This is a genomic window from Pseudomonas sp. S3_E10 (assembly GCF_054667615.1).
Genome location: NZ_CP162743.1, coordinates 4,053,623 through 4,108,341, shown reverse-complemented (window position 1 = coordinate 4,108,341; position 54,719 = coordinate 4,053,623). Strand labels below are relative to the sequence as shown.

At 60.0% G+C, this 54,719-nt stretch carries 59 protein-coding genes and 2 pseudogenes (2 of these 61 running past the window's edge); 31 read left to right on the top strand and 30 right to left on the bottom strand.

All coding sequences use genetic code 11. The annotated features are described in order from the left end of the window. The 4 genes from gntR to AB4N98_RS18780 all read left to right on the top strand — a co-directional run. Positions 1 to 469: the final stretch of an HTH-type transcriptional regulator GntR gene (gntR, locus tag AB4N98_RS18795; protein ID WP_026067363.1), read on the top strand. The gene continues 563 nt to the left of window position 1, outside the view; 469 of the gene's 1,032 nt are visible here — the last part of the coding sequence; its start codon lies beyond the left edge, outside the window; it ends in the stop codon at positions 467 to 469. 314 nt (positions 470 to 783) lie between these two features. After that, the gene (locus AB4N98_RS18790; RefSeq protein ID WP_116079203.1) at positions 784 to 1,014 is read left to right on the top strand and encodes a DUF6124 family protein; all 231 of its coding nucleotides are present in this window, start codon (positions 784 to 786) and stop codon (positions 1,012 to 1,014) included. 186 nt (positions 1,015 to 1,200) lie between these two features. Continuing rightward, complete coding sequence (locus AB4N98_RS18785; RefSeq protein WP_017529131.1) at positions 1,201 to 1,836, top strand: glutathione S-transferase family protein; 636 nt, start codon at positions 1,201 to 1,203, stop codon at positions 1,834 to 1,836. Positions 1,837 to 1,997: 161 nt separating this feature from the next. Then, a complete protein-coding gene (locus AB4N98_RS18780; protein WP_017529132.1) occupies positions 1,998 to 2,495 on the top strand; it encodes a hypothetical protein in 498 nt (165 codons plus the stop codon). Between the two features lie 72 nt (positions 2,496 to 2,567). Here AB4N98_RS18780 and AB4N98_RS18775 read toward each other — a convergent pair whose 3' ends face one another. Continuing rightward, entirely contained in the window at positions 2,568 to 3,437 is an 870-nt protein-coding gene (locus tag AB4N98_RS18775) for a LysR family transcriptional regulator (RefSeq protein WP_017529133.1), read from the bottom strand. A gap of 97 nt (positions 3,438 to 3,534) precedes the next feature. On the opposite strand from AB4N98_RS18775, the gene gstA reads away from it, so the two are divergent. Both gstA and AB4N98_RS18765 read left to right on the top strand, forming a co-directional pair. Beyond that, positions 3,535 to 4,137, top strand: a complete 603-nt coding sequence (gstA, locus tag AB4N98_RS18770) for a glutathione transferase GstA (RefSeq protein WP_137220229.1) — start codon at positions 3,535 to 3,537, stop codon at positions 4,135 to 4,137. 232 nt (positions 4,138 to 4,369) lie between these two features. Beyond that, on the top strand, positions 4,370 to 4,777 hold the full coding sequence (locus tag AB4N98_RS18765) for a GNAT family N-acetyltransferase (RefSeq protein ID WP_217855331.1): 408 nt from the start codon (positions 4,370 to 4,372) through the stop codon (positions 4,775 to 4,777). Positions 4,778 to 4,823: 46 nt separating this feature from the next. Here the strand turns inward: AB4N98_RS18765 and def are convergent, their stop codons facing one another. The 3 genes from def to AB4N98_RS18750 form a co-directional block, all read right to left on the bottom strand. Continuing rightward, positions 4,824 to 5,363 (bottom strand): peptide deformylase, encoded by a 540-nt coding sequence (gene def, locus AB4N98_RS18760; protein ID WP_017529136.1) that lies wholly within the window; start codon positions 5,361 to 5,363, stop codon positions 4,824 to 4,826. Further along, the gene (locus tag AB4N98_RS18755; protein WP_017529137.1) at positions 5,360 to 6,310 is read right to left on the bottom strand and encodes a YihY/virulence factor BrkB family protein; all 951 of its coding nucleotides are present in this window, start codon (positions 6,308 to 6,310) and stop codon (positions 5,360 to 5,362) included. Before AB4N98_RS18755 ends, def begins: the two co-directional genes overlap by 4 nt. A gap of 180 nt (positions 6,311 to 6,490) precedes the next feature. Beyond that, entirely contained in the window at positions 6,491 to 6,676 is a 186-nt protein-coding gene (locus AB4N98_RS18750; RefSeq protein ID WP_017529138.1) for a CsbD family protein, read from the bottom strand. A gap of 200 nt (positions 6,677 to 6,876) precedes the next feature. On the opposite strand from AB4N98_RS18750, the gene AB4N98_RS18745 reads away from it, so the two are divergent. After that, positions 6,877 to 7,254 (top strand): hypothetical protein, encoded by a 378-nt coding sequence (locus AB4N98_RS18745; RefSeq protein ID WP_017529139.1) that lies wholly within the window; start codon positions 6,877 to 6,879, stop codon positions 7,252 to 7,254. Positions 7,255 to 7,311: 57 nt separating this feature from the next. Here AB4N98_RS18745 and fadD1 read toward each other — a convergent pair whose 3' ends face one another. Together fadD1 and fadD2 are read right to left on the bottom strand one after the other, a co-directional pair. Beyond that, positions 7,312 to 9,003 (bottom strand): long-chain-fatty-acid--CoA ligase FadD1, encoded by a 1,692-nt coding sequence (fadD1, locus tag AB4N98_RS18740; RefSeq protein WP_017529140.1) that lies wholly within the window; start codon positions 9,001 to 9,003, stop codon positions 7,312 to 7,314. Between the two features lie 383 nt (positions 9,004 to 9,386). After that, positions 9,387 to 11,075 (bottom strand): long-chain-fatty-acid--CoA ligase FadD2, encoded by a 1,689-nt coding sequence (gene fadD2 / locus AB4N98_RS18735; RefSeq protein WP_068937290.1) that lies wholly within the window; start codon positions 11,073 to 11,075, stop codon positions 9,387 to 9,389. A gap of 212 nt (positions 11,076 to 11,287) precedes the next feature. Here fadD2 and AB4N98_RS18730 point away from each other — a divergent pair, with 212 nt between their 5' ends. Together AB4N98_RS18730 and AB4N98_RS18725 are read left to right on the top strand one after the other, a co-directional pair. After that, positions 11,288 to 12,232: an alpha/beta hydrolase gene (locus AB4N98_RS18730; RefSeq protein ID WP_017529142.1), complete on the top strand. Its 945-nt coding sequence runs from the start codon at positions 11,288 to 11,290 to the stop codon at positions 12,230 to 12,232. Between the two features lie 57 nt (positions 12,233 to 12,289). Next, positions 12,290 to 12,760 carry a MaoC family dehydratase gene (locus AB4N98_RS18725; RefSeq protein ID WP_065876700.1) on the top strand — a complete coding sequence of 157 codons (471 nt, stop codon included), beginning with the start codon at positions 12,290 to 12,292 and terminating at the stop codon, positions 12,758 to 12,760. Positions 12,761 to 12,897: 137 nt separating this feature from the next. Here AB4N98_RS18725 and AB4N98_RS18720 read toward each other — a convergent pair whose 3' ends face one another. Then, complete coding sequence (locus tag AB4N98_RS18720) at positions 12,898 to 13,365, bottom strand: ferritin-like domain-containing protein (RefSeq protein WP_017529144.1); 468 nt, start codon at positions 13,363 to 13,365, stop codon at positions 12,898 to 12,900. Positions 13,366 to 13,571: 206 nt separating this feature from the next. Between AB4N98_RS18720 and AB4N98_RS18715 the strand changes: the two genes are divergently transcribed. Both AB4N98_RS18715 and AB4N98_RS18710 read left to right on the top strand, forming a co-directional pair. Further along, the gene (locus AB4N98_RS18715) at positions 13,572 to 13,808 is read left to right on the top strand and encodes a DUF3820 family protein (RefSeq protein ID WP_017529145.1); all 237 of its coding nucleotides are present in this window, start codon (positions 13,572 to 13,574) and stop codon (positions 13,806 to 13,808) included. Between the two features lie 14 nt (positions 13,809 to 13,822). Further along, positions 13,823 to 14,998 (top strand): aminotransferase class V-fold PLP-dependent enzyme, encoded by a 1,176-nt coding sequence (locus AB4N98_RS18710; RefSeq protein ID WP_065876699.1) that lies wholly within the window; start codon positions 13,823 to 13,825, stop codon positions 14,996 to 14,998. A 142-nt stretch (positions 14,999 to 15,140) separates the two neighbouring features. On the opposite strand, the gene AB4N98_RS18705 is transcribed toward AB4N98_RS18710, so the two are convergent. The 3 genes from AB4N98_RS18705 to zwf are packed head-to-tail and all read right to left on the bottom strand — an operon-like array spanning position 15,141 to position 17,990. After that, positions 15,141 to 15,806 carry a bifunctional 4-hydroxy-2-oxoglutarate aldolase/2-dehydro-3-deoxy-phosphogluconate aldolase gene (locus AB4N98_RS18705; RefSeq protein WP_026067364.1) on the bottom strand — a complete coding sequence of 222 codons (666 nt, stop codon included), beginning with the start codon at positions 15,804 to 15,806 and terminating at the stop codon, positions 15,141 to 15,143. A gap of 17 nt (positions 15,807 to 15,823) precedes the next feature. Next, positions 15,824 to 16,537, bottom strand: a complete 714-nt coding sequence (pgl, locus tag AB4N98_RS18700; RefSeq protein WP_065876698.1) for a 6-phosphogluconolactonase — start codon at positions 16,535 to 16,537, stop codon at positions 15,824 to 15,826. Further along, positions 16,524 to 17,990, bottom strand: coding sequence for a glucose-6-phosphate dehydrogenase (zwf, locus tag AB4N98_RS18695; protein WP_460148858.1), 1,467 nt, complete (start codon positions 17,988 to 17,990; stop codon positions 16,524 to 16,526). Before zwf ends, pgl begins: the two co-directional genes overlap by 14 nt. Positions 17,991 to 18,209: 219 nt before the next feature. On the opposite strand from zwf, the gene AB4N98_RS18690 reads away from it, so the two are divergent. After that, positions 18,210 to 19,070: a MurR/RpiR family transcriptional regulator gene (locus AB4N98_RS18690; RefSeq protein WP_169875662.1), complete on the top strand. Its 861-nt coding sequence runs from the start codon at positions 18,210 to 18,212 to the stop codon at positions 19,068 to 19,070. A gap of 58 nt (positions 19,071 to 19,128) precedes the next feature. Here AB4N98_RS18690 and AB4N98_RS18685 read toward each other — a convergent pair whose 3' ends face one another. The 10 genes from AB4N98_RS18685 to AB4N98_RS18640 form a co-directional block, all read right to left on the bottom strand. Then, complete coding sequence (locus tag AB4N98_RS18685; protein WP_065876696.1) at positions 19,129 to 19,974, bottom strand: D-hexose-6-phosphate mutarotase; 846 nt, start codon at positions 19,972 to 19,974, stop codon at positions 19,129 to 19,131. Positions 19,975 to 20,077: 103 nt separating this feature from the next. After that, complete coding sequence (locus tag AB4N98_RS18680; protein ID WP_017529152.1) at positions 20,078 to 21,424, bottom strand: carbohydrate porin; 1,347 nt, start codon at positions 21,422 to 21,424, stop codon at positions 20,078 to 20,080. Between the two features lie 87 nt (positions 21,425 to 21,511). Further along, positions 21,512 to 22,672: an ABC transporter ATP-binding protein gene (locus tag AB4N98_RS18675; RefSeq protein ID WP_003175730.1), complete on the bottom strand. Its 1,161-nt coding sequence runs from the start codon at positions 22,670 to 22,672 to the stop codon at positions 21,512 to 21,514. Positions 22,673 to 22,674: 2 nt separating this feature from the next. Further along, positions 22,675 to 23,520 (bottom strand): carbohydrate ABC transporter permease, encoded by an 846-nt coding sequence (locus tag AB4N98_RS18670; RefSeq protein ID WP_003175731.1) that lies wholly within the window; start codon positions 23,518 to 23,520, stop codon positions 22,675 to 22,677. Beyond that, positions 23,513 to 24,421, bottom strand: coding sequence for a carbohydrate ABC transporter permease (locus AB4N98_RS18665; RefSeq protein ID WP_003175732.1), 909 nt, complete (start codon positions 24,419 to 24,421; stop codon positions 23,513 to 23,515). Before AB4N98_RS18665 ends, AB4N98_RS18670 begins: the two co-directional genes overlap by 8 nt. Positions 24,422 to 24,525: 104 nt before the next feature. After that, positions 24,526 to 25,812, bottom strand: coding sequence for an ABC transporter substrate-binding protein (locus AB4N98_RS18660; protein WP_017529153.1), 1,287 nt, complete (start codon positions 25,810 to 25,812; stop codon positions 24,526 to 24,528). Between the two features lie 104 nt (positions 25,813 to 25,916). Next, positions 25,917 to 27,176: a D-mannose isomerase gene (locus tag AB4N98_RS18655; protein WP_068937288.1), complete on the bottom strand. Its 1,260-nt coding sequence runs from the start codon at positions 27,174 to 27,176 to the stop codon at positions 25,917 to 25,919. Positions 27,177 to 27,359: 183 nt separating this feature from the next. Next, positions 27,360 to 28,205: an ATPase gene (locus tag AB4N98_RS18650; protein ID WP_017529155.1), complete on the bottom strand. Its 846-nt coding sequence runs from the start codon at positions 28,203 to 28,205 to the stop codon at positions 27,360 to 27,362. 127 nt (positions 28,206 to 28,332) lie between these two features. Beyond that, positions 28,333 to 29,331: an NAD-dependent epimerase/dehydratase family protein gene (locus AB4N98_RS18645; RefSeq protein ID WP_017529156.1), complete on the bottom strand. Its 999-nt coding sequence runs from the start codon at positions 29,329 to 29,331 to the stop codon at positions 28,333 to 28,335. A gap of 52 nt (positions 29,332 to 29,383) precedes the next feature. After that, positions 29,384 to 30,277 carry a LysR family transcriptional regulator ArgP gene (locus tag AB4N98_RS18640; RefSeq protein WP_017529157.1) on the bottom strand — a complete coding sequence of 298 codons (894 nt, stop codon included), beginning with the start codon at positions 30,275 to 30,277 and terminating at the stop codon, positions 29,384 to 29,386. Positions 30,278 to 30,368: 91 nt separating this feature from the next. Between AB4N98_RS18640 and AB4N98_RS18635 the strand changes: the two genes are divergently transcribed. The 6 genes from AB4N98_RS18635 to AB4N98_RS18610 all read left to right on the top strand — a co-directional run bounded on the left by AB4N98_RS18635 (position 30,369) and on the right by AB4N98_RS18610 (position 37,454). Beyond that, positions 30,369 to 30,971, top strand: coding sequence for a LysE/ArgO family amino acid transporter (locus AB4N98_RS18635; protein ID WP_017529158.1), 603 nt, complete (start codon positions 30,369 to 30,371; stop codon positions 30,969 to 30,971). Between the two features lie 177 nt (positions 30,972 to 31,148). Continuing rightward, the gene (locus tag AB4N98_RS18630; RefSeq protein ID WP_003175739.1) at positions 31,149 to 31,745 is read left to right on the top strand and encodes a superoxide dismutase; all 597 of its coding nucleotides are present in this window, start codon (positions 31,149 to 31,151) and stop codon (positions 31,743 to 31,745) included. A 156-nt stretch (positions 31,746 to 31,901) separates the two neighbouring features. Beyond that, positions 31,902 to 32,102 (top strand): hypothetical protein, encoded by a 201-nt coding sequence (locus AB4N98_RS18625; RefSeq protein ID WP_017529159.1) that lies wholly within the window; start codon positions 31,902 to 31,904, stop codon positions 32,100 to 32,102. Between the two features lie 219 nt (positions 32,103 to 32,321). Beyond that, positions 32,322 to 34,373, top strand: a complete 2,052-nt coding sequence (locus AB4N98_RS18620; RefSeq protein WP_017529160.1) for a putative bifunctional diguanylate cyclase/phosphodiesterase — start codon at positions 32,322 to 32,324, stop codon at positions 34,371 to 34,373. Between the two features lie 127 nt (positions 34,374 to 34,500). Further along, entirely contained in the window at positions 34,501 to 35,844 is a 1,344-nt protein-coding gene (locus tag AB4N98_RS18615) for an imelysin family protein (protein WP_017529161.1), read from the top strand. Between the two features lie 155 nt (positions 35,845 to 35,999). Continuing rightward, positions 36,000 to 37,454 carry a TrkH family potassium uptake protein gene (locus AB4N98_RS18610; protein ID WP_017529162.1) on the top strand — a complete coding sequence of 485 codons (1,455 nt, stop codon included), beginning with the start codon at positions 36,000 to 36,002 and terminating at the stop codon, positions 37,452 to 37,454. Here AB4N98_RS18610 and AB4N98_RS18605 read toward each other — a convergent pair. Further along, complete coding sequence (locus tag AB4N98_RS18605; RefSeq protein WP_065876691.1) at positions 37,411 to 38,460, bottom strand: AraC family transcriptional regulator; 1,050 nt, start codon at positions 38,458 to 38,460, stop codon at positions 37,411 to 37,413. The genes AB4N98_RS18610 and AB4N98_RS18605 overlap by 44 nt on opposite strands. A 160-nt stretch (positions 38,461 to 38,620) precedes the next feature. On the opposite strand from AB4N98_RS18605, the gene AB4N98_RS18600 reads away from it, so the two are divergent. The 3 genes from AB4N98_RS18600 to AB4N98_RS18590 all read left to right on the top strand — a co-directional run bounded on the left by AB4N98_RS18600 (position 38,621) and on the right by AB4N98_RS18590 (position 40,726). After that, positions 38,621 to 38,932, top strand: coding sequence for an Mpo1-like protein (locus AB4N98_RS18600; RefSeq protein ID WP_460148857.1), 312 nt, complete (start codon positions 38,621 to 38,623; stop codon positions 38,930 to 38,932). 318 nt (positions 38,933 to 39,250) lie between these two features. Then, complete coding sequence (locus tag AB4N98_RS18595) at positions 39,251 to 39,433, top strand: hypothetical protein (protein ID WP_017529166.1); 183 nt, start codon at positions 39,251 to 39,253, stop codon at positions 39,431 to 39,433. A 96-nt stretch (positions 39,434 to 39,529) separates the two neighbouring features. Continuing rightward, complete coding sequence (locus AB4N98_RS18590) at positions 39,530 to 40,726, top strand: MFS transporter (RefSeq protein ID WP_017529167.1); 1,197 nt, start codon at positions 39,530 to 39,532, stop codon at positions 40,724 to 40,726. Here AB4N98_RS18590 and arfB read toward each other — a convergent pair. Continuing rightward, a complete protein-coding gene (gene arfB, locus AB4N98_RS18585) occupies positions 40,723 to 41,136 on the bottom strand; it encodes an alternative ribosome rescue aminoacyl-tRNA hydrolase ArfB (protein ID WP_017529168.1) in 414 nt (137 codons plus the stop codon). The genes AB4N98_RS18590 and arfB overlap by 4 nt on opposite strands. 69 nt (positions 41,137 to 41,205) lie before the next feature. Here arfB and AB4N98_RS18580 point away from each other — a divergent pair, with 69 nt between their 5' ends. Beyond that, on the top strand, positions 41,206 to 41,583 hold the full coding sequence (locus AB4N98_RS18580; RefSeq protein WP_068937285.1) for a c-type cytochrome: 378 nt from the start codon (positions 41,206 to 41,208) through the stop codon (positions 41,581 to 41,583). A gap of 152 nt (positions 41,584 to 41,735) precedes the next feature. Here AB4N98_RS18580 and AB4N98_RS18575 read toward each other — a convergent pair whose 3' ends face one another. Together AB4N98_RS18575 and AB4N98_RS18570 are read right to left on the bottom strand one after the other, a co-directional pair. Continuing rightward, positions 41,736 to 41,993, bottom strand: a complete 258-nt coding sequence (locus tag AB4N98_RS18575; RefSeq protein ID WP_017529170.1) for a colicin E3-like toxin immunity protein — start codon at positions 41,991 to 41,993, stop codon at positions 41,736 to 41,738. An 8-nt stretch (positions 41,994 to 42,001) separates the two neighbouring features. Further along, positions 42,002 to 43,157, bottom strand: a pseudogene (locus AB4N98_RS18570) (S-type pyocin domain-containing protein). Between the two features lie 304 nt (positions 43,158 to 43,461). On the opposite strand from AB4N98_RS18570, the pseudogene AB4N98_RS18565 reads away from it, so the two are divergent. Together AB4N98_RS18565 and AB4N98_RS18560 are read left to right on the top strand one after the other, a co-directional pair. Then, positions 43,462 to 43,548: pseudogene (locus AB4N98_RS18565) on the top strand (colicin E3/pyocin S6 family cytotoxin); the annotation flags it as partial. 20 nt (positions 43,549 to 43,568) lie between these two features. Continuing rightward, positions 43,569 to 43,799: a DUF7683 domain-containing protein gene (locus AB4N98_RS18560; protein WP_135196404.1), complete on the top strand. Its 231-nt coding sequence runs from the start codon at positions 43,569 to 43,571 to the stop codon at positions 43,797 to 43,799. 231 nt (positions 43,800 to 44,030) lie between these two features. On the opposite strand, the gene AB4N98_RS18555 is transcribed toward AB4N98_RS18560, so the two are convergent. Further along, positions 44,031 to 45,452, bottom strand: coding sequence for an amino acid permease (locus tag AB4N98_RS18555; RefSeq protein ID WP_017529173.1), 1,422 nt, complete (start codon positions 45,450 to 45,452; stop codon positions 44,031 to 44,033). Between the two features lie 636 nt (positions 45,453 to 46,088). Here AB4N98_RS18555 and AB4N98_RS18550 point away from each other — a divergent pair. Then, entirely contained in the window at positions 46,089 to 46,226 is a 138-nt protein-coding gene (locus AB4N98_RS18550; protein ID WP_003175756.1) for a hypothetical protein, read from the top strand. A gap of 74 nt (positions 46,227 to 46,300) precedes the next feature. Beyond that, positions 46,301 to 47,260 carry a M29 family metallopeptidase gene (locus AB4N98_RS18545; protein WP_065876954.1) on the top strand — a complete coding sequence of 320 codons (960 nt, stop codon included), beginning with the start codon at positions 46,301 to 46,303 and terminating at the stop codon, positions 47,258 to 47,260. A gap of 81 nt (positions 47,261 to 47,341) precedes the next feature. On the opposite strand, the gene rluB is transcribed toward AB4N98_RS18545, so the two are convergent. From rluB to AB4N98_RS18520, 5 genes are all read right to left on the bottom strand, one after another. Then, the gene (rluB, locus tag AB4N98_RS18540; RefSeq protein ID WP_017529175.1) at positions 47,342 to 48,553 is read right to left on the bottom strand and encodes a 23S rRNA pseudouridine(2605) synthase RluB; all 1,212 of its coding nucleotides are present in this window, start codon (positions 48,551 to 48,553) and stop codon (positions 47,342 to 47,344) included. A gap of 229 nt (positions 48,554 to 48,782) precedes the next feature. Further along, entirely contained in the window at positions 48,783 to 49,697 is a 915-nt protein-coding gene (gene scpB, locus AB4N98_RS18535; protein WP_017529176.1) for an SMC-Scp complex subunit ScpB, read from the bottom strand. Positions 49,698 to 49,709: 12 nt separating this feature from the next. Further along, positions 49,710 to 50,408, bottom strand: a complete 699-nt coding sequence (locus AB4N98_RS18530) for a segregation and condensation protein A (protein ID WP_169851199.1) — start codon at positions 50,406 to 50,408, stop codon at positions 49,710 to 49,712. A gap of 120 nt (positions 50,409 to 50,528) precedes the next feature. Next, positions 50,529 to 51,158: an L-threonylcarbamoyladenylate synthase gene (locus tag AB4N98_RS18525; RefSeq protein ID WP_017529178.1), complete on the bottom strand. Its 630-nt coding sequence runs from the start codon at positions 51,156 to 51,158 to the stop codon at positions 50,529 to 50,531. A gap of 13 nt (positions 51,159 to 51,171) precedes the next feature. Then, a complete protein-coding gene (locus tag AB4N98_RS18520) occupies positions 51,172 to 52,035 on the bottom strand; it encodes a PHP domain-containing protein (RefSeq protein ID WP_017529179.1) in 864 nt (287 codons plus the stop codon). An 87-nt stretch (positions 52,036 to 52,122) separates the two neighbouring features. Between AB4N98_RS18520 and AB4N98_RS18515 the strand changes: the two genes are divergently transcribed. The 5 genes from AB4N98_RS18515 to AB4N98_RS18495 all read left to right on the top strand — a co-directional run. Then, a complete protein-coding gene (locus tag AB4N98_RS18515) occupies positions 52,123 to 52,719 on the top strand; it encodes a septation protein A (RefSeq protein ID WP_017529180.1) in 597 nt (198 codons plus the stop codon). A 1-nt stretch (position 52,720) separates the two neighbouring features. Continuing rightward, a complete protein-coding gene (locus tag AB4N98_RS18510; protein WP_017529181.1) occupies positions 52,721 to 53,020 on the top strand; it encodes a YciI family protein in 300 nt (99 codons plus the stop codon). Positions 53,021 to 53,126: 106 nt separating this feature from the next. After that, complete coding sequence (locus AB4N98_RS18505; protein WP_017529182.1) at positions 53,127 to 53,534, top strand: hypothetical protein; 408 nt, start codon at positions 53,127 to 53,129, stop codon at positions 53,532 to 53,534. Between the two features lie 7 nt (positions 53,535 to 53,541). Then, positions 53,542 to 54,219 (top strand): response regulator transcription factor, encoded by a 678-nt coding sequence (locus AB4N98_RS18500; RefSeq protein ID WP_065876956.1) that lies wholly within the window; start codon positions 53,542 to 53,544, stop codon positions 54,217 to 54,219. Positions 54,220 to 54,378: 159 nt separating this feature from the next. Then, positions 54,379 to 54,719: the 5' portion of an LTXXQ domain protein gene (locus AB4N98_RS18495; protein ID WP_065876957.1), read on the top strand. Its footprint extends 124 nt past the window's final position; the window shows 341 of its 465 coding nt (coding positions 1–341); it begins with the start codon at positions 54,379 to 54,381; its stop codon lies beyond the right edge, outside the window.

The window sequence follows — 54,719 nt, the reverse complement described above, 5'->3', positions numbered from 1 at the left end:
TGGGCGCAAACGCCTGGCCTATATCGGCGCCCAGTTGGACCAACGCACCCTGCTGCGCGGCGAAGGGTTCCGCCGGGCATTGCAACAGGCGGGCAAGTACGACCCGGCGCTGGAACTGCTCACGCCGCGCCCGTCTTCCGTGGGCCTGGGCGGTGAGTTGTTTTTGCAACTGCTGGCCGCGCATCCGGATGTGGATGCGGTCTTCTTCGGCAACGACGACCTGGCCCATGGCGCCCTGCTGGAAGCGATGCGCCATGGTATTAAAGTGCCGGAGCGCGTGGCGGTGCTGGGCTTCAACGACTTGCCCGCGTCGGCGTTCATGGTGCCGCGCTTGAGCAGCATCAGCACGCCACGGGAAGCCATTGGCCGGCGCGCGGCGGAACATTTGTTGACGATCATGGCGGGTAACAAGATCGCCAAACCGGTGGTGGATATGGGGTTTGAGTTGCAGGTACGGGAAAGCACGTAAGACGCCTGTAAGACGGGGCTGACATCGCGGTAAGCCCCTTGCCCGGTTGCCTACGCTTACGTCAGAATCCGCCGGCTTGTGTGCCTGGGAGGTGGTCTTTAAGGTTGGCCGGTCGCTGAATTTTTCGGTGATCGGGTTTAGTAGCCCGACTATTGGTCACTCTTAGTGCATGAGCCTTTTCTGTTTTATGGCGGCTGTGCGTAGGGCATCTTCGGGTGCGCCGGCTTTGAGTGTCCACCGGTCTACTAACCTGCGTACAGCTGCCACCCTCGTTGAGTAGCGATGAGGTATCAGCCACATCAGGTACGTCAACAATGCAAAGCATCCCCACGCATACGCTCTTCACTGTCACTCCTGGTTCCTCCAGCGAAACCCTGCTGATCAACAGCTACGAAACCGTGTCTGCCGTGAGCACCTTGTTGCTCGACCTGTCCAATGACCTCAGTGGTAAACAGCGTGATGTGGCATTGGCCATTCATCAACTGAGCGAGCTGTCCGTCTTGCTGGTGGGCAAAGCCATGGACCAACATACTCCGCGCTGTTAAGACCTTTACTCGGTCAAAATGTGGGAGGGGGCTTGCTCCCGATGACGGCGTGTCAGCCAAGTATTCATTAGCTGGACCACTGCTATCGGGAGCAAGCCCCCTTGTTTTACCGTGCCCGCTTGGGCATCTCGCCGTAGCGTGCAGGCCCTGCTAGATTGTCTCCCTCTCCACTGCCAGGGAATCACCATGGGACACTCACTGAAAATCCTCGGCCGCACCTCTTCCATCAATGTGCGCAAAGTACTCTGGACCTGCCACGAACTGGGCATCGACTACGCGCACGAGGACAACTGGGGCATCGGCTTCAAACCCACCCAATCCGCCGAATTCCTCGCCCTCAACCCCAACGCGCAAATACCGGTGCTGATCGACGACCATGGCGTGCTGTGGGAATCCAACACCATCTGCCGCTACCTCGTCAGCCTCTATCAGCGCCACGACCTGTTGCCCGCCGAACCCGCGCCACGGGCGCGGGTGGAGCAATGGATGGACTGGCAGGCCACCGAACTCAATCCGTCTTGGGGTTACGCTTTCCATGCCTTGGTGCGCCAGCACCCCGACTATCAGGACCCGGAGCGTATCAAGGCCGGTGTAAAGGCCTGGAACGACAAGATGGGTCTGCTGGAGCAGCAGCTCGCGAAAACAAAGGCCTACGTCGCCGGTGAAGAGTTCACCCTGGCCGACATCCTCATCGGCCTTTCGGTGCACCGTTGGCGCATGACACTCCCGGAGCATCCGCCCTACCCTGCCATCGCGGCCTACTACGAACGCCTCAGGCAACATCAGGGCTTCAAGAACTTCGCCCTCGACGGTCACAACTAGAATCGGCAAGACGTTTTCCCGAGTCGGACGGCAACGCCTGGCCGCTGGCGGCACAAGTCTTGCCGCAGCGGCCATGCCATCCCCAACAAACACGGGGCTTTGATGCCCGGCACGCTATTTGCTCCAGCGGTTGCACCGTACATTTTCCCAGGTGACCGATCATGCTGGTTAACAACAACACCCAAGCCCTGTCGACCGTGCAACAGATCAAGCGGCCCGACATGGACCCCGCCAACGCCGCCGCCAGCGCGCTGTACAGCGGTGCCCTGCAAGCGGTGCAACAAAGCGTGACCGTGCCGGCCGCGCAGAAGGAACTGGACAAGGCGACCGATCGTATCGATGAAGCCTTCGCCAAGACCCGCGTGCAGTTACAGGCCAGCGCAGCAACCAGCGATGTGCCGTCGACCACGGCAGCTTCGGGCGCGCGCGCCGAGTTCACCGACTACATGAGCAAATCCCCGGCCGAGCGGATTCGTGAGCAGTTGCTCAAGGAGCAAGGCTTGACCGAGGCGGATGTGCAGACCATGTCGCAGGAAAAACAGGACGCTATTTCCAAGCAAGTGGCCGAGCGCCTCAAGCAGCAGCAAGAGCAGCAGGTAGCGGCGAAAACGGCAGACCCGCAGGCCCGGACAGTGAAAGAAACCCTGGCGGCAATCTAGGCCGCGCCGCTGGCCTGATGCGTGTGGTTTGAGCGGGCGATCAAAACGATGACAGGGGTTTGCGCAAGGCTGCTATTGAGCCAGCATTTGCAACAAGGCGCTGGCACTGGAGGACAGCGGGCGTCGTGGGGTTGCCACCAGCGCAAATTCACGATGCACCGGCACCTTCAACGGCATGACGCGCAAGCCTCGGCGCTCGACGGGCAAGGTCATTTCCGGCACCAGGGTCACGCCCACTCCTTCACGCACCAGGCTGAAGGCGCTGCTCCATTCGCGCACTTGCACGCGGATATCGCCCAGCGCCAGCCCGGCCTCGGCGCCAAGGCTGCGGGCATTGGCGGTGCAGCCGCCGGTGGCGAGTACAAAGGGTTGTTGAAGTAATTCTTCCAGCGACACGCTGGCCTCAGAGGGGCGCTGTGCCAGTGCATGGTCCGCGGGCAATACTGCCAGCCACAGGTCACGCCCCAGCAATGTGGCATTGCGCTCAGGCTGGGGGTTGAGCACCACGCCCAGGTCAATCAGGCCGGCCTCGAGCAAGGTGTCCACTTCGCTGTCGGTCACTTCGAGGGGAGTGACCTCGATACCTGGATACAGCTGGGCGAAACGCTGCAACTGCGGCGTTAGAAACTTAGCCAGCACACTCGGGAAACTGGCGATACGAATGCTCCCACGCAGCATCGGCCGGGCATGATCCACAGTGCGGCGAATCGTCTGCAAGGCGCCCAGCATCACCCGCGCCTGTTCGATCACGCTCAATCCCAGGGCAGTGGGCAAGGTGTTGCGCGGGGCTCGGGTGAACAGTTGCGCGCCCAGGGCCGCCTCCATGCCGGCCATGGCCTGGCTGGCGGCGGATTGGGTCATGCCCACGCGCTCGGCGGCGGCGGTGATGCTGCCGTGGTCGGCCACGGCCACCAGAAGGCGCCAGTGCATCAGATTCATCATGGCAGTCGCTGTCCTTATGGCAGGGCGCTGAAGGTTTAATTTTACCCACGGTGGCATGCCCGCGAGACTGGCGCAAATTCTGCGGAGCCGCCCCCTGATGAAACTGTACTTTTCTCCAAACGCCTGCTCCCTCGCCCCGCATATCGTGCTGCGCGAATTGGCGCTGCCCTTTGACCTGGTGCGAGTCGACAACCAGGCAAAAACCACCGCCGATGGCGAAGATTTCTTGCAGATCAATCCCAAGGGTTATGTGGCGGCGCTGCAACTGGACAATGGTCAGGTGCTGACCGAAGCCAGCGCCATCCTGCAATACCTCGCCGACCTCAAACCCGACGCTGAGTTGGCCCCGGCCAATGGCAGCTGGGAGCGCGTGCGCTTGCAGGAATGGCTGAACTTCATTGCCAGCGAAGTGCATGGCGGGTTAGCGGTGTTCTTCAACAGCGCGATCCAAGGTGACATCAAGGCGATGTTCATGGCCACGCTATTCAAGCGCTTTGCGATTCTGGTACAGACACTGGAGCGGCAGGACTACTTGATGGGTTCACAGTTTTCGGTAGCGGATGTGTATTTGTTCGTGGTGCTGCGCTGGGCCGACATTCACGCGATCAATCTGCGCGAGTGGCCGGCGCTGGCAGCGTTTCAACAACGGGTAAGTGCACGGCCAACGGTGATTGCCGCGTTGGCCGCTGAAAACCACTGAGGCTAAGGTGATCAGTGCCCGAACAGCCCGGTTTCGGTCTTCTTGGCTTTTTTGTCGGCACGTTTTTCATCGGCGGTCTTTGCCGGTTTTTTCTTCGCGGCTTTCTTTGAATCCATACCTTTGGCCATGCTGCGTACTCCACTGTAAGGGGATGCAGCATTGGGTATACCACCTATTACCCGGCAGAAGGCGCTTATAATCGCCGGCTCTTTATAACGCGTGCTTGAACACCATGCCCGAGTTGCCCATTGATCTGCTGGCAGAGCCCCTGTGGCCGCTGCTGAACAAGTTTTATCGCCGCCATGACTCTTCGATGAAAGCCCTCAAGGGTGGACGACTATGGGTTGTGCGGGACACCGAAATTGTGGCGGGGCTGTGCCTGAGCCCCGTGGTGGGTGGGCAGTGGCTGACGGGGATGTTCGTCGACCCGGCCTATCGCGGCCAGGGGCTGGCGACGCGGTTGATTCAACAGGCGGTCGCCGGGGTGGACGGCACGGTGTGGCTGCTGTGCCATCCGGATCTGGAAGGTTTGTATCAGCGCATGGGGTTTTCCCAGGACACCGTGCTGCCGCAGTCGCTAAGTGAGCGGTTGGTGCGCTACAGGCGTAATAAGCCAATGATTGCGATGGGTTTGCAATAACCAGGGTAGCGAGGCAAGCCCTCCACCCGTTTGATCGGTGTGGACGTTATTCGTCGGCCGTCGGATCCATGTCCGGGAACATCACCTCGATAAATCCGAACTTGCTGAAATCGGTAATCCGCGACGGGTACAACCGACCGATCAGGTGATCGCATTCATGCTGCACCACCCGCGCATGGAAACCGTCGGCAAAACGCACAATCGGCTCGCCCTTCGGGTCAAACCCCTCATAGCGAATCTGCTGGTAACGGTTCACCGCGCCGCGTAACCCCGGCACGGAAAGGCAGCCTTCATAGCCCTCTTCCAACACCGGGCTGAGCGGCGTGATCAGCGGGTTGATCAGGATGGTCTGCGGTACCGGCGGTGCATCCGGGTAACGTTCGCTGGCTTCGAAGCCAAAGATCACCAATTGCAGGTCCACGCCGATCTGCGGCGCGGCCAGGCCTACGCCACCGACATGCTCCATGGTCTGGAACATGTCGTCGATCAATTGCCACAGCTCGGGGCTGTCGAACATTTCCGGCGGAACCGCAGGGGCGATGCGCAGCAGGCGTTCGTCGCCCATTTTCAGGATGTCACGGATCATTGATCAGGCTCGACGGGGGTGGGTTTGGAGTGGTCCCGGCCGAGACCGGAGACATGCTGTTTTTCTTGCGCGGGCTCATCGATCCCCTTCGCGCCGGGCGCCTTGCCTTCGGCCGACATGTGCTCGATCACTGCATTCATCTCGGCACCGAGCAGCAGCACGGCGGCCGAAATGTAGAAGTACAGCAGCAGCACAATGATCGCGCCGATACTGCCATACATGGCGTTGTAGTCGGCAAAGGTTTTGACGTAATAACCAAAGCCCAGCGACGCGACGATCCACACCACCACCGCCAACACCGAGCCTGGGGTGATAAAGCGGAATTGCTGCTCCACATCGGGCATCACGTAGTACATGAGGGCCACGGCGAACATCAGCAGAATCACGATCAGCGGCCAGCGCACGATGGTCCACAGGGTAACCACGAACTCCTGCATGCCGATCTGCCCGGCCAGCCACTCCATCACCTGCGGGCCGAGCACCATCAGCGCGGCGGCGGCCAGCAGCATGCCGGCGATGCCGACGGTGTAGAAAATCGACAGCGGGAAACGCTTCCAGATCGGCCGGCCTTCCACCACATCGTAGGCGGCGTTCATCGCGCTCATCATCAGGCGCACGCCGGCTGAAGCGGTCCACAACGCAATCACGATACCCACCGAAAGCAGGCCGCCCTTGGACTGTTGCAACTGGTCGATCACCGGGTTGACCTGCTCCAGGGCCTGGGGCGGCAATACCAGCTCCGACTGCAGGCGCAGCCAACTGAAAAAGTCCGGCAAGTGCAGGAAACCGATCAGGGCAATCAGGAACAGCAGGAAGGGAAACAGCGAAAACAGCATCTGGTAGGCCAGTGCCGAAGCGTAGGTGGACATCTCGTCATCGACGAATTCCTTGACGGTGCGCGCCAGAACCTTGTGCAGCTTGAGACCATCGAGAACCGGAAAGATCATAGCGTCTCCTTTCGCCGCAAAGAGGGTGAGGTCGTGGGCGACTCAGGGGCCGTTTTCTACATCAAAGTAGCCCATTTGGCGACTTTGAAACAATTTCGAAAGTTTAGTTGCAGTAACCGATACAAAAACGGCCATCCGTGGATGGCCGCAGCGCTGCATCAAGACCGCCGGCATATCGATTTACCGGGTGGCTTTTTTTACCGCATCTTTGGTATCGCCGACCGCTTGCTGCACTTCGCCTTTCTTCTCCTGGATCACACCTTCCGCGCGCAGCTTGTCGTTGCCGGTGACTTTGCCGACGCCTTGCTTGATGTTGCCAGCTGCTTCGTTCGCCAAACCTTTTGCCTTATCCGATGTGCTGCTCATGGTATTTCTCCGAAGGAACAATCAAAGGTTTTGGTCATTGCGTAGCGATTGACCCGAGGCCGTTCGACAGAGTTTCAATTATTTTGCGGCAGGCATTTCATCGAAAGCGGCAGGTTTGGCTTTATGTTTTGTGGCCAACCCACGAGAATGCCCGGCACATTCAGGCTATAACGCTGAATAACAGATCCCGTAGGAAGGTTATGAAACTCAATAAAGCACAGGCCATCGCCCGCAGAAACCAGGAATTGGGCGGTGCCGTACTCGGCGTCAACAACTGCCACTTCACCGACCTGGACCGCAAACGCAACATCTGGTGGTTCGACCTGCCGGTAGGCCGTATTGCCGTCGGCCAGTACGAGTGGATTCACCTGTTGATGCACAACGCCGAGTCCGACCAGTTGCTGCACCTGAAGGTGCCGACGGCGTTCCTGCGTGAGAAGCTCGAAGGCTTGGTGGTGCGTAACGCGGGCAAGCGCAGCCCGGAGATCACCCTGGAGCTGAGCGCGGACAAGGATTCGTTCTTGAAGGATGTACGCCCGGCGGGTGCGGGTGTGAGCTTCGCGCAGTTCGCTCTGTAAGCACACAGGACAAAAAATGTGGGAGGGGCGCACCGTCCCTCCCACATTTGGACCGGGTTACTTTTTAAGGCCGAGTTTCTTCAACTCTTCATCACGCAACTCACGCCGCAGGATCTTGCCCACGTTGGTGGTCGGCAGCGCATCGCGGAACTCCACGGCCTTGGGCACCTTGTAGCCGGTGACGTTGGCGCGCATGTGTTCCATCACCTGCTCCTTGGTCAGGGTGGCGCCCGGCTTGACCACGATGAAGATCTTGATGTGCTCCCCGGACTTTTCGTCCGGCACACCAATGGCCGCGCATTGCAGCACGCCCGGCAGGGTGGCCAGTACGTCTTCCAGCTCGTTGGGGTACACGTTGAAGCCCGAGACCAGGATCATGTCCTTCTTGCGGTCGACAATGCGCATGTAGCCATCCGGCTGGATGATCGCGATATCACCGGTCTTCAGCCAGCCTTCGCTGTCGAGCATCTCGTCGGTGGCGTCCTGGCGCTGCCAGTAGCCTTTCATCACCTGCGGGCCCTTGACGCACAGCTCGCCGACTTCCCCCAGGGCCAACTCGACGCCGTCATCGGTGATGACCTTGCACAGGGTCGAGGGCACCGGAATGCCGATGGTGCCAAGCTGGATATGCTGGATCGGGTTGACCGTGGCCACCGGGCTGGTTTCGGTCATGCCGTAGCCTTCGCAGATGCCACAGCCGGTCACGGCTTTCCAGCGTTCGGCGGCCGCCAGTTGCAGGGCCATGCCGCCCGACAGGGTGACCTTGAGCGCGGAGAAATCCAGCTTGCGAAAGGCTTCGTTGTTGCACAGCGCCACAAACAGCGTGTTAAGGCCGACAAAGCCGCTGAACTTCCACTTGGACAGTTCCTTGACCATCGCCGGCAGGTCACGCGGGTTGCTGATCAGGATGTTGTGGTTGCCGATCAGCATCATCGCCATGCAATGAAAGGTGAAGGCATAGATGTGATACAGCGGCAGCGGCGTGATCAGGATCTCGCAACCTTCGTTGAGGTTGGAGCCCATCAGTGCCTTGCACTGCAACATGTTGGCGACCAGGTTGCGGTGGGTGAGCATCGCACCCTTGGCCACGCCGGTGGTGCCGCCGGTGTATTGCAGCACCGCCACTTCGCTGCTGGCCGGGCTGGCATCGCTGACCGGCTGGCCATGGCCTTTGGCGAGCACATCGTTGAACTTGATCGCGTGCGGCAAGTGGTACGCCGGGACCATTTTCTTCACGTACTTGATGACGCTGTTGATCAGCAGGCGCTTGAGCGGCGGCAGCAGGTCGGCGACTTCGGTGACAATCACGTGCTTGACGGCGGTCTTGGGCACGACCTTTTCCGCCAGATGCGCCATGTTGGCCAGGCAGACCAGGGCCTTGGCGCCGGAATCGTTGAATTGGTGTTCCATTTCCCGCGCGGTGTACAGCGGGTTGGTGTTGACCACGATCAGGCCGGCACGGATGGCACCGAACACGGCGACGGGATATTGCAGGACGTTGGGCAGTTGCACGGCGATTCGGTCGCCGGGCTTCAAGTCGGTGTGCTGTTGCAGGTACGCGGCGAAGGCGCCGGACAATTCGTACAACTCACCGTAGGTGATTGTCTTGCCCAGGTTGCTGAAAGCCGGTTTGTTGGCGAAGCGCTGGCAGGACTGCTTCAGTACCGCCTGAATATTTGGATACTCGTCTGGATTGATGTCTGCAGCAATCCCGGCGGGGTACTTATCCTTCCAAAAGTCTTCGTGCATGGAAAGCCCACTCCTCAGCGACGCGAATTCATCATCGCATTTGATGCGATTATTATTGGTGTATGTTTTTTTAAGGTGAATCTGGCGCTTTCAAGCAGGCCTAGACGTCACAAAGCGCGCCGAGAGTAGCAGCTTTGCCAAGGGCCGACTAGAGCCAAACGAGGGCCCCACAGTCACTATCATGACTGTCCTACAATATTTGGTCACACTTTAAACAAAGCCGAAATGCCTCAGCGAGAGGCTCTGGAATAAGGCTTTCAGCACAACATAAAACACATGTGGGAGGGGGCTTGCTCCCGATGGCAGTGGGTCAGTCACACAGTTGGTGACTGAACGCCGCCATCGGGAGCAAGCCCTCTCCCACATTTTGAATCTATTTCAACTCAGGCGATGTCGCGCAGCTCACGCCGCAAAATTTTCCCTACCGGCGTCATCGGCAACGAATCGCGCAGCACAATCTGCTTGGGTACCTTATAGCCCGTGAAGTTGGCCTTGCAGTAACTCTTGAGCTCTTCAAGGCTCACGCCTTCGGCACGCGCCACCACGAACAGCTTCACCGCCTCGCCCGTGCGTTCGTCCGGCACGCCGATCACCGCACAGTTGGCCACCCCCGGGTGAGCCATCACCACGTCTTCGATTTCATTGGGGTACACATTGAAACCGGAGACGATGATCAGGTCTTTCTTGCGATCGACAATCCGTACAAAACCATCCTCATCAATCACCGCGATATCGCCAGTCCTGAGCCAGCCTTCCGCGTCCAGAGCCTCGGCGGTGGCGGCCGGCTGCTGCCAGTAGCCCTTCATCACCTGCGGCCCCTTGATGCACAACTCGCCGCGTTCACCCAGGGGCAACTCGACGCCATCATCATCAATCACCTTCATCGCGGTGGCCGGCACCGGAATGCCCACGGTGCCGAGGCGCGATTTGTTGCCATAGGGGTTGGTACTCGCCACGGGCGAGGTTTCCGTCAGGCCGTAGCCCTCGCCAATCGCACAGCCGGTCAGTTGCTCCCAGCGCTCGGCCGTGGCCTTGATCAGTGCGGTGCCGCCGGAGTTGGTGAGTTTGAGGTGGGAGAAATCCAGGCTCTTGAAGTCGGGGTGGTCCATCAACGCCACAAACAGCGTGTTGAGCCCCAGCAGCCCGGTAAAGCGCCACTTTTTCAGCTCCTTGATAAACCCGCCGATGTCCCGGGGGTTGGTGATGAGCACGTTGTGGTTGCCCGAGACCATCATGCACATGCAATTGGCGGTGAAGGCGTAGATATGGTAAAGCGGCAGCGGCGCGATCATCACCTCCTGCCCTTCCTTGATCAGCGGGTGGCCGTCCTCGCCGGTTTGCGACATGCAGGCACGCACCTGCTGCATGTTCGCCACCAGGTTGCCATGGGTGAGCATCGCGCCCTTGGCCAGGCCGGTGGTGCCGCCGGTGTATTGCAGCACGGCGATGTCATCCAGGCTCACCGGATGGCGCGTTACGCCCAGGCCGGCGCCCATGCGCAGCGCGCGCTTGAACGACACCGCGCGCGGCAGGTGATAGGCCGGGACCATTTTCTTCACCTTGTCGACCACGGTATTGATCAGCCAGCCTTTGGCGGCGGGCATGAAGTCGCCCATCCTGGCCTCGATCAGGTAGTCGATCTCGGTATCGTTGCACACCTCCTGTACCCGCGAACCGAACAGGTTGAGGTAGACCAGCGCACGCACGCCGGCGTCCTTGAACTGGTGGCGCATCTCGCGCGGGGTGTACAGCGGGTTAGTGTTGACCACGATCAGGCCGGCGCGCAGGGCGCCGAACACGGCAATCGGGTAATGCAGCACGTTGGGCATTTGCACGGCGATGCGCTCGCCGGGCTTGAGGTCGGTGTGCTGTTGCAGGTAGCCGGCGAACGCCGCACTCTGGCGTTCAAGCTCGGCGTAGGTCAGGGTAATGCCCATGTTGCTGAACGCCGGACGGTCGGCAAAGGTCTTGCAGGAACGCTCGAAGACCTCGATCACCGACTTGTAGGCCGAGAGGTCGATGGCATTGGGAACCCCCGCCGCGCGTTTGTCATTCCAGAAATCAGGTTGCATTATTCTTGTCCTCTGTACCTGAAGGTGTCCGGCCGCTTATAAAAAGCGGAGCTTTGGGGACGTTAGCAGCTATAGCCAAACAGGCAAATACACTCAATCGTGTCATTGATTGTATGAATCTTGTCCCTGACGCGTAGGCAGATACCCCGCCCTCTGGCAGATGAGCTATACACTGCAACGACCCCCGAGCAACCTTGAAGAAAGGACGCGTCATGAACCACAGCACCCACTGGCTGACCGCGAATGACCACAGCCGCCTGTACGTCAATCAATGGATGCCCGACGAGCCGGCCCATGCGGTGGTCATGCTGTCCCACGGCATGGCCGAGCACAGCGGGCGCTATGCGCGGTTGGCCAAGGCCCTGTGCGCCGCCGGCTATGGTGTGTATGCGCCGGACCAGCGTGGCCACGGCCGCACCGCCGATGAAGGCACGCTGGGGTTGTACGCCGAGGAGGATGGCTGGAACAAAGTGGTGGGCGACCTGGCGAGTCTCAACCAGCACATTGGCCAGCAGCACCCAGGGTTGCCGATCATATTGTTGGGCCACAGCATGGGCAGCTACATCGCCCAGGCCTACCTGTTGCACCACAGCGCCAGCCTGCACGGGGCGATTCTCAGTGGGTCGAATTTCCAGCCGGTGGCGCTATACCGCGCCGCCCGCGTGATCGCCCGCGCCGAGCGTGTGCGCCAGGGTTTGCGCGGTCGCAGCGCGCTGATCGAGTTCCTGTCGTTCGGCTCGTTTAACAAAGCGTTCAAGCCCAACCGCACGGCGTTCGACTGGCTCAGCCGCGACCCCGCAGAGGTGGACAAGTACATCAATGACCCGCTTTGCGGTTTTCGCTGCACCAACCAACTGTGGGTCGATTTGCTCGGCGGCTTGCAGCAAATCAGCAAAGCGTCCAACCTCGCGCAGATCGATCCGGGCCTGCCGATCCTGGTCATAGGCGGCGAATGTGATCCGGTGAGTGAGGGCAAGCGTCTCAACAGTCTGGCCACCGCCCTGCGTGAGGCCGGCTGTCAGCATTTGCAACTCAATATCTACCCGCAGGCGCGTCACGAAGTGTTCAACGAAACCAACCGCGATGAAGTCACCGCGGATGTGCTGACGTGGCTCGACCAGGCCCTGACCCTGCGCAGGCCGGTCCACTGCGAATAAATTCCGCTTAAAAATCAGCCTGTTAAATTACCGATTAGCCACAGGATGCACCTTTAGATGACCCAGGTAACCAATACCCCTTACGAAGCCCTCGAAGTCGGCCAGACCGCCAGCTACAGCAAGACCGTCGAAGAGCGCGATATCCAGTTGTTCGCCGCCATGTCCGGCGACCACAACCCGGTGCACCTGGATGCCGAATACGCCAAGGCCACCCTGTTCAAGGAGCGTATCGCCCATGGCATGTTCAGCGGCGCGTTGATCAGTGCAGCCGTGGCCTGCGAGCTGCCTGGGCCGGGCACCATCTATATTGGCCAGCAGATGAGCTTTCAAAAACCGGTCAAGATCGGCGACACCCTGACCGTGCGCCTGGAAATCCTTGAAAAACTGCCGAAGTTTCGCGTACGCATCGCCACCCGTGTGTTCAACCAGCGCGATGAACTGGTAGTGGATGGCGAGGCCGAGATCCTCGCGCCACGCAAGCAGCAAGTCGTGACCCTGACCGAACTGCCGCCGATCAGCATTGGTTGATTGCACTTTCATCATCAACACACAACAAATGTGGGAGGGGGCTTGCTCCCGATCGCGGTAGGTCAGGCACTTTATCGGTGACTGAACCACTGCCATCGGGGGCAAGCCCCCTCCCAGATTTTTTTACTGCGTAGGGCTTACGACTGAGCGCGTGCCTGGTTACGCAGGGCTTTTACCTGATCATGGTTGCGCTGTGCGCCATGGTACTGGCGCTCAACCAGGTCACGAATGCCCAGCAGGTTGTGCTGGTTGATCTTCTCGATCGCTTCACGGTAAGCCTTGAGTGCATGGTCTTCACCGCGCTCGGCTTCGTTCAGCACAGCCTCTTCGTCTTTGCCGGTCACCATCGACTTCACGTCGACCCAGCCACGGTGCAGTGCGCCGGCGACGCTGCCGGAATCTTCCGGATCACCACCCAATGCACGCACAGCGGTTTTCAGTTCGGCAGCGGCAGTCGCGCAATCAGCGGAGCGCTTGGCGAACAGCGCTTTGAGTTCTGGGTGCTTGATGTCTTCGGCACATTCCTTGAAACCCTTCTGGCCGTCGATGCTGGTCTCGATCAGGTCGTTGAGTACAGAGATCGATTCTTTATTGATGTCAGTCATTTTTCAATTCCTTATGTGGGTTGAGGAAGGTTGCCTAGATGATTGCAGCGCTCATGCCAGGTTTTGAAAAATTATTTTCCTTTTAATTTTCAATAATTTATGAATTATTGAACCATCTGTATGTACGTTATTTGCATGATCTGTCATTTGGCCTTCATGCAGAATGCCTGTATTTTCCAAGGTCTCGACGCAAGCGGCCGATCCCCATGAACCCCGAAAAACTCGAACTACTGATCACCCGCCAAATGCCCTTCGGCAAATACAAGGGCCGGATCATCGCCGACCTGCCGGGGCCTTACCTGAACTGGTTTGCCCGCGAAGGTTTCCCCCACGGCGAGCTGGGTGGTTTGCTGGCGTTGATGCAGGAAATCGACCACAACGGCCTGGCCGAATTACTTGAACCGCTACGCGCGAAACACGGCAAACCAGCCCCTCGCCATTGACTAAGAGCCCCGCCATGCCAAGGAACGCAGATAACGAAGATCACTGGCAGGCCATCGCCCGGTGCTATGACGTGGAACCGGGCCCGATCAATCTGGAAAACGGCTACTTCGGGCGCATGAGCCGTCCGGTGCAGGCGCAGTACCTGGACCACGTCGCGTTTATCAACCGCAGCAATTCGCTGCACGTGCGCCAACGCTTCGAGACCGGCGAAAACGTCGAGATCCGACGCCAACTGGCCGGGTTGATCGATGTCGACCCGGAGTCCGTCGCCTTCACGCGCAATGCCACCGAAGCCTTGCAGTCGCTGATCCGCAACTACAACCGTCTGCAACCGGGCGACCAAGTGTTGATCAGTGACCTGGAGTACGACACGGTCAAAGGCGCCATGCGCTGGCTGACGGATGTTCGCGGGGTCGAAGTAGTCGAACTGTCCCACACGCACCCGGCGAGTTTCGACAGCCTGGTGCAGACGTATCGCGATGCCTTCGCCCAGCACCCGCGTTTAAAGCTGATGGCGCTGACCCACGTCACCCACCGCACCGGTCTGGTAATGCCGGTTGCGGCGATTGCCAAGGCCGCTCGCGAGCATGGCATCGATGTGATCCTCGACGGTGCCCACGCCCTGGGCCAAATCGAGTTCAACCTGGCCGACTTGGGTATCCAGTTCGCCGGCTTCAACCTGCACAAGTGGATTGGCGCGCCGCTGACGCTCGGCTTTCTCTATATCGCTCCCGAGCGCTTGGCCGATATCGACCCGGATATGGGCGAGTTCCACTACCCCGCCACCGATGTACGCGCACGTACGTCCTACAGCACGCCGAATTTTCCGGCGCTGATGACCCTTCCGCTGGTGTTTGAAGAACATCGGGCATTGGGCGGCGCGGCGGCCAAGGGGGCGCGGGTCAATTACCTGCGCGACCTTTGGGTGAGCCGGGTACGGCCGTTGGAAGGGATCGAGGTGCTGACGTCGGATGATCCGCGGCTTTATTGCGGGATCACCGCGTTCAAGTTCATGGGGCGCGATCAGCCAGTCATGGTGGATCGGTTGCTCAAGGAGTACGGCCTGTTTACCACGACGCGAACAGGAGCGGCGTTCGGTACCTGCATTCGGGTGACGCCGGGGTTGCTGACATCGGCGGCAGACATGAGTGTGCTGGTCGACGCCATTACCCAGCTAAACACACGCTGAAAATGTGGGAGGGGCTCGCCCCTTCCCACCTTCGGTTTTGTGGCGCTGTCGCGATTTTTTACAGGCAAAAAAAAGCGGTACACCGACCAAGTGCACCGCAAAAATGCCGTTAAGCACAGCAACAACGATTCGATAAATCAGCTCAATCGAGCAGCGCCAGCGCCTGTGCGGTGACTTCCTGGATGCGGGCCCAGTCGCCGTTCTTGACCCACTCCGGGTCCAGCATCCAGCTACCGCCCACGCACATCACGTTTTTCAACGCCATGTAGCTTTTGATATTGGCCGGGCCGACGCCGCCGGTCGGGCAGAACTTCACTTCGCCGAACGGGCCGCCCAGGGCCTTGATTGCGGCAACGCCGCCGCTGACTTCGGCCGGGAACAGCTTGAAGCGGCGGTAGCCCAGGCCATAGCCTTCCATGATTCCGGAGGCATTGCTGATGCCCGGCAGTAATGGGATCGGGCTGTGTACCGAGGCTTCCAGCAAGTCGCGGGTGATGCCGGGGGTGACGATAAATTGCGAGCCTGCCACTTCAGCCGCTTCGAGCATATGGCGGTCGAGCACAGTGCCGGCACCGGTGCACAGTTCCGGGCGCTGCTCACGCAACACCTGGATGGCCTTGAGGCCGAACTCGGAACGCAGGGTCACTTCCAATGCGGTCAAGCCACCGGCTGCCAGGGCATCGGCCAGCGGCAAAATGTCCTGTTCACGGGCGATGGTGATCACCGGCAGGATCCGCGCCTTGGCGCAGAGGCTGTCGATCAGGGCAACTTTATCCGCCATGGACACGGTCGGTTGTGGGCTTTTCATAGCGGCTGATCCTTGGCTCATGGGCACCAGTAAATCTCTAATGTAGGTTGCAAAAACGCGCGAATCGGCATGGCCGCAACATCGTCACTGGCCAGGGCCGCGCTCAAGGTGGTCAACTTCGAACTGCCGGAAATCGACAGCACGGTGTAATTGGCCGTGGCCAGCAACGCGCGACTCATGGTCAGGCGCTGATGCGGCACGGTCGGCGCCAGCATCGGCCAGCAACGGCGGGTACCGTCGGCCTTCAGCGCTTCGGCGAGGTTCGGGCTGTTGGGAAACAGCGAAGCGGTGTGGCCGTCATCGCCCATGCCCAGCACCAGCACATCAATGGCCGGCAGTTCGGCCAGCAGGCGATCGGCCTGCTCGGCAGCGTCTTCAAGGGTTGGCGTCGCGCTGTACAAGCTCAAAAACCTGGCCTTGGCCGCCGGGCCTTGCAACAGGTGCTGCTTCAACAAACCGGCATTGCTGTCGGCGTGCTCCACCGGCACCCAGCGTTCATCGGCCAGGGTAATGGTGACCTTTGACCAGTCCAGGCCTTGCTTGGCCAGGTTCTGGAAAAACGCCACGGGGCTGCGGCCACCGGACACCACCAGGGTCGCTTCGCCACGGGCGCTGATGGCCACGCGCAATTGCTCGGCCACGTCATTGGCCAGGCCCTCCGCCAGCAGCACCGGCGAACGGTACTCATGGGCCGTTACGCCCTGAGGCAGTTTCAATTCAGATATCGCCATACCACGACCTCCCATCCCGCGTGATCAGTGCAATGGAGCTCATCGGCCCCCAAGACCCCGCCGCATACGGCTTGGGCGCGTCACCGGATTTCTTCCACCCGGCGATCAACTGGTCACACCATTTCCACGCGGCTTCGATTTCATCTTTGCGAACAAACAGGTTCTGATTACCGCGCATCACTTCCAACAGCAAACGCTCGTACGCATCGGGGATGCGCGCGCTGCGATAAGTGTCGGAAAAATTCAGTTGCAGTGGGCCGCTGCGCAGTTGCATGCCCTTGTCCAGGCCCTGTTCCTTGGTCATAACACGCAAGGAGATACCTTCATCCGGCTGCAGGCGAATGATCAGTTTGTTGCTGATCTGCAAGCGCTGCTCGGGGGCGAAGATGTAGTGGGACGGTTCCTTGAAGTGGATAACGATCTGCGACAGTTTTTGCGGCATGCGTTTGCCGGTACGCAGGTAGAACGGCACCCCGGCCCAACGCCAGTTACGGATATCGGCCCGCAGCGCGACGAAGGTTTCGGTGTCGCTCTGGGTATTGGAATTCTCTTCTTCCAGGTAACCCGGCACCGGTTTGCCGGCGCTGTAGCCGGCGATGTACTGGCCGCGTACCACCTGGGTGGTCAGGCCATCCGGGCTTATGGGCGCCAGGGCCTTGAGCACCTTGACCTTCTCGTCACGGATACTGTCGGCGGACAAGTCGGCCGGCGGGTCCATGGCAATCAGGCAAAGCAGTTGCAGCAGGTGGTTCTGGATCATGTCGCGCAGTTGGCCGGCCTTGTCGAAATAACCCCAACGGCCTTCGATACCGACCTGCTCGGCCACGGTGATTTCCACGTGGGAAATGTAGTTCTGGTTCCACTGGGTTTCGAACAGGCTATTGGCGAACCGCAGGGCAATGAGGTTCTGGACGGTCTCTTTGCCCAGGTAGTGGTCGATGCGGTAGGTGCGGTTCTCCGGAAAGAATTGCGCCACGGCGTCGTTGACCTTGCGCGAGGACTCCAGGTCCGAACCGATGGGCTTTTCCAGCACGACGCGGGTGTTTTGCGCCAGGCCGACCTTGGACAGGTTCTCGCAGATCGCCCCGTACACCGCCGCTGGCGTGGCGAAGTAGGCGATCAGGCATTGCTCGGTGCCGGCTATTTCGGCCAAGGCCACATAATCGTCGGCCTTCATGAAGTCGACGTGTACGTAGGTCAGGCGCGCCAGGAACCGCTGGGCGATGGTCTCTTCCAGTTCTTTGCCGACGTATTTGCGCAGTTCTTTTTCGATATGGGCCAGGTGCTGTTGCTCGGAGCCGGCTTCACGGGCCAGGGCCAGGATGCGCGTATCGTCGTGCAGCAGCCCGGCGCCATCGAGATGATAGAGGGCAGGAAATAACTTGCGCAGCGCCAGATCACCCAAGGCGCCAAACAGGGCAAAGGTGCAGGGTTCTACGGTTATCAAAGGCATGATGTTTGTTCTTTTATCAAGTTAAGCTACAAATACCTTTTTTCAAGGTATCACTCAAGGAAAAATGTAGTAATAACCACAACATTTTGCCGAAATGCGCATTCCGAGTGGTGGTGTTCAGCTACCCTCAGTAGGATAGGCCACCGCGAAAAGCCACTCGTCGATTGGCTGCCGCCCTTTATTTGCATCGTCGCCCGAAGGAAAGACTGAATGGACCGCGTGCGAAATCTTCTGGAACAGATCCGGAACCGCCTCGAAGAATTGAACAAGGCCGAGAAAAAAGTCGCCGAGGTCATCCTGCTCAACCCGCAGCAGGCGACCCGCTTCTCTATCGCCGCTCTCGCCCAAGCCGCGTCGGTCAGTGAACCGACGGTCAACCGTTTCTGCCGTTCGTTCGGCGTCAGCGGTTACCCTGAACTCAAATTGCAACTGGCGCAAAGCCTGGCCAGTGGCGCGGCCTATGTCAGCCGCGCCGTGGAGGCCGATGATAACCCTGAGGCCTATACCCAGAAGATCTTCGGCAGCGCCATCGCCTCCCTGGACAGTGCCTGCCAGGCGCTGGACCCCGCCCTTATCAGCAAGGCCGTGGACCTGTTGATCCAGGCGCGGCAGATCCACTTCTTCGGCCTGGGCGCTTCAGCCCCGGTGGCGATGGATGCCTTGCACAAATTCTTCCGCTTCAACCTGTCGGTCACCGCCCATGCCGACGTGCTGATGCAGCGCATGATCGCGTCGGTGGCGCATACCGGCGAGCTGTTCGTGATTATTTCCTACACCGGGCGTACGCGTGAACTGGTGGAAGTAGCCCGTATCGCCCGCGAAAACGGTGCCTCCGTGCTGGGCGTGACCGCCGAGAACTCGCCGCTGGCCAAGGCCAGTACAGTGAGCCTGAATATTCCGTTGCCGGAAGACACCGACATCTACATGCCGATGACTTCGCGGATCATCCAGCTGACGGTACTGGACGTGCTGGCCACCGGCATGACCTTGCGTCGCGGGGTGGATTTCCAGCCGCATTTGCGCAAGATCAAAGAGAGTTTGAATGACAGCCGGTATCCGGTTGGGGATGAGTTCAACTAAGCCGGCCTGTGTGTTGGCTTCACTGGCCCTATCGGGGGCAAGTCGAATCGTCGCACCGCTAAACCCCCGCTCTCGCCTGCAAACTCAGGTGCGCCCTCTCCCCCGGCGCCAAACTGGCACCGGCCATCGCCGACTCCACGCACACAAACCCCGACGCCTCGTTGAAACTGACGCCCAACAGCGGCCGGCTGCCAGGATGCCATACCACGGTGTCAGCGCTGTCGCCGGTGTCGATACACAGTTCGCGCTGCCAGGCGTGGTCCTTGAGGTGTAACTCACCCTCATGCTGGAATACCCGCTGGCACCCACCGTCCACCCGCAATTCGCCTTCCTGCTGGCAAGCCTGACGATTGAGCTGGTCATAACCTTGAGCGCCGTCGAGCCCAGACAGCGCTATCTCGTCGACGTGACCAATACGCCAGTAAGCGTGCAAAGCATGGCTCAACTGGCACGGCAACTCGTCCTGATGCTCGGTGCTCAGGCGCAGCTCCAGGGTTTCGCCCAGGTGCGCATGCAAGTCCACCTGCCAATCGCACAGCTGCAATTGCCAGTGCAGGCGCACGCCTTCGTCGTCGGTGCTGCTGTCGAGCAGTTTCCAGTCGATCAAGCGCGCCCAACCATGGGACGGCCAGGCATTCTCGCTGGGGTGGCGGCCATACCACGGCCAGCACACCGGCACGCCACCCCGTATGGCGCCGACTTGCGGCCACTTGGCCGCGCACCACAGCCATGGTTTCTGGCCACGGGGCTGAAAATGCAGCAGTTGCGCGCCCTGACGACTGAACACCGCCTGGCACAGCGGATGGTCGATCACCAACACGTCGCGCATCTGAAAGCGCTCCCAGGCAAACACCGGACGCTCGCGCAGGGATTTGAAAAAGCGTTGCAGCGGTTGCTCATGCATGTGCCACGGTCCTGAATATCTTCACAGTGCCACCCAAAAAAAAGCGGATAGCCATGGCTACCCGCAAAATGCGCACAGAGAGAAGGAGCTTATCGCAACAGCGTTAGAACGTAGACTGGATTTTCAGGCCAGCCACCAACGCGTTGTCGACTTTATCCACGCCGCCAGGTTGCACGACGTACTGCAGGTTGGGACGCACGGTCAGCCAGTTGGTAACGTGGAAGCCGTAGTTGATTTCGAAGTTGTATTCGGTTTCGCGGATCGGCGTGTACAACGGGTTGTCGTAATCGCTGACACCATTGGCGGCATTGAGCAGTTCGGCGTTTTTCTTCACGTCGTTGTTGACGTGCAGGCGCGCGGCGCCAATGCCGACGTCGTCTTTTGGACGCGCATCGAATGGGCCTTTGTACACCAGCATGAGCGACTGATAGTTGTCGACCAGGTTGGTTTCCTTGTCGTGGAAGGTCGCGTTGGCCGCGATGTTCAGACCACGGGAAGCGTCGCCGTTATGCGTGGTGAGTTGCTGTTGGGCAACGAACCAGTAGCCTTTCTTGCTGCTGCGGGTACGGAAGTCTGCGCCAGTGAGGACAGCATTGCCGCCGTTGACGTCTTCACGTACATCCGGAGCATCGGCCGCGCTCTTGTAGTAACCCACACGGTATTCGCCCGGCAGGTTATTAACCTTCGGCGACCAGACCAATTCCACCGGAATCACGGTGCCCTTGGTGCCGCTGCCGCTGAGCTTGAAGCCGTTGCCGTGTTCAAGCTGCGATGGGTTCTGGTTGTAGGCACCGATTTGCGCATACAGCTCTGGCGTGATGTTGTACTTCACGCGGATCGCCGCCTGGCTGACCGGCCAGTTGTACCAGGTGTTCACGTAGTTACCGACCTGGGAGCCGCAGAACGACAGGTTCTGGAAGTCGCACGGGAAGGTGTTGAAGTCTTCGCCTTCACCGAAGTAACCGAGTTTCACATCCAGTTTGTTGTCGAACATCTGGTGCTGGATCCAGAACTGGGTCAGACGCACCATGTGGCCACGACCGTAGACTTCCATGGACGAACTCAGCGTGCCGGCACGCGGGTCGCCAATGCGGTCGTTGGAAATGTTCTGGCCATTACGGTTGGTGAACTGGATCTTGGCTTGGGTGTTGTCCCAGCCCCACAGTTTTTGCAGGTCCAGTGCCACGCCCAGACCGAACTGGTCGGAGTAGCGACCGGTCTTGTCGTCGTTGAAGCCACCGTGGGCGTTGTAGCCCATCTCCCCTACGTAGTCAGCCTTGATGTCGATACCTTGCTCGATCAGCTTGGTACGTTCGCCGCCCCAATCGCCGGTCATCCACTTGGAATCGGCGCTGAATGCATCGGCCGCCATCGCATTGGCGGACAATACCAGGGCTGCTGCCGCTGACAATTGGCAGATCAGCCGGGTGTTGTTGTGTTGCTTTTTCATCCCTACATCCTCGTCTTTATTGTTATTAAACTGTTTTTATCTAACGCGGGTTACATTTTTTTCAATTAAAACAATACGTTACCTGCTTCAGCGACCCTTGAATTGGGCCACATTGTCGGCATGCCCCTGTGCGGGCAATGAAGAAGCGGTGCCCAGGCGCTCGCCGGTGTTGGCGTCGAACAACAAGACCTTGGCCGGGTCGAATTGCAGGGTCAGCGTCTCCCCCACTTGGGGTGCTACGTCCGGTGCAAGACGGCAGCACACCTTGGTGTCATTGAGCTGCACGAACACCAGGGTGTCCGGGCCGGTGGGCTCGGTGACCTGGACTTCGGCACGAATGCTCGACGACCCATTGCCTTCCCCCGTCGCCAGCACGATTTGCTCCGGGCGCAGGCCCAGGATCACATCGCGGTCTTCCAGGCCCGTGTCGTTCATGCTCAGCGGCAATTCGCAACGGGCCTGGCCGCTGTCGAGCAGCGCAACCAAATGACCGTCTTTGCGTTTTAGGCGCATGGGAACGAAGTTCATGGGTGGTGAACCGATAAAGCTTGCCACAAATAGGTTAGCAGGGTCGTTGTAAATTTCTTTCGGCGTGCCGAATTGTTGGATGATGCCGTCCTTCATCACCGCCACTTTGTCGCCCAGGGTCATCGCCTCGATCTGGTCGTGGGTCACATAAACCGTGGTGGTCTTGAGGCGCTGGTGCATCAGCTTCATTTCGGTGCGCATCTCGACGCGCAGCTTGGCGTCGAGGTTGGACAGCGGTTCGTCGAACAGGTAGATCTTCGGGCGACGCGCCAGCGCACGGCCCATGGCCACCCGCTGTTGCTGACCACCGGAGAGTTGGCCCGGCTTGCGATTGAGCAGGTGCTCGATCTGCAGCAGCTTGGCCACGCGCGCCACTTCAGCGTCGATGTCGGCTTGCGGCATCTTGCGGATCTTGAGGCCGAACTCGATGTTCTCGCGCACGCTCATGGTCGGGTACAGCGCGTAGGACTGGAACACCATGGCGATGTCACGATCCTTGGGGCTCATGCCGCTCACGTCCTGGTCGCCGATCATGATCGCGCCACCGGTGATAGTCTCCAGGCCGGCGATGCAGTTCATCAGCGTGGATTTACCACAGCCCGATGGGCCGACCAGGATCAGGAATTCGCCTTCCTTGATCGACAGTTCGATGTTCTTCAAGGTGTCGGGCAGGCCGGCGCCATAGGTCTTGTTTACATTGCGAAGTTCAAGCGTAGCCATGATTACCCCTTGACCGCGCCGGCCGTGAGGCCGCGCACGAAATACTTGCCTGCGATCACATAGACCAGCAGGGTCGGCAGCCCGGCGATCATCGCCGCCGCCATATCCACGTTATATTCCTTGGCCCCGGTGCTGGTGTTGACCAGGTTGTTCAGCGCCACTGTGATGGGCTGGGAGTCGCCGCTGGAGAACACCACACCGAACAGGAAGTCGTTCCAGATCTGGGTGAACTGCCAGATCAGGCAGACCATGATGATCGGGGTCGACATCGGCAGAATGATCTGACGGAAGATGGTGAAAAAGCCCGCACCGTCCAGGCGTGCCGCCTTGATCAGCGCATCCGGGATGCTCACGTAGTAGTTACGGAAGAACAGCGTGGTAAACGCCAGGCCGTAGACGACGTGCACAAACACCAGGCCCGTGGTGGTGCTGGCCAGGCCCATCTTGCCGAGGGTGAACGACGCCGGCAGCAGTACGGTCTGGAACGGCAGGAAGCAGCCGAACAGCAGCAAGCCGAAGAACAACTGCGAACCGCGGAAACGCCAGAACGACAGCACGTAGCCATTCAGCGCACCGATGGCGGTGGAGATGAGCACGGCCGGAACGGTGATCTTGATCGAGTTCCAGAAGTAACCATCCACCGTATCCCAGGCCTTGATCCAGCCAATGCCGGTGACTACGGTCGGCCAGCTCAGCAGGTTGCCGGTGGTGATGTCTTCCGGGGTCTTGAAGCTGGTGAGCAACATCACCACCAGCGGCACCAGGTACAGCAGCACCGCGAGAATCAGCACCGCGTAGATCGCGATGCGACTCAGGCTGATGGCAGGTTTGGAAGCGAGACTAGTCATTACGTTTGGTCCTCAGCTCGGAGTAGAGGTAAGGCACGATGATCGCGAGGATCGCACCGAGCATCAGGATTGCACTGGCCGACCCCATGCCCATCTGGCCACGGCTGAAGGTGAACGAGTACATGAACATGGCAGGCAGGTCGGACGAGTAGCCCGGGCCACCGGCGGTCATTGCCGCCACCAGGTCGAAGCTCTTGATGGCGATGTGCGCCAGGATCATCACCGCGCTGAAGAACACCGGACGCAGGCTGGGCAGCACCACGCTCCAGTAGATGCGCGGCAGGCTCGCGCCGTCGATCTGGGCCGCACGGATGATCGATTGATCAACACCACGCAGGCCAGCGAGAAACATTGCCATGATAAAACCCGAGGCTTGCCACACAGCCGCGATCACCAGGCAGTAAACGACACGGTCCGGATCGATCAGCCAGTCCAGGCGGAAACCTTCCCAGCCCCAGTCACGCAGGAGTTTGTCCAGGCCCATGCCTGGGTTGAGCAGCCATTTCCAGGCGGTACCGGTGACGATCATCGAGAGCGCCATCGGGTACAGGTAAATGGTGCGGATAAAGCCTTCGCGACGGATTTTCTGGTCGAGGAAAATCGCCAGCGTCACGCCGATCACCAGGGTGATGCCGATGAACATGCCGCCAAACAGCGCCAGGTTCTTGCTCGCCACCCACCAGCGATCGTTGTCGAACAACCGCTCGTATTGCGCAAGGCCCGCCCATTTGTAACTCGGCAGGAATGTGGAGGTGGTGAACGACAACACGAACGTCCACAGGATGTAGCCGTAGAAGCCCACCAACACGATGAACATGCTGGGCGCCAGCACCAGTTTGGGTAGCCAGCGCTGCAGTGCATCGAACGGCGAGGCTTTGCTGAACACAGCAACAGAACTCATGGGAAAATCCAATACAGAGAAAAAGGACTACAGCTTGCAGGGGCCGGCTCGTGGGGTGAGCGAGCTTGCTCCCTCACTCCAAAAGCCGGGTTCCTACAACGGTGTTACTTGGCGGACTTGATCGCAGCGCCCAGTTTCTTGGCAGTGTCGGCCGGGTCGGCTTTCGGGTCGTTGATGTAGTTGGTCACGACGTCAAAGAACGCACCTTGCACAGCCAGGGTGGTGGCCATGTTGTGCGCCATGCTCGGCTGCAGGCCACCGGTCTTGGCGTCTGCCAGGAAGTCCTTGGCGGCGGTCTGGGCGCAGGAGTCAAAGCCGTAGGAATCCATTTTGTTCAGCATGTCGTTGCGCACAGGGATCGAGCCCTTGTTGATGCTGAACACTTTCTGGAAGTTCTCACCCAGCACGACTTTGGCGATGTCCTGCTGACCGGCAGCCGTGCCTTTGTCTTTCTGCTTGAACACCGCCAGGGAGTCGATGTTGTAGGTGAAGGCTTTGTCGGTGCCAGGGAACGCTACGCACTCGTAGTCCTTGCCCGCGACTTTCTTGGCGGCGGTCCATTCGGACTTGGCCCAGTCACCCATGATCTGCATGCCGGCCTTGCCGTTGATGACCTTGCCCGCTTCGAGGTTCCAGTCCTGGCCTTTGCCGTCGACGTCCATGTAGGTCGCGACTTTCTTCAGCTCAGTGAGGGCCTTGACCATTTCCGGACCGGTCAGAGCGCCGTTATCCAGGTCGACCAGGGCTTTTTTGTAGCCATCAGCGCCCATCACCGACAGAACCACCGCTTCGAACACAGTGCTGTCCTGCCATGGCTGGCCACCGTGGGCGAGCGCGATGAAGCCCGCTTTCTTCAGCTTGTCGCCGGCTGCGTAGAATTCTTCAAGGGTGGTGGGGTTCTTGGTGATGCCGGCTTTCTTGAAGACTTCCGGGTTGATCCACAGCCAGTTCACGCGGTGGATGTTCACCGGCACGGCCACGTAGTCACCTTCGTACTTCACGGTGTCGGAGACTTTCTTGTCGAGCAGGGAATCCCATTTTTCTTCTTTGGCCACGTCTTTCAGGACGTCGGTGTCGAGCAGGCCAGTGGACGCCCATTCCTGGATGTCGGGGCCTTTGATCTGGGCAACGCCTGGCGGGTTGCCGGCGACCGCGCGGCTTTTGAGCACGGTCATGGCCGTGGCGCCGCCGCCACCTGCGACGGCACCGTCTTTCCAGGTGAAGCCGTCTTTCTCAACTTGGGCCTTCAGGACATCTACAGCCGCTTTTTCGCCACCCGAGGTCCACCAATGCACAACTTCAACCGTCCCTTTGGAGTCGGCGGCAAATGCACTGAGGGGGAACAACGAGGCAACGGAAATAGCTACGGCGAGGCGATTAATCGCGTTCATCTGAATACCTTTTCTTGTTGTTATGCATGCAAGTCTGGAGCTTGCGCTGCACGGAGTTTAAACATGGTTTTTTTGAGCGCAGGTAACAAAGGGATGCACAAATGTCACCACCTGGTGACATAGCGTCCAGCGCCTAAAGCGCTGGCCATGCTAGGTGCCAAAGGCAGTGCAGGCAGCACTACCGCTTGCCAGGCATGGTACAGGTCCGGCTTGCCACCCCAGATGTTGCAGCTGGGCTGGTTGTGCGGGCTGAGTTCGTGGTGCCAGCTGCCGTGGTGCCGATCGATGAAATGGGTCTCGCAAAACTCCCAGAAGCGTCGGTACCAGGTTTCATAGTGAAGCTCACCGGTACGCTTGAGCAGGGCCTGGGCCGCGGCGCTGGCCTCGGCGTGGGTCCAATGCAGGCGCTCGCGCACCACCGGCTGATGCTGCCAGTCCAGCGTGTAGACGATGCCGGGGGCGCCGTCCACGCTCCAGGCGTATTCGCAGGCACTGGCGAAAAGCCCCTTGGCATCGCTGACCAGCCAATCCGGCGTGACCAGGCCGGCCTGCAGGCGCGCAGCCTCCAGATGCAGCACCAGGCGCGCCCACTCGAAACCGTGGCCAGGGGTGATGCCATAAGGGCGGAAGCCGTCGGCGGGGTTGTCTTCGTTGTAACCGTGCACGGGTTGCCAGCGGCTGTCGAAATGCTCGATCACCATGAATTGGTTGTCGGCGGCATGACGGTGGATCACCCGCTCAACGATGCGCAACGCGCGGTCGAGCCACCGCGTGTCACCCGTGACATCCGCCAGCGCCAGAAAGGCTTCGGTGGCGTGCATATTGCTGTTGGCGCCGCGATAGGCTTCGATACCGCTCCAGTCTTGGGCAAACGATTCGAGCATCGCGCCCTCCTCCTCGCTCCAGAAGAACTGGTCGATGATGTGAATGGCGTCATTGAGCAGGGTTTGCGCACCGGGAGCCCCCGCCACCACCGCAGAGCTGGCCGCCAGGGCGACGAACGCATGCAGGTAGGCCGCCTTGCCAGTGTTGCCATCCTGGGCGTGTGGCGCGGCGAACCAACCGCCGTGCTCGCTATCGCGCAAAGGGCCACGCAGGGCCGCCACACCGTGTTCAACCCATTCGGCATACCCCGGCAGCCCCATGGCATGGGCCATGGCGAAACTGTGGGTCATGCGGGCGGTGTTCATGGTTTCGGCGCGGGCACTGGCCGCAAGGCGGCCTTTATCGTCCAGGTTGCCGAACCCGTCCGGCAGACGGGACGACTTGGCGAATGACAGCAGGCGCTGGCCTTCGGCGGCAAGCCAGGCGTGATGGGCAGGTGCATTCAGCCAACTGCTGGCAGGCAGTGGTTGCGTGGTCATGGGGGGCCCTTATTGTTTTTTGTGGGGTGACGGGAGTCTAAACAAGGGCGTGAGAGGGGCAAGTAACGAAGGGGATCATAAATGTCACCAAACAGTGACAATGCTACAAGCGAGCGTGATTCAACTCTCGACAATGATCCAAATGTGGGAGCAAACCCCCTCCCACATTTTGGCCAGCTTTAGTCATTGAGCCTGCGGGGTGATCTTCGCCGGCGTATTGAGCTGCTGCTGCAGGTTCTGCACCTGGCTCTGCAAGGTAGTGATATTGCGCGTGGTCTGGATGCGGAAGACGTCGAACTCTTTATTGGTGGGGGCATCGCTGTTGGCCGGCTGGGCGTCCTGTGCGCTTTTGAGTACCACCAAGTCCTGTTCAAGACGGGCAATGGCGGCGCTCGGGTTGCCTTGTTTTTTCAGCGCGGCCACGTCGGCGGCCAGTTCCTTGATCTCATTGTCGCGCCTGCCAACGTCCCCTTGAGCCGCCTTGAGGGTGGCTACCGCGTCGGTCAGGGCTTGCACCTGGCCTTGCAGCTTGGCATTGGCACTCGACAGTTCGGTAGTACTGGCGGTCATTTGCGCCAGGCGCTTGTCCAGTTCGGTGGCCTGGCCGGCGACGCCGAGTTGCTGCTTGCCCTGCTCCTGCAACTGGCTTTCCAACTGTTTGATCTGCGACTTCAGCGCTTCGCTGCCGTTATTCACGCTGGCTTGGCTGGCGACGACCCTGCCGGAAATGTCCTGCAGGCGCCCCGCCGCTTCTTCGCTGATGCGTGCAAAGCTTTCCTGGGTGGCAACCAACTGCTGGCCCATCAGGGAGATCTGCTGGAAACTCCACCAGGCCAAGCCGGCAAAGGCGATCAGCAGCGCGCCGATCAATGCCCACAACGGGCCGGTGCTGGCACTCTTGACCTTGACTACCGGTGTGTTGCGCGAACGCACCGAAGTGGCCGGGGAAGGTTCGAAATCATCGTCATCCCCTGGATCGGCCCGCAGGCTGGGAACGTTGTCGAAGTCGTCGTTGGCATCGTTACGCATGAATCAACCCTGAATCGCTGAAATGGCTGGCGGGAACGCCAGGCGACGGGAGTATAAACCGCAGTCCCATCGCACTGATCGACCGGGAACCACCCATTCGGTTCCCGATGTGTTGCCTGGTGTGACCTTACTTGCCACCCGGGTCCTGGGCTTTCCACCAACCGCAGAACTCGTCGAGGGCGGCCCACAGGCTGACCTTGGGCTCGTAGTCCAGATAATGCCTGGCCCGGCTGATGTCGAGGGTGAAATCTTTGTTCATGACTTGCATGCCCAGGCGCGATAACGCCGGCTCCGGTCGTCCGGGCCACAGGGCGCAGAAAGCTTCGTTCAACGCCGCCACGCTGTAGGACAAGCCGTAGGATCGATAACGGGTCACCTGGGGTAACTCCATTTGGCGCATCACGTAGTTCACCACATCCCACACCGGCACCGGCGCGCCGTTGCTGATGTTGTAGGCCCTGCCCAGCGCCGAGCCAGGGGCCAGCAAGCTGCTGAGCAGTGCTTCATTGAGGTTGTGGATGCTGGTGAAGTCGACCTTGTTCAGACCGTCGCCGACAATCGCCAGGCGGTTCTTGCGCTGCATTTTAAGCAGGCGCGGGAAGATGCTCATATCGCCGGCGCCGGTAACAAAACGTGGGCGCAGGGCCAGCACTTCAAGGCCGAACTCCTGGGCACCGAACACTTTCTGCTCAGCCAGGTACTTGGTGGCCGCATAGGGATGCTTGAAGCGCTTGGGCACTTGTTCTTCAGTCAGGCCCAGATGGTCGCGACCATCAAAATAGATCGACGGCGACGACAGGTGTACCAGGCGCCCAACCCGCTGTTTCAGGCAGGCCTCGACGACGTTTTCGGTGACCAGCACGTTGCCCTGGTGAAAATCCTGGTAACGCCCCCACAGCCCCACGGCACCGGCGCAGTGCACCACCGCTTCGACATCGCGGCACAGGTCGCGCACCAGGTCGGCATCATTGAGGTCACCCTGGATAAACTCGGCACCGCGCCGTACCAGGTGCTCCACGCCCTCGGCGCGGCGCCCGTTAACCCGCACGTCCAGGCCCTGCTCCAGGGCGAAACGCGCAAAGCGCCCGCCAATGAAGCCGCTTGCGCCGGTGACCAGAATCTTCATGTGTTACCCCGTGTTCTTTCGTTTTTCATTGCTGTTGCCTTGACGCCCGCTGTCAGTCCAACGGCACCAACCATTGACCACACGCCTGGGCCAGATGGTCGGTCAACAGGCCCAACAATTGCCCGCCGCTGCGCCAATGATGCCAGTACAACGGCACATCGATCGGTTTATCGGGCAATAACTCCACTAACACGCCCTTTTCCAACTGGTGGCGCACCTGCAATTCCGGCACCAGCCCCCAGCCCAGCCCGGCCTCCGTGAGCCGGATAAAGCCTTCGGACGATGGGCATAAATGATGCTCGAAACCACCGTCCACCCCGAGGGATGCCAGGTAGCGATGCTGCAGGAAATCGTCCGGGCCAAACACCAGCGCGGGCGTGCGCGCCAGTTGATCGGCGCGCACGCCTTGCGGGAAATGCCGGGTAATAAAGGCCGGGCTGGCCAATGCGCGGTAGCGCATGGCGCCGAGCAGCAGGCTGCGGGCTCCGGCTACCGGGCGTTCGCTGGCGCAAATGCAGGCCGCCACTTCACCGGCGCGCATCCGCTTGAGGCTGACGGCCTGGTCTTCAACAACCAAGTCGAGCAACAGATGTTGCTCGGCGCAAAATTCGCTGACCGCCTCGGCCCACCACGTCGCCAGGCTGTCGGCGTTGAGGGCGATGCGCAGGCGTTCGGGCATGCCCTCTTCATCCAGCGCCGGCACCTGGCTTTGCAGGTCACGTTCCAGCAAGCGCACCTGTTGCACGTGATTGAGCAGGCGTCGGCCGATATCGGTGGGCGTCGGCGGCGTGGCCCGCACTAGCACCGGCTGGCCGACGCGCGCCTCCAGCAACTTGATGCGCTGGGAGATCGCCGATTGCGACAGCCCCAGCACCTGGGCGCCGCGCTCGAAGCCAGCCTGTTCCACTACGGCCGCGAGGGCAGACAGTAATTTATAGTCGAACATCAGTTTCTCTAATGAGCGATCAGCAATATTGGTTTTTCTTATACAGCCTCGACCCCGAGAATGACCAGCATCGCCTTGAGGATCTTTATTTATGTGGCAAAGCTATATGAACGGACTGCTGGTGGCCCTTGGCCTGATCATGGCAATCGGTACGCAAAATGCGTTTGTCCTGGCTCAGAGCCTGCGCCGCGAGCATCACCTGCCCGTCGCTGCCCTGTGTGTGATCTGTGATGCCGTGCTGGTGGCTGCCGGGGTTTTCGGCTTGGCGACGGTGCTGGCGCAGAGCCCGATACTGTTAGCCGTGGCGCGTTGGGGCGGTGCGGCATTCCTGTTGTGGTACGGCACGTGCGCGCTACGCAGGGCGTGTTCGAAACAGAGCCTGGACCAGGGCGCCAGTCTCAAGACCCGCTCATTGCGCGCCGTGCTGCTCAGTGCCCTGGCGGTGACCCTGCTCAACCCCCATGTCTACCTGGACACCGTGCTGCTGATCGGCTCCCTGGGCGCGCAACAAACCGAACCGGGCGCTTACGTGGCGGGGGCGGCCAGCGCGTCGTTCCTGTGGTTCGCCACGCTGGCACTCGGCGCGGCATGGCTGGCGCCCTGGCTCGCACGCCCGGCGACCTGGCGGCTGCTGGATCTGTTGGTGGCCGTGATGATGTTCAGCGTGGCCTATCAGTTAATAAGCGCGCCTTGAACTTATTCCAAAAGGCTCTGGAACCTCTATCCCACACAGTTGTTGCGTGGTTTTGCCGCACCCCCGGTGCTATGATCCTGCCCCTGCGCCGCAAAGAGTACAAACTCCCCGGCGCTTGTTTGGCCGCCCGTGATCGGCCTTGCGCTCACCGCAACTGACCTGATTAGGAGAATTATCATGGCTTTCGAATTGCCGCCGCTGCCCTACGCACACGATGCCCTGCAGCCGCACATCTCCAAGGAAACCTTGGAGTACCACCACGACAAGCACCACAACACCTATGTCGTGAACCTGAACAACCTGGTGCCAGGCACCGAGTTCGAAGGCAAGACCCTGGAAGAGATCGTTAAATCCTCTTCGGGCGGTATCTTCAACAACGCCGCTCAGGTCTGGAACCACACCTTCTACTGGAACTGCCTGGCGCCAAACGCCGGTGGCCAACCTACCGGCGCACTGGCTGAAGCTATCAACGCAGCGTTCGGTTCGTTCGACAAGTTCAAGGAAGAATTCACCAAGACGTCCGTCGGCACCTTCGGTTCCGGTTGGGGCTGGCTGGTGAAAAAAGCTGACGGTTCCCTGGCCCTGGCCAGCACCATCGGCGCCGGCAACCCACTGACCAACGGCGACACCCCGCTGCTGACCTGCGACGTATGGGAACACGCCTACTACATCGACTACCGCAACGTGCGTCCCAAGTATGTGGAAGCGTTCTGGAACCTGGTCAACTGGAAGTTCGTGGCTGAGCAGTTCGAAGGCAAGACCTTCACTGCCTAAGCAACGCGTGCAGTAGAAAGAGCCCGGCGATCGCCGGGCTTTTTTGTGGGCGCTTGAAAATGCACGCCGTGCAGGAAGTGTGGAACTCACTGAAACGAATTCGCCACCCAGACGACGAGAGAAATACCTCTCTCAGTTCATGTAGGAGACTCCGCAATGGATCCGTTATCGATGGGTATGTCGGCATTGTCATCAGTGATGCCAGTCGTCGGCCAAGGCCTGGATTTGCTGGGCAAAGGCTTGGATGTGCTCGGGAAGATCGTGGACGCAAAAAGCACGAGCGCCAATCAGGACCCAGGCAAAATCGGCGCCGATACGCACCAGAGCAACACTGTTCAGATCAGTTACAACGCATAAAACAGCGGGTCCCGCCAGGCGGGATAGGCAAAAGGTTCGCGCCCTTTGGGCCCCGCGCCACACCAGAGAGCGGCGGATTTTATCCGCCCTCTTCCTGCCCCACCTGCATTCGACCGCTTCCCGTTACCCCACGCCCCAATGTTCCTTTGACGGCCGCCATCAGATTGCCAATACTCATGGCATATTGAAGGCCACCCGCATGAGACAAGGAATGCCCCTTTGAAGCTGGAACTCAAAAACAGCTTGTCGGTGAAGTTGCTAAGGGTGGTGCTGCTCTCGGCATTGATCGTTGGCGTGGCGCTGAGCGTGGCGCAGATCGTGTTCGATGCTTATAAGACACGCCAGGCCGTAGCCGGCGATGCCCAGCGCATCCTCGACATGTTTCGCGACCCTTCGACCCAGGCCGTCTACAGCCTGGACCGCGAAATGGGCATGCAGGTGATCGAAGGGCTGTTTCAGGACGAGGCCGTGCGCATGGCCTCCATCGGCCATCCCAACGAGACCATGCTGGCGGAAAAAAGCCGCGCGTTGCAGCAGTCCCCCAGCCGCTGGCTGACCGACCTGATTCTTGGCCAGGAACGCACCTTCACCACTGCATTGGTTGGCAAAGGCCCGTACAGCGAGTATTACGGCGACCTGAGCCTGACCCTCGACACCGCCACCTACGGCAAGGGTTTTATTGTCAGCTCGGTGGTCATCTTTATTTCCGGCGTGTTACGCGCGCTGGCCATGGGCCTGGTGCTGTACCTGGTGTATCACTGGCTGCTGACCAAACCGTTGTCGCGGATAATCGAACACCTGACCTCCATCAATCCGGATCGGCCCAGCGAGCATAAGATCCCGCAACTCAAGGGGCACGAGCACAACGAGTTGGGGCTGTGGATCAACACCGCCAACCAGTTGCTGGAATCCATCGAACGCAACACCCACCTGCGCCACGAAGCCGAAAGCAGCCTGTTGCGCATGGCCCAGTACGATTTCCTGACCGGTCTGCCCAACCGCCAGAAGCTGCAGGAGCAACTGGACAAGATCCTGATCGATGCCGGTCGCCGGCAACGCCGGGTGGCGGTGTTATGTGTAGGGTTGGATGACTTTAAAAGCATCAACGAGCAGTTCACCTACCAGGCCGGCGACAAATTGCTGCTGGCCCTGGCCGACCGCTTGCGTGCCCATAGTGGCCGCCTTGGGACCCTCGCGCGTCTGGGCGGCGACCAGTTCGCCCTGGTGCAGGCCGACATCGACCAACCTTACGAAGCCGCCGAGCTGGCGCAAAGCATCCTCGACGACCTGGAAGCGGAATTCGCCCTCGACCACGAGCAGATCCGTCTGCGCGCCACTATCGGCATCACCCTGTTCCCCGAAGACGGCGACAGCACCGAAAAGCTGCTGCAAAAGGCCGAACAGACCATGACCCTGGCCAAGAGCCGTTCGCGCAACCGCTATCAGTTCTATATCGCCAGCGTCGACAGCGAAATGCGCCGCCGCCGCGAACTGGAGAAAGACCTGCGCGACGCGTTGAGCCGCGACCAGTTTCACTTGGTGTACCAACCGCAGATCAGCTACCGCGATCAGCACGTGGTGGGCGTGGAAGCGCTGATTCGCTGGCAGCACCCGGAGCATGGGCTGGTACCGCCGGACCTGTTCATCCCACTGGCCGAGCAGAACGGCACCATTATTGCGATCGGTGAATGGGTGCTGGACCAGGCCTGCCGCCAATTGCGCGAATGGCACGACCAGGGCTTCACCGCCCTGCGCATGGCGGTCAACCTGTCCACCGTGCAGTTGCACCACTCCGAATTGCCGAGGGTGGTCAACAACCTGATGCAGATCTACCGCCTGCCGCCGCGCAGCCTGGAGCTGGAAGTCACCGAGACCGGCCTGATGGAAGACATCAGCACCGCCGCCCAGCACCTGTTGAGCCTGCGCCGCTCCGGTGCGTTGATCGCCATCGATGACTTCGGCACCGGCTACTCGTCCCTGAGCTACCTCAAGAGCCTGCCGCTGGACAAGATCAAGATCGACAAGAGCTTCGTCCAGGACCTGTTGGACGATGACGACGATGCGACCATCGTGCGCGCCATTATCCAACTGGGTAAAAGCCTGGGCATGCAGGTGATCGCCGAAGGCGTGGAAACTGCGGAACAGGAGGCTTACGTCATTTCCGAGGGCTGCCACGAAGGTCAGGGCTACTACTACAGCAAACCCTTGCAGGCACGCGAGCTGGCGGCTTTTTTGAAGCAGGCCGAGCGCAATAACGCGGCCATTCTCTGACGCGGCAATACGATACTGAATATTTCCCGCGTGTACCCCTTTACACAAAATGCAAATCTTTCGCATTATGTCGCAGTTTTTGCGCTCCCCCGCGCGTCCCATCAACAACCGAAGCAGGATGTTCGCCATGATTCGTATGCCCCTGGCCACCGCCAGTCTGCTGGCTATTGCCATTTCTCTCGCCGGTTGCGGCGAAGGTAAAGACAAGCCCGCAGCCAACCAGGCGCCGACCCCGGCTGCCAGCACTACCGCTCCAGCGGCTGCCACTCCTGCCGGCCAGGTCGACGAAGCCGCCGCCAAAGCCGTGGTCGCGCATTACGCCGACATGGTGTTCGCGGTGTACAGCGACGCCGAAGCCACTGCGAAAACCCTGCAGACCGCCATCGACGCCTTCCTCGCCAAGCCGAACGACGAAACCCTCAAGGCCGCCCGTGCTGCCTGGGTTGCCGCGCGCGTGCCTTACCTGCAGAGCGAAGTATTCCGCTTCGGCAACACCATCATTGATGACTGGGAAGGTCAGGTGAACGCCTGGCCCCTGGACGAAGGCCTGATCGACTACGTCGACAAATCCTACGAGCACGCCCTGGGTAACCCAGGCGCCACCGCCAACATCATCGCCAACACTCAAGTCCAGGTCGGCGAAGACAAGGTCGACGTGAAGGAAATCACCCCGGAAAAACTCGCCAGCCTCAACGAGCTGGGCGGTTCCGAGGCCAACGTCGCCACTGGCTACCACGCCATCGAATTCCTGCTCTGGGGCCAGGACCTGAACGGTACCGGCCCAGGCGCCGGCAACCGTCCCGCGTCGGACTACCTGACCGGCGACGGCGCCACTGGCGGTCACAACGAGCGTCGTCGTACCTACCTGCGCGCCGTGACCCAACTGCTGGTCAGCGACCTGCAAGAAATGGTCGGCAACTGGAAACCCAAGGTTGACGATAACTACCGCGCCACCCTTGAGGCAGAACCTGCCACCGACGGCCTGCGCAAGATGCTGTTCGGCATGGGCAGCCTGTCCCTGGGCGAGCTGGCCGGCGAGCGTATGAAAGTGTCCCTGGAAGCCAACTCGCCGGAAGATGAGCAGGACTGCTTCAGCGACAACACCCACTACTCGCACTTCTATGACGCCAAGGGCATCCGCAACGTCTACCTGGGCGAGTACACCCGTGTTGACGGCACCAAACTGACCGGCGCCAGCCTGTCGTCCCTGGTGGCCAAGGTGGACCCAGCCGCCGACACCGCGTTGAAGGCCGACCTGGCCGCGACCGAAGCGAAGATCCAGGTCATGGTTGACCACGCCAACAAGGGTGAGCACTACGACCAGTTGATCGCGGCCGGCAACGACGCGGGCAACCAGATCGTGCGCGACGCCATCGCCTCGCTGGTCAAGCAGACCGGTTCGATCGAAGCCGCGGCAGGCAAGCTGGGCATCAGCGACCTGAACCCCGACAGCGCTGATCACGAGTTCTGATCAGTGGTGCGTTGAACGAGGCGACCTTCGGGTCGCCTTTTTCATGCCTGTTGTCCACAGTAGTACCACCACCGGCAACCCCATGTGGAGGGCCCGGTTTACATGCCCCACACCCCAGGTAGAATGGCGCCTCTGCCCTATATCGAGCGAACTTCATGGCGTTGCCGACCCTACGTATCATCGGTTTCATCATCGGCATCTTCCTGATCACCCTCGCGATCGCCATGGTCGTGCCCATGGCGACCCTGGTGATTTTCGAACGCACCAGCGACCTGCCCTCGTTCCTCTGGGCCAGCATGATTACCTTTGTCGCCGGCCTGGCCCTGGTGATCCCCGGCCGTCCCGAACACGTCAACCTGCGCCCCCGCGACATGTACCTACTGACCGTCACAAGCTGGCTGGTGGTCTGCGTGTTCGCTGCGCTACCGTTTCTGCTGACCCAGCACATCAGCTACACCGACTCGTTCTTCGAAAGCATGTCGGGCATCACCGCCACCGGCTCCACGGTATTGAGCGGGCTGGACAGCATGTCGCCGGGCATCCTGATATGGCGCTCGTTGCTCCACTGGCTGGGCGGTATCGGCTTTATCGGCATGGCGGTGGCGATCCTGCCGCTGCTGCGCATTGGTGGCATGCGCCTGTTCCAGACCGAGTCCTCGGACCGCTCGGAAAAGGTCATGCCGCGTTCGCACATGGTGGCACGCTTGATCGTGGCGGCTTACGTGGGCATCACCATCCTCGGCAGCCTGGCGTTCTGGTGGGCCGGCATGGGCTTGTTCGATGCGATCAACCACGCGATGTCGGCGATTTCCACCGGTGGGTTTTCCACCTCCGACGAGTCCCTGGCCCACTGGAAACAACCGGCGGTGCACTGGGTGGCGGTGGTGGTGATGATCCTCGGCAGCCTGCCGTTCACCCTGTACGTGGCCACCTTGCGTGGCAACCGCAAGGCACTGATAAAAGACCAACAGGTTCAGGGCTTGCTCGGCTTGCTGGTGGTGACCTGGCTGGTGCTCGGCACCTGGTATTGGTGGACCACCAACCTGCATTGGCTGGAAGCCCTGCGCCATGTGGCGCTGAACGTGACCTCCGTCGTGACGACCACCGGTTTTGCACTCGGGGACTACAGCCTGTGGGGCAACTTCTCACTGATGCTGTTCTTCTATCTGGGCTTTATCGGCGGTTGTTCGGGATCGACGGCCGGCGGGATCAAGATCTTCCGCTTCCAGGTCGCCTATATCCTGCTCAAGGCCAACTTGAACCAGCTGATTCACCCGCGCGCGGTCATCAAGCAGAAGTACAACGGCCACCGTCTGGATGAAGAGATTGTGCGTTCGATCCTGACCTTTTCGTTTTTCTTCGCCATCACCATCTGCGCCATCGCCCTGGCCCTATCGCTGCTGGGCCTGGACTGGATGACCGCGCTCACCGGCGCCGCCAGTACCGTATCCGGCGTAGGCCCGGGGCTTGGCGAAACCATCGGCCCGGCCGGCAACTTCGCCAGCCTGCCGGATGCGGCCAAGTGGATCCTGTCGCTGGGCATGCTGCTGGGCCGCTTGGAAATCATCACTGTCTTTGTTCTGTGCATCCCGGCGTTCTGGCGTCACTGATCGTCGACAACCGCGCCCGGTACTCGCCGGGCGTGGTATCGAACCAGCGGCGAAACGCGCGAAAGAAGTTGCTTGGGTCGGCAAACCCCAACAGGTAGGCGATCTCCAACAACGTCATGCTTGGCTGCGCCAGGTATTGCTCGGCCAGTTCGCGGCGGGTGTCGTCGAGCAGGGTCTGGAAACTGGTGCCCTCCTCCTGCAAACGCCGCTGCAAGGTGCGCTGGGACAGATGCAGCGTCTGGGCCACCACTTCGCGCTTGGGTTCGCCCTGAGGCAACAACCGGCACAAAACCTGTCGCGCCTTGTGGGTCACGCGGCTTTCGGAAAAACGCGCCAGGTATTCACCGGCAAACCGATCATGCAGCAGCGCCATGGCTTCGTTGGCCGTGGGCAACGGCGCGTCCATGTCGGCGCGCTCGAAGATCAATGCGTCGTAGGCCGCGTTGAATTGCAGCGGCGCGTGAAATGCCTGTTTGTAGGGCGCCAGGTCCACCGGTTGCTCGCCTTGCAACATGACTTTGCGCGGTTGCAGGGTGCGCCCGGTCAGCCAGCCGCACAGCGCCAATGCGCAGGCCAGCGAGGCTTCGGCGCTTTGCCGGGTGGGCGGCAGATGGTCGCCATGCACCGTCAGAATCAGCGCATAGCCTTCGGGCAACAGGCGAAAACTCAAGTCGGCGCTTTCGGCGATGATCCGCTGGTAGCGAACCAGTCGCATAAAGCCTTCGGCCAGCGTGTTACTGGACATCAAGGCGTAGCCGGCTACATGAAACGACGCCGGACGCACCACCTTGCCCATGTTCAGGCCGATCGCCGGGTTGCCCGACAACTCGACCGCGCGCTGCCACAGGCGCGTCATGGAATCCTGCGGGAATCGCGCGTCGGGGTCGTTGAGGGCGGCGTAATCCAGGCCCAGTTGCGTGAACAGAGTGCGGCAGTCCAGGCCATCCATTTCCAGCGCCTTGACTATCCCCATCGCCCAGCTTGCAGAAGTTGTTCGTTCGCTCATGGCGTCTTCTTAATAAAGCAGGCTCAAAACGGCAGCCAGGAAGTCAAGGATACTAAAGTGGCATTTAATGTCACTGGCTGTTACCACTGATCACTCTAGACTCAAATAATCCCCCCGCCGAACATCTGTTGGGCGGCACAACAATCAAAGGGCCGGCCACGTGGAAAACGTCAAGCAATTCAACAGTTTTGCCGAATTTTACCCGTACTACCTGCGCGAACACGGCAACAGCACTTGCCGACGCCTGCACTTTATCGGCACCACCTTGGTGATCGGCATTCTGGCCTATGCCATCGGCCGGGGCTCATTAGGCCTGCTGCTGGCGCTGCCGATCGCCGGCTACAGCTGTGCCTGGGTCGGCCATTTCTTCTTTGAAAAGAACCGCCCGGCCACGTTTCAGCACCCGTTCTACAGCTTGCTGGGGGATTTTGTGATGTATCGCGACATGATTCTGGGCAAAGTGCCGTTCTAGGCCGGGTGGAGATAAAAGTCTTTTTGTCATTTGCAGTGCGGTATCCTGCCAAGGCTTTTTGAGAGCGCGGAATCACCTGCGATTGAAAAAACAGACTTTGCGAGGAGCGACGACGATGCACGAGATACCTAATCTCCCCTTCCCAAGCCTGCACGAAACTGAGCAGCCAACACCGCAGCAGGCCAGCCCAAAGCAGCCTGAGGCCAAAGAAGCCAAACCAGTCGACAGCAAACGCCAGGACTGACGCCGTACCAGACCGTGTGGAAAGCGCAGCTTTGAGCGCTTTCCACACTGCCTGAATCACCCGAGGTACCCGCCATGACCGACACGCTCCCCGACACCCCGGACACCGCCGTCCTCGATGCTGCCTTGCAGATGGTCGAGGTATGGAACCGCCTCAGCGCCGACAAGCAAGCCGTACTGCTCAAGCGCTTCGGCACCCAGGAAAACGCCCTGGCCGCCTTGGTTACTACCCAGTTGCTGGCACCCGCCAAGCCCTGACCCCTGACGTTTTTGCGTTTTACTACCCTGTTCGGGCCAAAGCACCGCTATCATTAGCAGCCTATCTTTACCTGCTGCGACAGTGGACCTCTCCCCATGCCAGATACCCAGCGCCCCTTGGCGGTCACGCTGCAAGTTGTTTCCATCGTGTTGTTCACCTTTATCGGCTACCTGAATATCGGCATCCCCCTGGCCGTGTTGCCCGGCTATGTCCACAGCGAGTTGGGCTACGGCGCGGTGATTGCCGGGCTGGTGATCAGCGTGCAATACCTGGCGACCCTGTTGAGCCGGCCGTATGCGGGCAAAATCATCGATAACCTGGGCAGCAAGCGTGCGGTGCTGATCGGCTTGACGGGCTGTGGCCTGAGCGGTGTGTTCATGTTATTCGCGGCGTGGTTTTCAAGCCTGCCGGCGCTGAGCCTGGGCAGCCTGTTGGTCGGCCGCCTGGTACTGGGCAGCGCGGAAAGCCTGGTGGGGTCCGGCGCGATCGGCTGGGGCATCGGCCGGGTAGGCGCGGCCAACACCGCCAAGGTCATCTCGTGGAATGGCATTGCCAGTTACGGGGCGCTGGCGGTCGGTGCACCGTTGGGGGTGTTGCTGGTCAGACAATTTGGGCTGTGGAGCATGGGCGTCAGCATTATCCTGCTGGCGGCGGTGGGCTTGTTGCTGGCGTGGAACAAGGTCGCCGCGCCGATTGTGGCCGGGGTACGCCTGCCGTTCATGAATGTCCTTGGCCGGGTACTCCCGCACGGCTGCGCCCTGGCCTTGGGTTCGATCGGCTTTGGCACCATCGCCACCTTCATCACCCTGTATTACACCACCCAGCACTGGGATAACGCGGTGTGGGCGCTGAGCCTGTTCGGCGCCAGCTTTATCGGCGCGCGCCTGCTGTTCGGCAATTTGATCAACCGCATCGGCGGTTTTCGCGTGGCGATCGCCTGCCTGTCGGTGGAGATCCTTGGCCTGCTGTTACTGTGGCTGGCGCCGGATGCCAACTTGGCGTTGGCCGGCGCGGCGTTGAGCGGCTTTGGGTTTTCCCTGGTGTTCCCGGCCTTGGGGGTAGAGGCCGTCAACCTGGTGCCCGCCTCCAGCCGCGGTTCGGCGGTGGGGGCTTACTCACTGTTTATCGACCTGTCCCTGGGAATCACCGGCCCGTTGGCCGGGGCCGTAGCGGCAGGCTTCGGTTTTGCGTCGATCTTCCTGTTCGCCGCTCTCGCCGCCTTGGGTGGCTTGCTGCTGAGCGTGTACCTGTACCGGCAGGCGCCCAAGGCCCGCGAAACACGCGACGCCTAGAAGTCGACCTTGCCGCGCCCCGCCTTGATGCTGCCGCGCTTGGTCTTGGATTCGAGGCGACGTTTTTTCGAGCCCAGGGTGGGCTTGGTCGGACGGCGCTTTTTCTCCACCTTGGTGGCGCTGAGGATCAGCTCCACCAGGCGCTCCAGCGCATCGGCACGGTTCTGCTCCTGGGTCCGGTATTGCTGGGCCTTGAGGATCAACACGCCGTCACTGGTGATGCGACTGTCACGCAGGGCCAGCAGGCGTTCCTTGTAGAACTCGGGCAGCGAGGACGCCGGAATATCAAAGCGCAGGTGCACCGCACTCGACACCTTGTTAACGTTCTGCCCGCCGGCGCCCTGCGCACGGATGGCCGTCAACTCGATCTCGGCGTCGGGCAGGTGCACGTTGTTGGAAATGACCAGCATGAATCAAAGACCTTAGGCAACGGATAAGCCAAACGTGGAACAACATCGACAACAAGGCCACCTGTAAAAATGAAAATACCCTTGATCGCTGTGCTAGGCACTTTATCACTCATTCAAACTGCGCAGGCCTTCGCCGATAGTGCCAACGGCAAGAATCTCTATTCCCAGCGATGCGCCATGTGCCATGGAGCGGACCTCAAGGCAACGGGACCACTGGCCAGGAAAAGCAGCCCGCCCACACCTGACCTTACAACCGCCGCGTTCAAAAAACGCCTGGCTGATTATCCGGGCGTGATTGTCTCTTCGGTGATCCTTCGTCCCAATGGGAACCTGATTCCAAAAACATTGCAGGAAAACGGTGTGCGCGTACCGCCGCATGCGTGGAGCGTTGAGGATTTTCGCGATTTGAATCAATACATGAGTGGTGTGATTTTAAAAAGCCGGTGAATGGCTCTCAATGTATGAGATCCCGGCGTGGGGGGTGTTTGTGTGTGACATTATCATCGGATTAAGCGACTACTTTCTCACCACCGAAGTTACCAATGCTCCGATCATATCTATCTCTTTCTTTGCCCTCATAGAAAACATGTTGGTCTGTATCACTCGTGTGCATCTTCATAATCAAACGCGATGAAGTAGTCGCTTTCTGAAAAAACAATCTCATGAGAGAAGTATGCTTGGATCAGTGATAACCACTCCTGCCGCAGTTCAAACATGCCGTTATTGACGTCCTCGTTTACTGACAGCCCGAGCTTGGAAATCACGGAGTAATCGTTTCCTAAATCCGCAGAGTCCTCCCTTCCGCTTAGCCACTTTGTGGTTCTGTCGAACCATTCCAATCTCACTTTGAGTCCCATGTAATGCCTCACAGATACTTTTTGATGTTTCGTTTTTTTTTCGGCCCTTTTAGCTGCTCGCCGGTTATGTGGCTGAATGCACCTATATGGCTCCCATCACCTACTAGATAGATTTCCAGCTCGCCGTGTTGGGAGTCCCATTCAAAGATCCCGCGACCTTTTTCATCAATCCAGCGCTCTCTCAGGCCGGCACCTCCCTGCTTGGGAGTCATGGGCTTTTCTTTTTTCAGATTTTTAAAGCCAGTTATCTGTCCAGTATCAAGAGCCTTATGGTACTTGTGATCCCCTGCCCGAACACTCACCACCACATACAGCGGCCGAACCCCCGACTCCACCGGGAACACCAGAATAAAATCCCGATATTGCGGCGGATATACCGGGTTCACCAGAATTTGTGCCGCCTTCTCCGTCGGCGGGTAAATCCAGATCACCGGCGCTTGCGGTGCAGCCTCCAGAGCAGGAATACCCAGCGTGTCACTTGGATCAAGGGCGGGCGTCCAAATCAGCTCAACACCCTCACCCAAATCCGCAACAAACTGCTCGTCACGGTTTTTGAATTGCACCACGTCGATCATCTGCCAGGCGGCATGGTTGCCTGTGTAAAACCCATAACCCCTGAGCGTGCCGTCCTCACGCTGCTCAATTTGCAGTCGCATTTGCGACCGCGCTCGCTGCATCGAGCGCAACTGCTCTTCGCTATATAACGCGCTATCGCCCAACGTTCCCGGCCAAGCCAACCCCACTACACCGGCCAACAAGCCAGCGGCCATAGACCCGGCCGCGGCGATGGCCGACTCCATCCACCGCCGTACGCAACGCCAACTGCCCCAAACCGACCGGCAAGGCGCTGCCACCGATCTTGCGCAAGGCCACCGCGCCCCGGGCGTCCACTTCCCGCCCACCCAACAGGCTGAAATGACCGTACTCGCTGATCAACTCCAGCGGTACATAACCGGCGGGGTCCGTGTAGTGAGTGAGGCCGTCTGGCAGTTGGCAGGGTTTGAGGAAGGTGCAGCCGGGAGGCTTGGCTGGCTTGGGCGTTGGGGCTGGGGGTGGGATGAATAAATCGATGGGTGGCGAATAGGGCACACGCAATGGCTGCGGGGTAAGGATTCGCCGTTTGAGTTGTTCTTCTTCGGTGATCGGGTAGGCGCGTTCAGACATGATGGGCTCACTTCCTTGTGTGGGGGAGTGAGCCTACGAGGGAGAATCAAGGAGCTGGAATCGGCATTATTCGATGATAAACGTGGGAAAAGTAGACGGAAAATTCAGTTTGTTTCGAATGCATTTTTTAATGCTGAGTGTGTACCACGCGACCCCCAGGGGGCTGACAGCGTTTCCGGATGCGGTACTCAGTCCCTCGAAAAGCTCAGTTAAAGGTGGGGGGCAAAAGCGTAAGCGCTAGAAAAATTGCAAAGGACGCGTTTATGAGAGGGACTATGAGAAAGGACGGGTTGAACTTTACGACAGGCAAGGCAAACATCTTGGAGAGTTCAACCCTGATACGGGAGAGCGCACAAAGGACGCCGAGCCAGGCCGAACCACGCCAAAATAATTTCGATAGGAGCATCAGACATGCAGCATGAAATTCTTGCATTTAATAAAAAAACCGAGGAGTTGGCTTTCAGTATTGAAATTCCTGCCGACCGGTACGACAAGTTATCGGAGCTAATGTCCTGGAGTGAGCCTGAAGACGCGATCTATGAGTACGACCTATCACCAGCGCAAGTCGGCCTTCTTGAAAGCATGACCGGCAAGACCTTCAATAGCCCGGACTACACTTTTCAGTTGTCTTGTAGTGGATGAGGCTATATGGCCACGCTGTATAGACGTGAAATGTATGGCAGCAGATGAAATAAGTGGGATGGGTGCAACTGTGCAGCTCATGGCGTCCTGCCATGGTTGAGAAAGTAGTCGTTTAAACATCAGCGTCTTTGAAACAAGTGAGCACTGGAAATACCAGACGTCCAGATCTCTTTTCAGGGCATTTGCTTTCACCGGTGCAGGCAGCGTTTTCACACAGCCTGCATATTTCGCTTACTTCAATACGGCATTCGCCGTCGCCAACGCCGCTTCAGCACTACGTTTGTTCTTGAACCAGTAACACACCGCCATAAACGCCACCCATACCGGGATCGCGTACACCGACACCTGGATCCCCGGAATCATCAACATGATCACCAGGATAAACACCACGAACGCCAGGCAGACGTAGTTGCCATACGGGTACCACAGCGCCTTGAACAACGGCACCTGGCCGGTGCGGTTCATGTGCTGGCGGAACTTGAAGTGGGAATAGCTGATCATCGCCCAGTTGATCACCAACGTGGCCACCACCAGCGACATCAGCAACTCCAGCGCGTGCTGCGGGATGAAGTAATTCATCAGCACCGCCACCAGGGTCACCGCCGCCGAGGCGAGGATTGAACGCACCGGCACGCCGCGCTTGTCGATCTTGGCCAGGGCCTTGGGCGCATCGCCTTGCTCGGCCATGCCCAGCAGCATGCGGCTGTTGCAGTAGGTGCCGCTGTTGTACACCGACAAAGCCGCCGTCAGGACCACGAAGTTGAGGATGTGCGCGGCCGTGTTGCTGCCCAGCATCGAGAACACCTGCACGAACGGGCTTCCGCTATAGGCATCGCCGGACGCATTGAGCGTGGCCAGCAGGCTGTCCCACGGCGTCAGCGACAACAGCACCACCAGCGCACCGATGTAGAAGATCAGGATGCGGTAGATCACCTGATTGATTGCCTTGGGGATCACCGTGCGTGGCTGGTCGGCTTCGGCGGCGGTAAAGCCGAGCATTTCCAGGCCGCCGAAGGAGAACATGATGATCGCCATGGCCATCACCAACCCGCCAACGCCATGGGGGAAGAAGCCACCGTGTTCCCACAGGTTGCTCACCGAGGCTTGCGGGCCGCCGCTGCCGCTGACCAGCAGGTAGCTGCCCAAAGCGATCATGCCGACGATGGCCACCACCTTGATGATTGCAAACCAGAACTCGGCCTCACCGAACACTTTGACGTTGGCCAGGTTGATCAGGTTGATCAGCACGAAGAACGCGGCTGCCGAGACCCAGGTCGGGATCTCCGGCCACCAGTAATGCACATATTTGCCGACGGCCGTCAGCTCTGACATGCCCACCAGGATGTACAGGATCCAGCAGTTCCAGCCCGACAGGAAACCGGCGAAACCGCCCCAGTATTTGTGGGCAAAGTGGCTGAAGGAACCGGCGACCGGCTCTTCGACGATCATTTCGCCGAGCTGGCGCATGATCATGAAGGCAATGAAGCCACAGATCGCATAGCCCAGGATCATCGACGGGCCCGCGGATTTGAGCACCCCGGCCGAGCCCAGGAACAGGCCGGTACCGATGGCGCCACCGAGGGCGATCAACTGGATATGACGGTTTTTCAGGCCGCGTTTCAGCTCGCCTGAAGAGGAATGGGGTCCACTCATGAAAAGGGTCTCACGCAAGGTTTGATGATGTTGAATGCACGTTGCTGCGTTGAATCTCGACTCAAGCAGCGCCGCTCAAACCCCAGCGCAGGCACCAGGAATACAGCGTCTTTCTAACGGTCATGCGTCACCTGTTTGTTTTTATCTGTGACGAAATCGAACCCGCAGGGCTCGTGGCCGAGCGGAGTGATCAGGGTAGGTAAACCCTGAGGTCTTGGCCTTTTGCGTGGTTACGCAAGGGGTCACAGTAAAACGCGGCGCATTGTACACCGCTCGACCGCTTACGCCCGCCCCTGAACGGTGCATGCGACGATCTGTCAGCTATTCCTTACACCGACCGGTAGGCCAATGATAACCAGGCCAAGTCGTAAATTAATCGTTACATCACGGAAAACAGGCGTTACACCTGTCATCCGAAGAAAAATTGGCGATGGGAAATCTCTTCAACACCTACGACGCCAGCCTCCTGTATTTCCTCGATAAATAGCCACGGCCAAAAAACAGAACAAAAAATCCAAATGAAACCGTGTCAATAAATTTTTTGCATTAAACAACAGCTTCTCCTAGGTTCATTCCACTTGCCCGCGAAGCCCGCTGGCGAGCCTTTCTCAACTTTCGCCCTCTAGGAGATACACCATGCAAGCACTGGAAAACGACCTGGAAACCGAACTGCAACTCGACGACTGGTTCGAAGCCCCCACCCACGAAGCCGCCGTGGAAATGATGCAGGCCGATGCCGTTGTACCGTTTGGTACCGCGATGTGGCCGTTCTAACCCTCGACAGCCATCCGGCAGGCGCCGCGCACGGCGCCTGCCCTCCTTACCCAAGGCACACAAGGACACACGTCATGGACAAGGCCCGCGCCGTCGAACACTTTCTTTACTACCTGGCCCATCACCCGGCCGTTAGCGGCCTGAACTGCCCCACCGTGCTGCTGGGCCATACCGAGCGCTACGACGCCATCGCCCAGGCGATCGTCCACAGCAGCGCCGCCCGCTTCAACTTCCAGGTGCAGCGCCTCGACCTGGCTGCCAGCGATACCCTGGCCCAGGCCATCGAAACCTGCGACCTCTACCTGTTTTTATACGACGCTTCGACCCTGGCCAACCCGCGCGCCGAGGGCCCCGACTTTATCCGCGCCTTGCAGGGCGTAATGGCCGAACACTGGAAAAAATCCCTGCTGTTCAAGGATTATGGGGATTATTTCTACGACACCTTCAGCGTCGAGCCCCAGCGCATCGCCGACCTGAATGCCACGCTGATCCGGCGCATGAGCCAGGCCCAGGTGCTGAGCTTTACCGACAAGCACGGCTCTCGCCTTGAAGCGCCGCTGAGCAGCATCAAGAAATGGACCAATATCAACGGCATCGGCAACCACGATCTCGCTCCCGGCGAAATCGCCACCCACAGCGAAGCCATCAATGGCCAGGTGAGGTTTGTCGGTACTTTCCTCAGTACCATTCCGTTTGCACGTAAATACGGCGTGCTGCAAGCACCGCTTGAGCTGTGGATCGAAAACTCGACCGTCTGCAGCGTGGCCAGTGATGTGCCGGGGCTGGTGGAGGATTTCAACAAGTACTTGAACGCCAACCCGTCCAATCGGCGCGTGGAGGAACTGGGTATCGGGACCAACGAAGGCGTAAAGGATTTATATGCACGCAATGCGGGCTTTGAAGAGCGCCACTGCGGGTTGCATCTGGGCTTGGGCGGCGGACAGAAAGGCAGTCATCACCTGGACCTGATCTTCGCCAGCGGGGTGTTGGCCTTGGATGACAAGCCGGTATTCGATGGGGCCTTTACCTTCTGAGCAAAGGGCTCGAAAACACTGGAGATCCAAATGTGGGAGGGGCTTGCCCCCTCCCACAATTTATTGCATTGCAGCTTTACATCACTGCGGCTTCTTGCGACCAAAGCCAGGACGTTGACCTGAACCGGCCGGTGCGCCACGGCGCTTGCCCGACGGCTCGTCGGCGACCAGTTTCGGACCGGGGCGCTTGTTCGCCGCCGGCTTGGCTGGACGCTTGGTGCTGGCGTTGTCGGCGGGGCGATCCGCTTCACCACGGTTGCTGCGACCACCGGACGGTGCAGGGCGCGGCGTACGTGGAGCACGCTCACCTTCCTGACGCGATGGCGCGGTTGGGCGACGCTCACCTTCGATGTGCGGCTGGCGCGAGATACGCCCGCCGGTTGCCGGTGCATCCAACGCCGGGCGCAGGGTGCGGGCAACGCGCTCGGTACGCGCTACAGGGCGCGACGATTTTCGCTGCATACGCTCAAGCTTGTCTTTGCTCTTGGCGTTCATTTGCGGCATGGCGACCGGCGTCAGGCCGACTTCGGCGCTGAGGATGTCGACTTCGTACTGGCTCATTTCGCGCCAGCGGCCCATCGGCAGGTCGGAATTGAGGAACACCGGGCCGAAACGCACGCGCTTCAGGCGACTGACCACCAGGCCCTGGGATTCCCACAAGCGACGTACTTCGCGGTTACGGCCTTCCATCACCACGCAGTGGTACCAGTGGTTGAAACCTTCGCCACCTGGCGCCTGCTTGATGTCGGTGAACTTGGCCGGGCCGTCTTCCAGCACCACGCCGGCCTTGAGGCGTTCGATCATTTCGTCATCGACTTCACCACGTACACGCACGGCGTACTCGCGGTCCATCTCGTAGGACGGGTGCATCAGGCGGTTGGCCAACTCACCGTCGGTGGTGAACATCAGCAAGCCGGTGGTGTTGATGTCCAAACGACCGATGTTGATCCAGCGGCCTTCTTTGGGCTTGGGCATCTTGTCGAACACCGTCGGACGGCCTTCCGGGTCGTCACGGGTGCAGATCTCGCCATCGGGCTTGTTGTACATGATCACGCGGCGCACCGATTCGGCGGCCTCTTCACGCTTGATGACCTTGCCATCAATGGTGATTGCATCGTGCAGGTCGACGCGCTGGCCGAGGGTGGCCTCGACGCCGTTGACCTTGATGCGCTTCTGGGTGATCCAGGCCTCGACGTCGCGGCGCGAGCCCACGCCGATACGCGCCAGCACCTTTTGCAGTTTTTCACCTGCTGGGCCGATTTCCTGGCTGTCGTTCTGGTCTTTGTCGTTCATCTTAAGCACCTCCCGGTGGGTCGATTCAGGCATGGCCTGAAGAGTGTTGAAAGCGGGGCCTTGGCCGAATAGGTCGGCAAAGGGTCGCGAATCATACGCGCATGGCGCGCGTTGCGCATCACAGAGTAGTCGATAAGCGCCAAGTCATTTGTTTTTCCGCCGACCGGTGGCGCCCAGCACACCACTGACTCCATGTGGGAGGGGCTTGCCCCTCCCACATTGGACTGTGTCAGTCTTCGAACTGGCGGCGCTCGGCCTCAATCGCTTCGGCCAGCGCCCGGGCTTCGTCCTCTTCATCGCTCAGCGGCGGCTGTTCGAGGGCAGCGACGGCGGCCAGGAGTTTCTCGCGGGCATCGGCCACGCCGAGGATGTCTTCTTCGGGCTCGACCTCAGGCTCAACGTTCATCTCTGTTTCAGGCTCTGCCGCGCCATCGCGCAGCAAATCATCAAAGTCGGTCTTGATCCCCTGCTCCATGTCGTCCAGTTCCAGCAGCAAGGTGTGGAAGCTGGTTTCATCCTTTGGCTCTTCCGGCTCGGCCGTAGCATCAGCCAACTCCTGCAAACCCGCAGGCACCGGCGCGTCGTCGAAATCCAGCACCGGCTCGGCTTCCATCTCGCGCAATTCGGCGAGCGGCGGCAGGTCGTCGAGGTTTTTCAGGTTGAAGTGGTCAAGAAATACCTTGGTGGTGGCGAACATCGCCGGTTTGCCCGGCACGTCGCGGTAGCCGACGATGCGGATCCACTCGCGCTCCAGCAGCGTCTTGACGATATGGCTGTTGACCGCCACGCCCCGCACATCCTCGATTTCGCCGCGGGTGATCGGCTGGCGATAGGCGATCAACGCCATGGTCTCAAGCATCGCCCGGGAATAACGTTGCGGGCGCTCTTCCCACAGGCGGCCCACCCATGGGGAAAATTTCTCACGGATCTGCAGGCGATAGCCCGACGCCACTTCGCGCAATTCAAACGCACGGCCCTCGCAGGACTTGCGCAGGATCTCCAGCGCTTTCTTGAACACTGGCGGCTCGGGGCGCTCGGCCTCTTCAAACAGTTCGAACAGGCGCTCCAAAGATTGCGGTTTACCCGAGGCCAGTAGAAAAGCCTCCAGCAAGGGTGCCAGTTCGCGGGGTTCTGTCAGATTCATCGATTCAGCTCTTTATTCGGCTCGCGCCCGCACGTGGATAGCCGCAAAAGGCTCATTCTGGACCAGCTCGACCAAGGATTCCTTGACCAATTCAAGGATGGCCATAAAGGTCACCACGACACCCAGGCGCCCTTCTTCAGCGGTGAACAGCTCGACAAACGGCACAAAACCGCCGCCCTTCAAGCGCTCCAGCACATCGCTCATACGCTCGCGGGTCGACAACGCCTCGCGGCTGACCTGGTGGCTTTCGAACATATCGCCACGGCGCAGCACTTCGGCCATGGACATCAGCAATTCTTCAAGACTCACGTCCGGCAACAGCTTGCGCGCGCGGGCCTCGGGGGCGTCGAGCTTGGGCACCACCACATCGCGGCCCACGCGGCTCAAGCCGTCGATGCCTTCCGCCGCGGCCTTGAAGCGTTCGTACTCTTGCAGGCGGCGGATCAGTTCGGCGCGCGGGTCGTCCTCTTCGGCTTCGATTGTCTCCGAACGCGGCAACAGCATGCGCGACTTGATCTCGGCGAGCATGGCGGCCATCACCAGGTATTCGGCGGCCAGTTCCAGGCGCACCGACTGCATCAATTCGACATAACCCATGTATTGGCGAGTGATTTCCGCCACCGGGATGTCGAGGATGTTGATGTTCTGCTTGCGGATCAGGTACAGCAGCAAGTCCAGCGGGCCTTCGAACGCTTCAAGGAAGACCTCCAGCGCATCCGGCGGAATGTACAGGTCCAGCGGCATTTCCATGACCGCCTGGCCATACACCATGGCAAACGGCAGCTCCTGCTGGGCGCCTGCCTGGGGGTCGACGGTTTCCACTGACGACATTCAGGCCTCGACCATAAACGGCGCCGGGTCGCCGCAACCGACACGTACCACTTCGGGCTCGCCGTCGGCCAGGTTGATCACGGTGGAGGCCTTGCCGCCGCCGAAGCCGCCGTCGATGATCAGGTCCACCTGTTTTTCCAGCAGTTGGCGCATTTCGTAGGGATCTTCCAGCGGCTCGGTGTCGCCGGGCATGATCAACGACACACTCATCAACGGCTCACCCAACTCGGCGAGCAGCGCCAGGGCAATCGGGTGCTCCGGCACGCGCAGGCCGATGGTGCGCTTCTTGGGGTGCAGCAGCAGGCGCGGCACTTCGCGGGTGGCGTTCAGGATAAACGTGTAGGGCCCCGGCGTATGGGCCTTGAGCAGGCGGAACGTGCCAGTGTCGACCTTGGCGAACAGCCCGAGTTGGGACAGGTCGCTGCAGATCAGCGCGAAGTTGTGCTTGTCGTCCAGCTGACGCAGGCGTCTGACACGCTCAACTGCGCCTTTGTCGCCGATCTGACAACCGATGGCGTAGGACGAATCGGTTGGGTAGATCACCACCCCACCGGCGCGAATGATCTCCACGGCCTGCTTGATCAGGCGCGCCTGGGGATTTTCCGGATGAATCTGGAAGAATTGACTCACGTGTTCTACCTGTTCAGACGGTGGCAATAATGGGGTCATGCTTGAATCGCCCCCACAACAACGGCAGGTCGTCCGGGACGGGGCGATACTCGCCGATCTCGGACCAGCCACCTGGGCCATGAAAGTCACTGCCGGCACTGACCAGCAGACCAAATTCGCGGGCAAGAATCGCCAGGCTGCCGACCTGTTCGGCGGGTTGATGCCCGTTGACCACTTCGATGGCGTGGCCGCCCGCTCCAATATAGTCGCTGACCAGCTTGCGACGCTTGCTGCGGGTGAAATCGTAATGCCAGGGATGCGCCAGGCTGACCCAGGCCCCGGAGGCCCGCAGGGTCTCGACGGTGTCTTCAAGAGTCGGCCAGTGTTGCTTCACATCGCCCAACTTGCCGGCGCCCAGCCATTTGCGAAAGGCTTCGGCGCGGTCCTTAACAAAACCTTCACGCACCATCCAGTCGGCAAAGTGCGGACGGGCCGGTGCGTTGCCGCTGTCGCCCAGCTCTTGCTGGATGGCGCGGGCGCCCTCAAGGGCGTTGGGCATACCTTTAAGGCTGAGCTTGCGGCTTATTTCCTCGGACCGCAGCCAACGGCCATCGTGCAAATTGGCGATGGCCTGCACCAGCGGCGCAGCGGTTTGATCGAAGCCGTAGCCAAGCACATGAATGGTGGCACCGCCCCAGGTACACGACAATTCCACGCCGTTGACCAACTGCATGCCCAGCGCATGGGCCGCGCTGCGGGCTTCATCGAGGCCTTCGAGGGTGTCGTGGTCGGTCAACGCCAGGACTCGCACGCCTTTTTCAAACGCACGCGCAACCAGTACCGCGGGCGCCAGGGCGCCGTCGGAGGCCGTACTGTGGCAGTGCAAATCAACATTCACGGGGGGGTTGAACCTCAAGTCAGCTGGCGCTTTCGCAACCAAGGATGTTTGTTATTATGCCGCCACATCCAGCTTCTGGCTCTTACTGTGAAACAATTCATCGACTTCATCCCGCTGTTGCTGTTTTTCATCGTGTACAAACTCGACCCCAGGGTCATCGATCTGGCCGGTCACGAACTCACGTTCGGCGGCATCTACAGTGCCACCGCCGTGCTGATCATCAGCTCCGTGGTGGTCTACGGCGCGATCTTCGTCTCCCAGCGCAAACTCGAAAAAAGCCAATGGCTGACCCTGGTCGCGTGCCTGGTCTTCGGCAGCCTGACCCTGGCCTTCCACAGCGAAACCTTCCTTAAATGGAAAGCGCCGGTGGTGAACTGGCTGTTCGCCCTGGCGTTCATCGGCAGCCACTTCATCGGCGACCGCCTGTTGATCAAGCGGATCATGGGCCACGCGCTGACACTGCCGGAACCGGTATGGACACGTTTGAACGTGGCCTGGATCGTGTTTTTCATCTTCTGCGGCGCCGCCAACCTGTTCGTGGCGTTTACCTTCCAGGACTACTGGGTCGACTTCAAAGTCTTCGGCAGCCTGGGCATGACCGTGCTGTTCCTGGTCGGCCAGGGTATCTACCTGTCGCGCCACCTGCATGACACCGACCCTTCCACGCCGAAAACCGAGGACTGACATGCTCTACGCCATCATTGCCACCGACGTTGAAAACTCGCTGGAAAAACGCCTTTCCGTTCGCCCGGCACACGTCGAGCGCCTGAAAGTGCTGCAAGCCGAGGGGCGCATCGTGCTCGCAGGCCCACACCCGGCGGTGGACAGCAACGACCCGGGCGACGCCGGTTTCACCGGCAGCCTGATCGTCGCCGAGTTCAACTCCCTGGCCGATGCCCAGGCCTGGGCCAAGGCCGATCCCTATGTCGCAGCGGGCGTTTACGCCGACGTGGTGATCAAGCCATTCAAACAAGTGCTGCCTTGACCCCGCCCGCGCCGAACCAATTGCGTTCGGCAAGCGCCTAAGGGCTCATTATTCTCGGTAACCTGCCGACAACGTTCTGAATATTCGTGTGGAATCAGGAGTTCCGATGCGCTTACGTCAGTTGTGTCTGTTGGCAGTGTTAATGATCGGGGCTACGGCCCACGCGGAAGAAACCTCGAACACCGGCAGTTCCACGCCCCTGTCCTTGAGTGCCGGCGCCCAGATCACCGAGTTGCAGCAACGTTTGAAAGAAAGCGAACGTCAGCGTGAAGAACTGAGCAAGCAACTGCAAAGCGCCGACGCTACCCGCGAAAGCGCTCAGTTGAGTCGCCTGCGCCAGGAGAACCAACGGCTGGCCCAGCAACTCAAAGATTCACAGGGCGGCGTCCTGACCCGATGGCTCACCGAGCAACAGCAATGGTTTGTCACTGGCGGGGCCGTCGCACTGATCGCCTTGCTGTGCGGGATCTTCGCCAGCGGGGGGCACCGTCGCCGTCGACAATGGCTAAATTGAGTGAGTCATGAGCGAGCTGTTACTGATAGATGATGACCAGGAGCTCTGTGAGCTGCTGACCAGTTGGTTGAGCCAGGAAGGCTTCCAGGTGCGCGCCTGCCACGATGGCTTGAGTGCGCGCAAAGCCTTGGCCGACAGCGCGCCCGCCGCCGTGGTGCTCGACGTGATGCTGCCCGACGGCAGTGGCCTGGAATTACTCAAGCAATTGCGCAACGACCACCCGGAGCTGCCGGTGTTGATGCTCTCGGCCCGCGGCGAACCGCTGGACCGCATCCTCGGCCTGGAACTGGGCGCCGACGATTACCTGGCCAAACCCTGCGATCCGCGCGAACTCACCGCTCGCCTGCGCGCGGTATTGCGCCGCAGCCACCCGGCCGCCGTTTCCACCCAACTGGAACTGGGCGACCTGTGCTTCAGCCCCGTGCGCGGCGTGGTCAGCATTGAAGAGCAGGAATTTGCCCTCACCGTCTCCGAAAGCCGCCTGCTCGAAGCCTTGCTGCGCCAACCCGGCGAGCCGCTGGATAAACAGGAACTGGCGCAGATCGCCTTGGGCCGCAAGCTGACCCTGTACGATCGCAGCCTGGACATGCACGTAAGCAACCTGCGCAAAAAGATCGGCCCTCACCCTGATGGAAGGCCACGCATCGTGGCGCTGCGCAGTCGCGGCTACTACTACAGCCTCTGAGCCTTTGCGCCGGCCATTGATCTGAGCGGTATGAACGTTTTGTCAGTTCGCATCAAAACCGCCTTTACAGAAGCTTTACCCACCCCTGACCGCCGCTGACCTTGATCTGCGTAGCCTACTCACATCCGGACTCACCGGAATAGAGACAGGAGAATCACCATGCGCAAGACCCTTATCGCTTTGATGTTCGCCGCTGCCCTGCCGACCGTTGCCATGGCCGCCATGCCTGAAGGCCCAGGCCCGATGGGCGAGCCTTCCGGTCACATGATGGGTGGCCCGGGCCACGGCGGTGAACACGGTCCGCGTGGCAAAGGCGGCCCCTTCAGCCAGCTGGACCTGAGCCGCGAACAGCGCGAGCAGATCGGCAAACTGATGGGCGACCAATGGCACGCTCGCAAAGACCTGACCAAAAAGTACCTGGACAAACTCCCGGCCGCCGACCAGAAAGCCATGCGGGATGAAATCGACGCCGGCCGCCAGAAAACCCAGGCCGATATCCG

What these genes read in the sequence shown, in the direction of transcription:
- AB4N98_RS18670 (WP_003175731.1), bottom strand. Translation starts at nt 23,520, where the DNA reads ATGACTAGTCTCGCTTCCAAACCTGCCATCAGCCTGAGTCGCATCGCG.
- AB4N98_RS18615 (WP_017529161.1), top strand. Translation starts at nt 34,501, where the DNA reads ATGATTCGTATGCCCCTGGCCACCGCCAGTCTGCTGGCTATTGCCATT.
- AB4N98_RS18605 (WP_065876691.1), bottom strand. Translation starts at nt 38,460, where the DNA reads ATGAGCGAACGAACAACTTCTGCAAGCTGGGCGATGGGGATAGTCAAG.
- AB4N98_RS18640 (WP_017529157.1), bottom strand. Translation starts at nt 30,277, where the DNA reads ATGTTCGACTATAAATTACTGTCTGCCCTCGCGGCCGTAGTGGAACAG.
- fadD2 (WP_068937290.1), bottom strand. Translation starts at nt 11,075, where the DNA reads ATGCAACCTGATTTCTGGAATGACAAACGCGCGGCGGGGGTTCCCAAT.
- AB4N98_RS18755 (WP_017529137.1), bottom strand. Translation starts at nt 6,310, where the DNA reads ATGATCTTTCCGGTTCTCGATGGTCTCAAGCTGCACAAGGTTCTGGCG.
- AB4N98_RS18790 (WP_116079203.1), top strand. Translation starts at nt 784, where the DNA reads ATGCAAAGCATCCCCACGCATACGCTCTTCACTGTCACTCCTGGTTCC.
- AB4N98_RS18575 (WP_017529170.1), bottom strand. Translation starts at nt 41,993, where the DNA reads ATGGGACTCAAAGTGAGATTGGAATGGTTCGACAGAACCACAAAGTGG.
- AB4N98_RS18675 (WP_003175730.1), bottom strand. Translation starts at nt 22,672, where the DNA reads ATGGCTACGCTTGAACTTCGCAATGTAAACAAGACCTATGGCGCCGGC.
- AB4N98_RS18505 (WP_017529182.1), top strand. Translation starts at nt 53,127, where the DNA reads ATGCGCTTACGTCAGTTGTGTCTGTTGGCAGTGTTAATGATCGGGGCT.
- AB4N98_RS18635 (WP_017529158.1), top strand. Translation starts at nt 30,369, where the DNA reads ATGTGGCAAAGCTATATGAACGGACTGCTGGTGGCCCTTGGCCTGATC.
- zwf (WP_460148858.1), bottom strand. Translation starts at nt 17,990, where the DNA reads ATGCCTTTGATAACCGTAGAACCCTGCACCTTTGCCCTGTTTGGCGCC.
- AB4N98_RS18780 (WP_017529132.1), top strand. Translation starts at nt 1,998, where the DNA reads ATGCTGGTTAACAACAACACCCAAGCCCTGTCGACCGTGCAACAGATC.
- AB4N98_RS18730 (WP_017529142.1), top strand. Translation starts at nt 11,288, where the DNA reads ATGAACCACAGCACCCACTGGCTGACCGCGAATGACCACAGCCGCCTG.
- AB4N98_RS18500 (WP_065876956.1), top strand. Translation starts at nt 53,542, where the DNA reads ATGAGCGAGCTGTTACTGATAGATGATGACCAGGAGCTCTGTGAGCTG.
- AB4N98_RS18725 (WP_065876700.1), top strand. Translation starts at nt 12,290, where the DNA reads ATGACCCAGGTAACCAATACCCCTTACGAAGCCCTCGAAGTCGGCCAG.
- AB4N98_RS18765 (WP_217855331.1), top strand. Translation starts at nt 4,370, where the DNA reads ATGCCCGAGTTGCCCATTGATCTGCTGGCAGAGCCCCTGTGGCCGCTG.
- AB4N98_RS18590 (WP_017529167.1), top strand. Translation starts at nt 39,530, where the DNA reads ATGCCAGATACCCAGCGCCCCTTGGCGGTCACGCTGCAAGTTGTTTCC.
- AB4N98_RS18550 (WP_003175756.1), top strand. Translation starts at nt 46,089, where the DNA reads ATGCAAGCACTGGAAAACGACCTGGAAACCGAACTGCAACTCGACGAC.
- AB4N98_RS18625 (WP_017529159.1), top strand. Translation starts at nt 31,902, where the DNA reads ATGGATCCGTTATCGATGGGTATGTCGGCATTGTCATCAGTGATGCCA.
- AB4N98_RS18560 (WP_135196404.1), top strand. Translation starts at nt 43,569, where the DNA reads ATGCAGCATGAAATTCTTGCATTTAATAAAAAAACCGAGGAGTTGGCT.
- pgl (WP_065876698.1), bottom strand. Translation starts at nt 16,537, where the DNA reads ATGGCGATATCTGAATTGAAACTGCCTCAGGGCGTAACGGCCCATGAG.
- AB4N98_RS18630 (WP_003175739.1), top strand. Translation starts at nt 31,149, where the DNA reads ATGGCTTTCGAATTGCCGCCGCTGCCCTACGCACACGATGCCCTGCAG.
- AB4N98_RS18650 (WP_017529155.1), bottom strand. Translation starts at nt 28,205, where the DNA reads ATGCGTAACGATGCCAACGACGACTTCGACAACGTTCCCAGCCTGCGG.
- AB4N98_RS18750 (WP_017529138.1), bottom strand. Translation starts at nt 6,676, where the DNA reads ATGAGCAGCACATCGGATAAGGCAAAAGGTTTGGCGAACGAAGCAGCT.
- AB4N98_RS18785 (WP_017529131.1), top strand. Translation starts at nt 1,201, where the DNA reads ATGGGACACTCACTGAAAATCCTCGGCCGCACCTCTTCCATCAATGTG.
- AB4N98_RS18715 (WP_017529145.1), top strand. Translation starts at nt 13,572, where the DNA reads ATGAACCCCGAAAAACTCGAACTACTGATCACCCGCCAAATGCCCTTC.
- AB4N98_RS18545 (WP_065876954.1), top strand. Translation starts at nt 46,301, where the DNA reads ATGGACAAGGCCCGCGCCGTCGAACACTTTCTTTACTACCTGGCCCAT.
- scpB (WP_017529176.1), bottom strand. Translation starts at nt 49,697, where the DNA reads ATGAATCTGACAGAACCCCGCGAACTGGCACCCTTGCTGGAGGCTTTT.
- AB4N98_RS18660 (WP_017529153.1), bottom strand. Translation starts at nt 25,812, where the DNA reads ATGAACGCGATTAATCGCCTCGCCGTAGCTATTTCCGTTGCCTCGTTG.
- AB4N98_RS18555 (WP_017529173.1), bottom strand. Translation starts at nt 45,452, where the DNA reads ATGAGTGGACCCCATTCCTCTTCAGGCGAGCTGAAACGCGGCCTGAAA.
- AB4N98_RS18745 (WP_017529139.1), top strand. Translation starts at nt 6,877, where the DNA reads ATGAAACTCAATAAAGCACAGGCCATCGCCCGCAGAAACCAGGAATTG.
- def (WP_017529136.1), bottom strand. Translation starts at nt 5,363, where the DNA reads ATGATCCGTGACATCCTGAAAATGGGCGACGAACGCCTGCTGCGCATC.
- AB4N98_RS18680 (WP_017529152.1), bottom strand. Translation starts at nt 21,424, where the DNA reads ATGAAAAAGCAACACAACAACACCCGGCTGATCTGCCAATTGTCAGCG.
- AB4N98_RS18610 (WP_017529162.1), top strand. Translation starts at nt 36,000, where the DNA reads ATGGCGTTGCCGACCCTACGTATCATCGGTTTCATCATCGGCATCTTC.
- AB4N98_RS18705 (WP_026067364.1), bottom strand. Translation starts at nt 15,806, where the DNA reads ATGAAAAGCCCACAACCGACCGTGTCCATGGCGGATAAAGTTGCCCTG.
- AB4N98_RS18595 (WP_017529166.1), top strand. Translation starts at nt 39,251, where the DNA reads ATGACCGACACGCTCCCCGACACCCCGGACACCGCCGTCCTCGATGCT.
- AB4N98_RS18720 (WP_017529144.1), bottom strand. Translation starts at nt 13,365, where the DNA reads ATGACTGACATCAATAAAGAATCGATCTCTGTACTCAACGACCTGATC.
- AB4N98_RS18685 (WP_065876696.1), bottom strand. Translation starts at nt 19,974, where the DNA reads ATGCATGAGCAACCGCTGCAACGCTTTTTCAAATCCCTGCGCGAGCGT.
- AB4N98_RS18775 (WP_017529133.1), bottom strand. Translation starts at nt 3,437, where the DNA reads ATGATGAATCTGATGCACTGGCGCCTTCTGGTGGCCGTGGCCGACCAC.
- AB4N98_RS18710 (WP_065876699.1), top strand. Translation starts at nt 13,823, where the DNA reads ATGCCAAGGAACGCAGATAACGAAGATCACTGGCAGGCCATCGCCCGG.
- AB4N98_RS18510 (WP_017529181.1), top strand. Translation starts at nt 52,721, where the DNA reads ATGCTCTACGCCATCATTGCCACCGACGTTGAAAACTCGCTGGAAAAA.
- AB4N98_RS18655 (WP_068937288.1), bottom strand. Translation starts at nt 27,176, where the DNA reads ATGACCACGCAACCACTGCCTGCCAGCAGTTGGCTGAATGCACCTGCC.
- AB4N98_RS18580 (WP_068937285.1), top strand. Translation starts at nt 41,206, where the DNA reads ATGAAAATACCCTTGATCGCTGTGCTAGGCACTTTATCACTCATTCAA.
- arfB (WP_017529168.1), bottom strand. Translation starts at nt 41,136, where the DNA reads ATGCTGGTCATTTCCAACAACGTGCACCTGCCCGACGCCGAGATCGAG.
- AB4N98_RS18645 (WP_017529156.1), bottom strand. Translation starts at nt 29,331, where the DNA reads ATGAAGATTCTGGTCACCGGCGCAAGCGGCTTCATTGGCGGGCGCTTT.
- fadD1 (WP_017529140.1), bottom strand. Translation starts at nt 9,003, where the DNA reads ATGCACGAAGACTTTTGGAAGGATAAGTACCCCGCCGGGATTGCTGCA.
- gstA (WP_137220229.1), top strand. Translation starts at nt 3,535, where the DNA reads ATGAAACTGTACTTTTCTCCAAACGCCTGCTCCCTCGCCCCGCATATC.
- rluB (WP_017529175.1), bottom strand. Translation starts at nt 48,553, where the DNA reads ATGAACGACAAAGACCAGAACGACAGCCAGGAAATCGGCCCAGCAGGT.
- AB4N98_RS18665 (WP_003175732.1), bottom strand. Translation starts at nt 24,421, where the DNA reads ATGAGTTCTGTTGCTGTGTTCAGCAAAGCCTCGCCGTTCGATGCACTG.